General features: G+C 38.7%; 50 protein-coding genes, 2 tRNA genes and 2 pseudogenes (1 of these 54 running past the window's edge). 36 read left to right on the top strand and 18 right to left on the bottom strand.

Translation table 11 applies throughout. The annotated features are described in order from the left end of the window. Positions 1 to 102: 102 nt before the first annotated feature. From H8Z77_RS06005 to H8Z77_RS05965, 9 genes are all read right to left on the bottom strand, one after another. Positions 103 to 1,698 carry an ABC transporter permease/substrate-binding protein gene (locus H8Z77_RS06005; RefSeq protein WP_366471941.1) on the bottom strand — a complete coding sequence of 532 codons (1,596 nt, stop codon included), beginning with the start codon at positions 1,696 to 1,698 and terminating at the stop codon, positions 103 to 105. Then, complete coding sequence (locus H8Z77_RS06000) at positions 1,682 to 2,827, bottom strand: ABC transporter ATP-binding protein (protein WP_069989296.1); 1,146 nt, start codon at positions 2,825 to 2,827, stop codon at positions 1,682 to 1,684. The genes H8Z77_RS06005 and H8Z77_RS06000 overlap by 17 nt, the downstream gene beginning before the upstream one ends. Before the next feature lie 299 nt (positions 2,828 to 3,126). Continuing rightward, positions 3,127 to 3,765 carry a superoxide dismutase gene (locus tag H8Z77_RS05995; protein ID WP_186996474.1) on the bottom strand — a complete coding sequence of 213 codons (639 nt, stop codon included), beginning with the start codon at positions 3,763 to 3,765 and terminating at the stop codon, positions 3,127 to 3,129. 569 nt (positions 3,766 to 4,334) lie between these two features. Then, positions 4,335 to 4,418: transfer RNA gene (locus H8Z77_RS05990), tRNA-Leu, on the bottom strand. Positions 4,419 to 4,497: 79 nt separating this feature from the next. After that, positions 4,498 to 5,622, bottom strand: coding sequence for a glycerate kinase family protein (locus H8Z77_RS05985; RefSeq protein ID WP_186996473.1), 1,125 nt, complete (start codon positions 5,620 to 5,622; stop codon positions 4,498 to 4,500). Next, positions 5,619 to 6,488 carry a shikimate dehydrogenase gene (gene aroE / locus H8Z77_RS05980; RefSeq protein ID WP_186996472.1) on the bottom strand — a complete coding sequence of 290 codons (870 nt, stop codon included), beginning with the start codon at positions 6,486 to 6,488 and terminating at the stop codon, positions 5,619 to 5,621. The genes H8Z77_RS05985 and aroE overlap by 4 nt, the downstream gene beginning before the upstream one ends. A 17-nt stretch (positions 6,489 to 6,505) precedes the next feature. Continuing rightward, positions 6,506 to 8,029: a cardiolipin synthase gene (gene cls / locus H8Z77_RS05975; protein ID WP_069988354.1), complete on the bottom strand. Its 1,524-nt coding sequence runs from the start codon at positions 8,027 to 8,029 to the stop codon at positions 6,506 to 6,508. 215 nt (positions 8,030 to 8,244) lie between these two features. Beyond that, a complete protein-coding gene (locus H8Z77_RS05970) occupies positions 8,245 to 8,430 on the bottom strand; it encodes a hypothetical protein (RefSeq protein ID WP_069988355.1) in 186 nt (61 codons plus the stop codon). Positions 8,431 to 8,440: 10 nt separating this feature from the next. Further along, entirely contained in the window at positions 8,441 to 8,854 is a 414-nt protein-coding gene (locus tag H8Z77_RS05965) for a hypothetical protein (protein WP_069988356.1), read from the bottom strand. A gap of 138 nt (positions 8,855 to 8,992) precedes the next feature. Here H8Z77_RS05965 and H8Z77_RS05960 point away from each other — a divergent pair, with 138 nt between their 5' ends. The 4 genes from H8Z77_RS05960 to H8Z77_RS05945 all read left to right on the top strand — a co-directional run bounded on the left by H8Z77_RS05960 (position 8,993) and on the right by H8Z77_RS05945 (position 13,280). Next, positions 8,993 to 9,763 carry a type III pantothenate kinase gene (locus H8Z77_RS05960; RefSeq protein WP_069988357.1) on the top strand — a complete coding sequence of 257 codons (771 nt, stop codon included), beginning with the start codon at positions 8,993 to 8,995 and terminating at the stop codon, positions 9,761 to 9,763. Between the two features lie 54 nt (positions 9,764 to 9,817). Beyond that, positions 9,818 to 10,525, top strand: coding sequence for an N-acetylmuramoyl-L-alanine amidase (locus H8Z77_RS05955; RefSeq protein ID WP_186996471.1), 708 nt, complete (start codon positions 9,818 to 9,820; stop codon positions 10,523 to 10,525). 21 nt (positions 10,526 to 10,546) lie between these two features. After that, a complete protein-coding gene (gene radA, locus H8Z77_RS05950) occupies positions 10,547 to 11,923 on the top strand; it encodes a DNA repair protein RadA (RefSeq protein WP_186996470.1) in 1,377 nt (458 codons plus the stop codon). 139 nt (positions 11,924 to 12,062) lie between these two features. Further along, positions 12,063 to 13,280: a 6-phosphofructokinase gene (locus H8Z77_RS05945; protein ID WP_186996469.1), complete on the top strand. Its 1,218-nt coding sequence runs from the start codon at positions 12,063 to 12,065 to the stop codon at positions 13,278 to 13,280. Positions 13,281 to 13,414: 134 nt separating this feature from the next. Here the strand turns inward: H8Z77_RS05945 and H8Z77_RS05940 are convergent, their stop codons facing one another. Together H8Z77_RS05940 and H8Z77_RS05935 are read right to left on the bottom strand one after the other, a co-directional pair. Next, positions 13,415 to 14,017: a QueT transporter family protein gene (locus tag H8Z77_RS05940; RefSeq protein WP_186996468.1), complete on the bottom strand. Its 603-nt coding sequence runs from the start codon at positions 14,015 to 14,017 to the stop codon at positions 13,415 to 13,417. Continuing rightward, positions 14,014 to 14,925, bottom strand: a complete 912-nt coding sequence (locus H8Z77_RS05935) for a DMT family transporter (RefSeq protein WP_186996467.1) — start codon at positions 14,923 to 14,925, stop codon at positions 14,014 to 14,016. The genes H8Z77_RS05940 and H8Z77_RS05935 overlap by 4 nt, the downstream gene beginning before the upstream one ends. Before the next feature lie 407 nt (positions 14,926 to 15,332). Here H8Z77_RS05935 and H8Z77_RS05930 point away from each other — a divergent pair, with 407 nt between their 5' ends. Together H8Z77_RS05930 and H8Z77_RS05925 are read left to right on the top strand one after the other, a co-directional pair. After that, a complete protein-coding gene (locus H8Z77_RS05930) occupies positions 15,333 to 16,703 on the top strand; it encodes an alanine/glycine:cation symporter family protein (RefSeq protein ID WP_186996466.1) in 1,371 nt (456 codons plus the stop codon). Positions 16,704 to 17,037: 334 nt separating this feature from the next. After that, the gene (locus H8Z77_RS05925) at positions 17,038 to 17,766 is read left to right on the top strand and encodes a TVP38/TMEM64 family protein (RefSeq protein WP_186996465.1); all 729 of its coding nucleotides are present in this window, start codon (positions 17,038 to 17,040) and stop codon (positions 17,764 to 17,766) included. Positions 17,767 to 18,079: 313 nt separating this feature from the next. Here the strand turns inward: H8Z77_RS05925 and H8Z77_RS05920 are convergent, their stop codons facing one another. Beyond that, the gene (locus H8Z77_RS05920) at positions 18,080 to 18,316 is read right to left on the bottom strand and encodes an HPr family phosphocarrier protein (RefSeq protein ID WP_069988364.1); all 237 of its coding nucleotides are present in this window, start codon (positions 18,314 to 18,316) and stop codon (positions 18,080 to 18,082) included. A gap of 266 nt (positions 18,317 to 18,582) precedes the next feature. Here H8Z77_RS05920 and mtaB point away from each other — a divergent pair, with 266 nt between their 5' ends. Then, complete coding sequence (mtaB, locus tag H8Z77_RS05915) at positions 18,583 to 19,875, top strand: tRNA (N(6)-L-threonylcarbamoyladenosine(37)-C(2))-methylthiotransferase MtaB (protein WP_186996464.1); 1,293 nt, start codon at positions 18,583 to 18,585, stop codon at positions 19,873 to 19,875. A gap of 39 nt (positions 19,876 to 19,914) precedes the next feature. After that, positions 19,915 to 23,619 carry a phosphoribosylformylglycinamidine synthase gene (locus H8Z77_RS05910; RefSeq protein ID WP_186996463.1) on the top strand — a complete coding sequence of 1,235 codons (3,705 nt, stop codon included), beginning with the start codon at positions 19,915 to 19,917 and terminating at the stop codon, positions 23,617 to 23,619. Between the two features lie 533 nt (positions 23,620 to 24,152). Here H8Z77_RS05910 and H8Z77_RS05905 read toward each other — a convergent pair. Then, on the bottom strand, positions 24,153 to 24,662 hold the full coding sequence (locus H8Z77_RS05905) for a ferritin-like domain-containing protein (protein WP_186996462.1): 510 nt from the start codon (positions 24,660 to 24,662) through the stop codon (positions 24,153 to 24,155). 156 nt (positions 24,663 to 24,818) lie between these two features. Between H8Z77_RS05905 and H8Z77_RS05900 the strand changes: the two genes are divergently transcribed. The 22 genes from H8Z77_RS05900 to H8Z77_RS05795 all read left to right on the top strand — a co-directional run bounded on the left by H8Z77_RS05900 (position 24,819) and on the right by H8Z77_RS05795 (position 47,773). After that, positions 24,819 to 25,994 carry a D-alanyl-D-alanine carboxypeptidase family protein gene (locus H8Z77_RS05900; protein WP_207725997.1) on the top strand — a complete coding sequence of 392 codons (1,176 nt, stop codon included), beginning with the start codon at positions 24,819 to 24,821 and terminating at the stop codon, positions 25,992 to 25,994. 327 nt (positions 25,995 to 26,321) lie between these two features. Then, positions 26,322 to 27,659, top strand: coding sequence for a glucose-6-phosphate isomerase (locus H8Z77_RS05895; protein WP_186996461.1), 1,338 nt, complete (start codon positions 26,322 to 26,324; stop codon positions 27,657 to 27,659). Positions 27,660 to 27,836: 177 nt separating this feature from the next. Further along, the gene (locus H8Z77_RS05890) at positions 27,837 to 28,238 is read left to right on the top strand and encodes a hypothetical protein (RefSeq protein ID WP_069988370.1); all 402 of its coding nucleotides are present in this window, start codon (positions 27,837 to 27,839) and stop codon (positions 28,236 to 28,238) included. Between the two features lie 211 nt (positions 28,239 to 28,449). Further along, on the top strand, positions 28,450 to 28,902 hold the full coding sequence (locus H8Z77_RS05885) for a YceD family protein (protein ID WP_069988371.1): 453 nt from the start codon (positions 28,450 to 28,452) through the stop codon (positions 28,900 to 28,902). 54 nt (positions 28,903 to 28,956) lie between these two features. After that, entirely contained in the window at positions 28,957 to 29,139 is a 183-nt protein-coding gene (gene rpmF, locus H8Z77_RS05880; RefSeq protein WP_069988372.1) for a 50S ribosomal protein L32, read from the top strand. A gap of 173 nt (positions 29,140 to 29,312) precedes the next feature. Next, positions 29,313 to 30,623, top strand: coding sequence for a DUF512 domain-containing protein (locus tag H8Z77_RS05875; protein ID WP_186996460.1), 1,311 nt, complete (start codon positions 29,313 to 29,315; stop codon positions 30,621 to 30,623). A gap of 12 nt (positions 30,624 to 30,635) precedes the next feature. Then, positions 30,636 to 31,958 (top strand): ribosome biogenesis GTPase Der, encoded by a 1,323-nt coding sequence (gene der / locus H8Z77_RS05870; RefSeq protein WP_069988374.1) that lies wholly within the window; start codon positions 30,636 to 30,638, stop codon positions 31,956 to 31,958. A 6-nt stretch (positions 31,959 to 31,964) separates the two neighbouring features. After that, complete coding sequence (gene plsY / locus H8Z77_RS05865) at positions 31,965 to 32,633, top strand: glycerol-3-phosphate 1-O-acyltransferase PlsY (RefSeq protein WP_083256414.1); 669 nt, start codon at positions 31,965 to 31,967, stop codon at positions 32,631 to 32,633. A 58-nt stretch (positions 32,634 to 32,691) separates the two neighbouring features. Next, positions 32,692 to 33,711: an NAD(P)H-dependent glycerol-3-phosphate dehydrogenase gene (locus H8Z77_RS05860; protein ID WP_069988375.1), complete on the top strand. Its 1,020-nt coding sequence runs from the start codon at positions 32,692 to 32,694 to the stop codon at positions 33,709 to 33,711. A 136-nt stretch (positions 33,712 to 33,847) separates the two neighbouring features. Further along, a complete protein-coding gene (gene rpmB, locus H8Z77_RS05855; RefSeq protein WP_069988376.1) occupies positions 33,848 to 34,036 on the top strand; it encodes a 50S ribosomal protein L28 in 189 nt (62 codons plus the stop codon). A gap of 72 nt (positions 34,037 to 34,108) precedes the next feature. Then, entirely contained in the window at positions 34,109 to 34,792 is a 684-nt protein-coding gene (locus H8Z77_RS05850) for a site-2 protease family protein (RefSeq protein WP_069988377.1), read from the top strand. An 11-nt stretch (positions 34,793 to 34,803) separates the two neighbouring features. Then, positions 34,804 to 35,520: a segregation and condensation protein A gene (locus tag H8Z77_RS05845; RefSeq protein ID WP_069988378.1), complete on the top strand. Its 717-nt coding sequence runs from the start codon at positions 34,804 to 34,806 to the stop codon at positions 35,518 to 35,520. Positions 35,521 to 35,536: 16 nt separating this feature from the next. Continuing rightward, positions 35,537 to 36,088, top strand: coding sequence for an SMC-Scp complex subunit ScpB (scpB, locus tag H8Z77_RS05840; protein ID WP_235843901.1), 552 nt, complete (start codon positions 35,537 to 35,539; stop codon positions 36,086 to 36,088). 39 nt (positions 36,089 to 36,127) lie between these two features. Continuing rightward, positions 36,128 to 36,943 carry a DUF2953 domain-containing protein gene (locus H8Z77_RS05835; protein ID WP_186996459.1) on the top strand — a complete coding sequence of 272 codons (816 nt, stop codon included), beginning with the start codon at positions 36,128 to 36,130 and terminating at the stop codon, positions 36,941 to 36,943. Beyond that, positions 36,879 to 37,265 (top strand): GerW family sporulation protein, encoded by a 387-nt coding sequence (gene ytfJ / locus H8Z77_RS05830; protein ID WP_186996458.1) that lies wholly within the window; start codon positions 36,879 to 36,881, stop codon positions 37,263 to 37,265. The genes H8Z77_RS05835 and ytfJ overlap by 65 nt, the downstream gene beginning before the upstream one ends. A 70-nt stretch (positions 37,266 to 37,335) precedes the next feature. Continuing rightward, positions 37,336 to 38,487: a D-alanyl-D-alanine carboxypeptidase family protein gene (locus H8Z77_RS05825; protein WP_207725996.1), complete on the top strand. Its 1,152-nt coding sequence runs from the start codon at positions 37,336 to 37,338 to the stop codon at positions 38,485 to 38,487. A gap of 23 nt (positions 38,488 to 38,510) precedes the next feature. Further along, a complete protein-coding gene (locus tag H8Z77_RS05820; protein ID WP_069988382.1) occupies positions 38,511 to 39,242 on the top strand; it encodes a pseudouridine synthase in 732 nt (243 codons plus the stop codon). A 790-nt stretch (positions 39,243 to 40,032) separates the two neighbouring features. Beyond that, on the top strand, positions 40,033 to 41,454 hold the full coding sequence (locus tag H8Z77_RS05815) for an acyl-CoA carboxylase subunit beta (protein ID WP_186996457.1): 1,422 nt from the start codon (positions 40,033 to 40,035) through the stop codon (positions 41,452 to 41,454). Between the two features lie 48 nt (positions 41,455 to 41,502). Continuing rightward, positions 41,503 to 41,856, top strand: coding sequence for a biotin/lipoyl-containing protein (locus H8Z77_RS05810; RefSeq protein WP_186996456.1), 354 nt, complete (start codon positions 41,503 to 41,505; stop codon positions 41,854 to 41,856). 19 nt (positions 41,857 to 41,875) lie between these two features. Beyond that, positions 41,876 to 43,273 carry an oxaloacetate decarboxylase subunit alpha gene (locus tag H8Z77_RS05805; RefSeq protein WP_069988384.1) on the top strand — a complete coding sequence of 466 codons (1,398 nt, stop codon included), beginning with the start codon at positions 41,876 to 41,878 and terminating at the stop codon, positions 43,271 to 43,273. Between the two features lie 545 nt (positions 43,274 to 43,818). Beyond that, positions 43,819 to 44,520: an ABC transporter ATP-binding protein gene (locus H8Z77_RS05800; protein ID WP_069988385.1), complete on the top strand. Its 702-nt coding sequence runs from the start codon at positions 43,819 to 43,821 to the stop codon at positions 44,518 to 44,520. A gap of 1 nt (position 44,521) precedes the next feature. Continuing rightward, entirely contained in the window at positions 44,522 to 47,773 is a 3,252-nt protein-coding gene (locus tag H8Z77_RS05795; RefSeq protein WP_186996455.1) for an FtsX-like permease family protein, read from the top strand. Positions 47,774 to 47,869: 96 nt separating this feature from the next. On the opposite strand, the gene H8Z77_RS05790 is transcribed toward H8Z77_RS05795, so the two are convergent. Beyond that, a complete protein-coding gene (locus H8Z77_RS05790) occupies positions 47,870 to 48,514 on the bottom strand; it encodes an HAD family hydrolase (protein ID WP_186996454.1) in 645 nt (214 codons plus the stop codon). A gap of 286 nt (positions 48,515 to 48,800) precedes the next feature. Here H8Z77_RS05790 and H8Z77_RS05785 point away from each other — a divergent pair. The 4 genes and pseudogenes from H8Z77_RS05785 to H8Z77_RS05770 all read left to right on the top strand — a co-directional run bounded on the left by H8Z77_RS05785 (position 48,801) and on the right by H8Z77_RS05770 (position 52,099). Beyond that, a tRNA-Arg gene (locus H8Z77_RS05785) sits at positions 48,801 to 48,877 on the top strand. Positions 48,878 to 49,304: 427 nt separating this feature from the next. Continuing rightward, positions 49,305 to 49,510 (top strand): annotated as a pseudogene (locus H8Z77_RS05780) (transposase); the annotation flags it as partial. A 998-nt stretch (positions 49,511 to 50,508) separates the two neighbouring features. Beyond that, positions 50,509 to 50,877: an OadG family transporter subunit gene (locus H8Z77_RS05775; RefSeq protein WP_069988388.1), complete on the top strand. Its 369-nt coding sequence runs from the start codon at positions 50,509 to 50,511 to the stop codon at positions 50,875 to 50,877. A gap of 49 nt (positions 50,878 to 50,926) precedes the next feature. Next, positions 50,927 to 52,099 carry a sodium ion-translocating decarboxylase subunit beta gene (locus tag H8Z77_RS05770; RefSeq protein WP_069988389.1) on the top strand — a complete coding sequence of 391 codons (1,173 nt, stop codon included), beginning with the start codon at positions 50,927 to 50,929 and terminating at the stop codon, positions 52,097 to 52,099. A gap of 419 nt (positions 52,100 to 52,518) precedes the next feature. Here the strand turns inward: H8Z77_RS05770 and H8Z77_RS05765 are convergent, their stop codons facing one another. Then, positions 52,519 to 53,583 (bottom strand): FUSC family protein, encoded by a 1,065-nt coding sequence (locus H8Z77_RS05765; RefSeq protein WP_069988390.1) that lies wholly within the window; start codon positions 53,581 to 53,583, stop codon positions 52,519 to 52,521. A 23-nt stretch (positions 53,584 to 53,606) separates the two neighbouring features. Beyond that, on the bottom strand, positions 53,607 to 54,038 hold the full coding sequence (locus H8Z77_RS05760; protein ID WP_069988391.1) for a MarR family winged helix-turn-helix transcriptional regulator: 432 nt from the start codon (positions 54,036 to 54,038) through the stop codon (positions 53,607 to 53,609). Positions 54,039 to 54,455: 417 nt separating this feature from the next. Here H8Z77_RS05760 and H8Z77_RS05755 point away from each other — a divergent pair, with 417 nt between their 5' ends. Together H8Z77_RS05755 and tnpA are read left to right on the top strand one after the other, a co-directional pair. Continuing rightward, positions 54,456 to 55,619: an FprA family A-type flavoprotein gene (locus H8Z77_RS05755; RefSeq protein ID WP_186996452.1), complete on the top strand. Its 1,164-nt coding sequence runs from the start codon at positions 54,456 to 54,458 to the stop codon at positions 55,617 to 55,619. A gap of 277 nt (positions 55,620 to 55,896) precedes the next feature. Further along, a pseudogene (gene tnpA / locus H8Z77_RS05750) lies at positions 55,897 to 56,136 on the top strand (IS200/IS605 family transposase); the annotation flags it as partial. Positions 56,137 to 56,242: 106 nt separating this feature from the next. Here tnpA and H8Z77_RS05745 read toward each other — a convergent pair. Both H8Z77_RS05745 and H8Z77_RS05740 read right to left on the bottom strand, forming a co-directional pair. Further along, complete coding sequence (locus H8Z77_RS05745; RefSeq protein ID WP_186996451.1) at positions 56,243 to 56,596, bottom strand: DUF5592 family protein; 354 nt, start codon at positions 56,594 to 56,596, stop codon at positions 56,243 to 56,245. Continuing rightward, positions 56,583 to 57,671 carry the 3' portion of a pLS20_p028 family conjugation system transmembrane protein gene (locus tag H8Z77_RS05740; protein ID WP_186996450.1) on the bottom strand. Its footprint extends 762 nt past the window's final position, so the window shows 1,089 of its 1,851 coding nt (coding positions 763–1,851); its start codon lies beyond the right edge, outside the window — the gene reads right to left on this strand; its stop codon occupies positions 56,583 to 56,585. The genes H8Z77_RS05745 and H8Z77_RS05740 overlap by 14 nt, the downstream gene beginning before the upstream one ends.

Here is a 57,671-nt window from a genome sequence, read left to right as displayed (position 1 = left end):
CCGGTATAAAATACCGGTGTTTTTTAATAGACTAAATAAAAAACTGGTTTTAATTTATCCTAACACTTATTGGAATCAGTAATTATAAAGCCAGAATACAGATTAAGCTGATATCAATCCTTTTTCCACTAAAAATTCATGAGCGACATCTTTTGCGTCCATTCCATCAATATCAACTTTTGAGTTTAAAGAACGCATAGTTTGTTCATCAAATATCCCTTCCATTTTCGCTAGCACAGGTTCTAATTCAGGGAATTTATCTAATGTTTCCTGACGGACTACATTTGCTGCATAGTATGGAGGGAAGAAATGGATATCATCCTCAATTAAGGTTAACCCCTGTTTTTCAATTAATGCATCTGTAGAAAAAGCATCAATGACATCAACTTCGTTGGAAGCTAAGGCGTTGTATCGAATTGCTCCTTCCAAGCCATTTACCGATTGGAAGCTAGTTCCAAATGTTTTTTCCATCAACGGTAAACAGTCTTCTCGTTGAGCAAAATTCACCGTACAACCCAACCGTAATTGATCCGAAACTTTCATCAATTCGGATAAAGTATGGACATTGTATTTTTCTGCAACATCTGGTTTCATTGCCATAACATAGGTATTATTAAAGCCCAATGGTTGTGATAACTGAAGATTATAATTATCTTTCATTGCTTTAGAAGCTTGGTCATATACTTCTTGAGGATCGGTTGTTTCTATTTTTTGATGGAGGTAGTTTGGTAGGATGGAACCAGTATATTCCACATACATATCAGCATCTCCACTTTTAATTGCATTGAAACAAACAATTCCACCATTCAGGTTAAACCGTTGTTCCACTTCAATGTCTGTATTTTCTTCAATTAGTTCGCTGTACATGTACCCTAAAATAATAGTTTCTGTGAAATTACTAGATGCAACTGTAATCTTTTTCTCATTTTGGCTAGCAATTGTTTCCGATAGAGTAGTAATCGCAGGAATCAGTACAAGTAAACCACATAAGCAAAAAATAATAATTCTTTCCAAACGGCGCTTTTTCTTTGGAATATTCTGTATCTGATCCGCCGGCATGAGGCCTTCTGGTGTAACAGCGTGTTCCAAACGCCCTAACAGAAAATCAATTCCTAAAGCCAATAGCGAAGCTGGAATCGCTCCTAATAATACCAATCCAATATTTTGCGAATTTAAACCCAAATTGATAAACCAGCCTAATCCACCAGCACCTGCAAAAGCGGCAATGGTCATGGTACCAACTGCGGCAACTGCAGAAATACGGATACCGGACATAATAAATGGTGCAGCAATTGGCAGTTCAATTCGGAACAACCGTTTCCATTTTGTTAACCCCAAACCTTTTGCGACCTCTATTGTTTTGGGATCAATACTGATAATACCAGTGTAAGTATTTTTAATAATTGGCAGCAGGGCATAAATAATGACCATAAAAATCGCTGGCTTGGTGCCAATTCCTAAAAATGGTACAGAAAAAGCCAATAACGCAATGGAAGGAATCGATTGCATAATATTTGCAATTCCAATTACAATTTTAGAAATCGTTTTATTCCTGGTAATAAGTACACCAATTGGAACACCAATTGCCAAAGAAATGAATACCGCCAATGCAGTCATATTCATATGTTCTAGGAACAGCTGTAGTAGTTCCCCTTTTTTCTCCATAAATAACTGGAAAAACTCAGTCAATGATACCACTCCTTTCTTCGGAAGAACCTTCTGGAGTGAATTGACGGCTTAGGATAGAAAGCATTCTACCTTTGGTTAAAAATCCTTTTAAATTGGATTCATGGTCAATCACTGGTATAATTCCAGAAATATTATAATCTATGGTAGATATGATTTTTTTCAAAGAGGTATCGTTAAATACAGAAATGTAATCATCAGAGACGTAGTTTCTGATTTTGTCATTGTCATTTTTAATTTTACGTAAATCATTCATCCAAACAACGCCTTTTAATTTGCCATCCTCTGTAACTAAAAGGCTATCCACGTTATAGTGTCCCATAATATGAATTGCCTGAATTACAGTGCGTTCCCCAGAAGCCTGTACTGGACGTTTTAACATAATGTCTTCCGCTTTTACAAACTCAGGATTGCTCCACAACTTATTTTTACCAATAAATTCTTCCACATAGCTATTTGCTGGATGTTTTAAAATTTCTTCAGGGCGGTCACATTGTACAATATGGCCGTTTTGAATAATACATATCCTGGTAGCTAGTTTAATTGCCTCGTCCATATCATGAGTAACAAACACAACAGTTTTATGGGTGCGATTTTGCAGATGGAATACTTCATCTTGTAATTCATTCCTTGTTACTGGATCCAAGGCAGAAAAAGGTTCATCCATCAGTATAACAGGAGGATCTGTTGCAAAAGCACGGGCAACCCCCACTCTTTGTCGTTGTCCCCCTGAGAGTTGTGATGGATATAAATCACGGTAGATTCCAGGTTCCAGAGCTACCATTTCTAACATTTCATCCACACGGTTCTGAATATCTTGTTTGGAGAACCCAGCCAATTTCATAGTAAGCGCAATATTATCCCCTACTGTCATATGGGGAAACAGTCCACCTTCCTGAACAACATATCCGATTTGTTTTGGAAGGTCCGACTCTTTTATTTTTTTCACAGACGTTCCATCAATCAACAGTTCGCCGCGGTCAATGGAATTCAACTTGTTAATCATTTTTAAAAGGGTGGTTTTTCCACATCCACTAGCACCAATTAATACAAAGAATTCATCATCGTTAATGGTCAAGTTGATATTTGCTAGAACAGATTTGTTTTTATAGGATTTATAAACACCTTTAAATTCAATCATCCTGCTATCTCTCCTTTCCACATATACTAGTATAGTGTAACATCATTTTATGTAAAGAGTAAATTTATTTCTCATGGATTGTATTAAAATCATATTAAAATTTAGAAAAATAAATAAAAAATTAAATAATTAGCTATAATTTATTTAAATAGATAAAAATAAAAAGCTCAATTATGTTAATCATAATTGAGCTTAAAAAATGGTGAAAATATTAGTTACATAAAAATAATTGAAATAAATAAGATACAAACAATCCATGCAAGATATAGAATCAGTAATTTTTAAGTGGGAATCGTTATTTAAATTGACTTGTGCAACGAAATGCCAAGAAAATTTTGCTCTGCTTGATTCCAATCTACAATTTTGAACCAATCGTCAACATATCCGCTACGGACATTGTAATGTTTTAGATAATACGCATGCTCCCATACGTCTATTGTAAGAATAGGGAAAAGTCCTTGTTCAAGAGGACAATTTTGATTAGAGGTTGTAATCATTTTTAATTTGCACCTATTTGATACGAGCCAGGTATAACCAGAACCAAATACAGATAGCGCAGATTTTTTAAACTCTACTTTAAAATTATGAAAACTCCCGAATTGGCAGTTGATTTTTTGAATTAGTTTCCCTTCTGGCTCTTTTTCTATGGGAGGTGCTATTCCTTGAAAGAAGAAACGATGATTATAGACTCCTCCCGCATTATTTCGTATAGATATTTGTAGTTTTTTCGGTAAATTTCCTGCGATTTTAATCAGCTGTTCTAAGGATAGCTTTTGTAGTTTTGGCTGGTCTTTTAAAATAGCGTTTAAGTTATCAATATAAGTTTGCAGATGCTTATCATGATGTAAGTACATTGTTTTTTCATCAATAAATGGTTCAAGGGCATTATAGGCATATAATAATGGTAAATTAAAAAATGGATAATAATTATTTTCCATAAAGAACCTCCCTTATTATTTATTAGGACGATAGAAATATATGCGTCCATTTTTGATAGTATGAAAGTTGCATATTGATATTGAAATAAAAAACATGGCATTAATTTTTATCCACTATTATATAAAGGAGTAAAGTCATTCATGAAGTAATAATATCATAATTTCCAAAAGGGATTGATGCTTAAAGAATGATATCTTTTCTATTATGGAAATTCAAAAAGAAATGACTGTTGAATGTAAGAGTTCTTTTTTATACTTTACAAAATTTTGTTTTTGTTACGTAAAATAGAAACAATAGATATCTGATTCATCCTATGTTAATGAGCTTATGCTATCAAGTATCTTGTAGTAATAGATAAAAGAAAAGAATCCAAACATTACTAGTGTAAAGTATTTTGAAATAGATTTGCATGAACAGGATATAAAGATAGACATAAAAAATCTTCGATGAGTAAATGACTCATCGAAGATTTGGGCTTGTACTACTAAAAAGATCACCACAATAAATGCAAGACCATTGCTTACAAAAATAAAAAGAGTCTGGACGCAAATTGCATCCAGACTCAGCCTGGTGCGGCAAACGGGACTTGAACCCGTACGTCAAAGACACACGCCCCTCAAACGTGCCTGTCTGCCGATTCCAGCACTGCCGCATTTGTTCAATTGAACTGTTATATTATAGCAGTTATTGCGAAAATTGTCAATAGCAAAATAAAAAAAGAAGCATTTATTTTAATGGAATACCTTTAGAAAACGCAAGATATTCTCCGTTGTACGAGCTAAATCCTGTTTGCTCCGTTTTTTAGATTCTGAAAAAGGAATTGCAACCTGATTGATACTAAATACTGCTGAAATTCCCATTTGATAAATAGATGCTATATCTTCTCCAATATCCCCGACAATAGCAACAGTGGGAATATGATAAGGGAAAGTCCGTTTTGCGATTCCACTGATGACTTTTCCCTGTAAGCTTTGTTGATCCAGCTTTCCTTCTCCAGTGATAACCAAATCGGCAAATTGAATTTGCTTTTCAAATTTGGTAAGCTCCAATACCGTATCAATCCCAGACTGCAATTTTGCTTGAAGAAATGCGACAGCTCCTGCGCCGAAGCCACCAGCAGCCCCCGCTCCAGGAAGGGCTGCCACAGAATAGCCAAGTTGAGTTTGTAGGATATGATCAAACTGTATTAATTGTTCGTTTAACAGTTTCACCATTTCAGGAGTAGCCCCTTTTTGTGGTGCGTAAACCACAGCAGCTCCATTGGGACCATATAATGGATTTGTGACATCACACATAGTAAGGACAGAAACTCCATTTAAAAGAGATTTGAGCTCTGACAAATCAATCTTTGTGATTTGACCTAAATTTTTTCCTGTTGGAAGGAAAGTCTGAGCTCCATGATAGAATTTTGCACCTAAAGCAGCAGCACATCCACAACCAGCATCATTAGTACAGCTTCCTCCTATGCCTAAGATAATTTGTTTTGCACCATGTTGGATCGCATGTAACATCAATTCTCCTACTCCATAAGTAGTGGTAACAGAGGGATTCAAATGCCTTTCTGCCAATGGTAGGCCAGAAGCGGCAGCCATTTCGATAATTGCGGTATCTTGGAATCTACCATAAAATCCAGTAATATCCTCCATATGAGGCCCATGTACTGGTACCATTATCTTTTCTCCTTGCATTGCTTGTAAAAAGCAATCCACAGTGCCTTCGCCACCATCTGCGATTGGTAGACAAACTGTCTGGCAACCTGGAAAAAATTCTGCTACCTTTTGTTTTATAATTTGGCAAACCTCAATAGAAGTCATACTGCCTTTAAAAGAATCCGGTGCGATTACGCATTTTTTCACAGGGATTCCTCCAGACCAAACTCTTTTTGGATTGCTTGTTTCATAACTTCTACAGGAGCTTTTTTTCCTGTCCATAACTGAAAGTTAATTGCTCCCTGATTTACCAACATGCCTAAACCATCAATCGTTTTTGCGCCTTGTTGTTCCGCCATTTTGAGTAACTGGGTGCGAGGATGATTTGGGATGACATCGCACACGACCAGATCAGGACGAAGGGAAGATTCGTCTAAATCTGGTTTTTGTTCCACATTAGGGAATAAGCCAATTGATGTAGCATTAACTAAAATATTAATTTCTTCTGGTATGGAAATTGTTTTATTCCATAGCAAAAATTCTGCCTGACAGGAGGTTTTTTCTTGGATTAGAGTTGTAAGTTCCTCACCACGTTGTCGACTGCGATTGACAATGGTTATTTTTTTCGCACCCGCTAACGCCAATTCCACCGCTATAGCACGGGCAGCACCACCAGCGCCCAATATCATGATTTCTTGACCAAGAACGGTAATATCATTTTCCTGTAAGGAAGTTAAGAAGCCTTTTCCATCGGTGTTTTCCCCAACTAGTTTGCCATCCTTTACTACAATGGTATTGACAGCCCCGATAATAGAGGCTTCTTTAGAAATACCATCTAAATAGGGAAGTACAGCGCATTTATGGGGAATAGTCAAATTAATCCCTTTCATATGCATTGCTTTCATGCCAAGGATAGCTTGCTCCAGATCCTCTGATTTTACCAAAATATTTAAATACCGGTAGTTTAACTGGCACGCCTGAAAAGCAGCTTGTTCTAAAATAACGGTTGGATTTTCGTCAATAGGGTCACCAAACACCCCAACCAATTCTTCCCGATAAGATTTTTGCATCATATTTCCCTCTTTTCTGTCTACATTAACGGCGCAAATACGCGAAGTACAGCACGTAGTAGCCGTATATACCATTTTGTCTTTTTACATTCTTCCAAAGAAATTTCCTGGGATTGCTTTAAAGTATTGCAGTAATCCTGATATACTTGGTGTACCGCTTTTGATTGGTACATCCAGATACCACATTCAAAATGAAGGTAAAAGCTCCGAAAATCAAAGTTGGTTGTTCCTACAATGGCAACCTGGTCATCTGCTACAATCGTTTTGGAATGGATAAATCCAGGGGTAAACTCATAAATTTTTACGCCAGCTTCTATTAACGGTTGATAGAAAGAGCGGGTTACTGCGAAAACATATGGCTTATCCGGGATATGTGGTGTGATAATCCGGACATCCACCCCGTTTTGTGCTGCTAAACACAACATGGAAAGCATCTCATTATCCAATACTAAATAAGGAGTTGTTAAATAGATATATTTCTCAGCGGAATTAATGATATTCAAGTAGGTTTTTTCCCCAACCAATTCTTCATCCAAAGGATTATCATCAAATGGCTGGACATAACCGTCTGTTTCATAAAGCCTGGTACATTGATATTGGGAGAATTCGTTTGTAGTACCGGTTGTATACTGCCACAATTGCAGGAACATTGCGGTGAGGTTGTTTACAGCGGGGCCTTTGATCATAACAGAAGCATCTTTCCAATATCCAAAACGTTCATGTTCGTTGATGTATTCATCTGCTAAGTTAATCCCACCGGTAAAACCTACATTGCCATCAATTACTGCGATTTTACGGTGATCACGATTATTCATAAAGCCGTTTAATTTTGCACGGAATGGATTAAATACAGCTACTTGAATCCCTTGGGAGCGTAGATATTCGTCATAATGGGGAGGCAATGTATTGATACATCCCATATCGTCATACATTAGCCGGACTTCTACGCCTTGTCTTACTTTTTCAATTAAAATATCCAATACGCTGTTCCACATTAAGCCAGGCTCAATGATAAAATACTCCATAAAAATGAACTGTTCTGCTTGTTCCAATTCTTCTAGTAAAGCTTTAAATTTTACTTCACCAGGGCTTAAATATTCTGTTTGGGTGTTTTTCCAGGCTGGTTCTTGGGTAACATGGGTAGTATAATGTACATGTTTTGCGATAACAGGATTTTTTTGTTGGATTTCCTGGAAAATCTCCTGGTTTTCAGGCAGTTTTTTTTCAATGTGATATTTGCTTTTTTGGATTTGCTTTAAAATGTGTTTTTGAGTGTTTTCTTTCCGGAATAATAAATAAAAAATCCCTCCTGCCACTGGAAACAAAAAGATTAAGCAGATCCAGACAATTTTATAGGCAGGGTTTTCGTTTTTGTTAATAATTAACAACACTAAACAGATACTAATTGCTGTTAAGAGCAAAGAATAATAGTAGTATTTTGCGCTGACAAAATACAAACAAAATGCCAACAGCGCAACTTGCAGCAATAATAAAGCAATTATGACAAATAATCTACTTGTTAAAAACTTCCATACTTTTTTCATGTTTCCCTCCGTTATGAAAAATGTATTATCTGGTGAAAAGGCGGGTTGTTTATTAAAATAGACAGTATTATTATAACATAAAATCTTATAAAAACAAACGGAGGTACAAAGTTGTTGAAAAAACAACCAATTTTATGTATTGCCATCTGAAAATGTGTGGTTTCAGATGGCATAGTATGAAACAATGTGTAGAAGAGAACACTATGGAGGACAGATTATTTTTCGTTTTCAATCGAAAATTCCCTTAAATAAACGGCGTTATCTTCTGTATGGCTGTATTTTGTCTTTCCGCTTTTGGTTTTTTTAAACTGAGTTGCGGGAAAACTTTCGTCATATAGTGGTACCACTGTTTCATCTGGATGAATCCTAGTGCGGTTTCCATGATATTTATTGGTGTTCATAGCTTTCCTCCTATAAATATTTTTTATAGGCTTCGATAGTCTGCTGTTCAAAACTTATCATATCCTGTGCCAATTGTTTTTGTTCCTTGGGCGCTTCTGGATGATGGTTTAACGCGCTTTGTAAATCAATGATTCCCATATTGCTACCTTGAATCATCATTTTTGCCATATGGCTTGGGGTAGAATCCATCATTAAATTCATTTTAACTCCCATTTTTAACATTCTATCCTTCATGGAAGAGGTGGCTTGGGGGATTTGATTACCGGATTCAATTTTCCTTTTAAAATTCCGGTATTGGTTTAATTGGGAAGTAAGGCTGCGTTTGATTCCAGCAGATTGGGAGTATGCCAGCATGGACTCTGCGGCATGTTCCCCCATAGAAGCTGTTTTATAAATTTCTTTTTCCAATTCGCTTTGTGTCATAAAAAGGTCTCCTTTCATTCGTTCTTGTATTATTATTCGTGGTTTCTGCCTGGATTATGTGTGTTATTCCTTTGACGATTGTTGACATGATTACTAATAAATTGTATAATCAAAATATCAAAATTTAGGAGATTTACCATGATTTTAACAGTGGACATTGGCAACACAAATATGGAGTTTGGGATTTTTGAAAACAATCAATTAAAAGCTAATTTTCGTTTGGTAACAAACCGCACTGTAACATCGGATGAAATTGGATTGTTTATGACGCAGTTTTTTTCCATCCATAAGATAACAACGGATGAAATTGAGGATATTATCATTGGTTCGGTTGTGCCGCAGGTGATGTTTTCCGTATCCAACGCAATGCGGAAATATATTGGTAAAGATCCCCTAATTGTTGGAGAAAATATCCAAATTAACATGAAAAACAATTATCACAATCCAAAGGAAGTAGGGGCAGACCGTTTAATCAGTGCTTATACCGCTTTTCAAAAATATGGCGGTCCTGTGATTATTGTGGATTTTGGGACAGCCACTACCTTCGATTTGGTAGGAGAAGATGGTGCTTATGAGGGCGGGACCATTTATCCTGGCATTAAAATCTCCATAGAAGCGTTAACTCAGAATACCGCAAAACTGCCTACTATTGAGTTTCAGGCACCTGGTACAGTAATTGGACGGGATACTATAACCAGTATGCAATCCGGTGCAGTTTATGGCTATGTAGGTGCTGTAACTTACTTAATCCAGAAAATGAATGATGAATTGGGCAAAAAAGCATTTGTAGTGGCTACTGGGGGACTATCTACCTTGATTTATGAAAATTCTAATTGCATTGATAAAATTGACAAAACATTGATGCTGGAAGGTTTGATGAAAATTTATCAGGATTTTTGTCACGCATAAAATAAAAATACGGGACATAGATATAAGGCAAAAGGGAAAAGCTGGTGAGAATCTATGTTTCATTCCTGCAAATATGTGGTTGTTTCGGTTTGCCTGATTGTATTTGTCAGTTTATTTTGTATCCATGAAATTAAGACGGTTACCACAGTAGGGACAACACCCCAGTTAAAGCGTCAAATTATCATAGACCCTGGTCATGGTGGGGAAGACGGTGGAGCAGAAGGGTTGTATCAAGCTGTGGAAAAAAATATTAACTTGGATATTTCGTTGGAATTGGCAGATTTATTTCGTGCCTCAGGGTTTGAGGTGATTTTAACCCGAGACCATGATGTATCCATTTATGACGATTCTGCTAAAAGCTTGCGACAAAAAAAGAGATCTGACCTCAAAAAGCGATTGGAGATTGCTAATGATAACCCTCAGGCAATTTTTATCAGCGTCCATCAAAATAAATTTGAACAGAACCAGTATTCTGGGGCTCAGATATTTTATGGAGAAAAAAATGCCTCCAGTAAATTGTTAGCGGAGTCTTTGCAGCAGGCATTTGTAGCGAATTTACAACCGGAAAATACCAGGCAGGTAAAACCGATTACTTCCAGCGTATATTTAATTCAGAATGCGAAACCAGTAGCAGTGTTAGCAGAATGTGGGTTTTTATCCAACCCGGAAGAATCGAAAAAATTATTGGACTCTACCTATCAAAAACAGGTAGCGTTTACGTTATATTCTGGAATCCTCCGTTTTTATGAGGCTTCTGTGTAAATTTAGATAAAGGAGATCATTTTGGCAAAAACAAAAGAAGTATATTGTTGCACTGAATGTGGATATCAAACTCCAAAATGGAATGGAAGATGTCCCAACTGTGGTGCTTGGAATACATTTGAATTACAAACATCTGCTCCAGAACCAGCAGGAAAACGTACGGTTACCATCTCTTCTGCGGCAGCGGTTACGCCTACCAGTATTACTGAGATTGATGTTACGGATGAGGTACGCTATCATACAGGGATTCAAGAACTTGACCATGTATTGGGTGGAGGGATCGTAAAGGGTTCCTTAGTCTTACTAGGAGGGGACCCTGGAATCGGGAAATCCACTTTGCTGTTGCAGATTTGTGGCAGACTAGGGGAACAGCTAGAAATTTTATATATTTCTGGAGAAGAAAGCGTTCGCCAATTAAAGTTAAGGGCAAACCGGTTAGGGGTAAATTGCCCTAATTTATATATCGTATCGGAAACGGATTTAGATACGGTTGCCAGTACAATTATGAAGGAGCAACCTGATTTAGTAATGATAGATTCCATCCAAACCATGAACATGGCTGCAGTTCCTTCCTCTCCAGGTAGTGTCACCCAAGTGCGGGAATGTACCAATGCTTTAATGCGGTTGGCAAAATCAGAGGATATTCCCATTTGGATTGTAGGGCATGTAAATAAAGATGGAAATATCGCGGGGCCAAAAGTACTAGAACATATTGTAGATGCTGTACTATATTTTGAAGGGGAAAATAACCTTTCTTACCGTATTTTAAGGGCTGCGAAAAACCGTTATGGTTCTACGAATGAGATTGCTGTGTTTGAAATGGGAAACGATGGATTGCATGAGGTGCTAAATCCTTCTATGCTGTTGTTATCGGAGCGACCAACAGGAGTATCCGGTACCTGTGTTGCTTCGGTGATGGAAGGTTCCCGTCCAATTATGGCAGAAGTACAAGCATTGGTAACCAAAACCGGTTTTGGCAATCCACGTAGGACATGCACCGGATTTGATTATAATCGGATGGCACTGATCATTGCGGTACTAGAGAAAAGAGCGGGCTACTTTTTTGGAAGTCTAGATACATATATCAATATTATTGGAGGGTTGAAACTAGATGAACCTGGGGCAGACCTTGCCATTGCGTTGACGTTAATTTCTAGTTTGCGAGATATCCCGCTCGATGACCAGTTAATTGCCTTTGGGGAAATTGGATTAACAGGGGAAATCCGTACTGTGAGCGGGGCAGTTCAAAGAGTGAGAGAAGCAGAAAAGCTTGGTTTTACTCGCTGTGTATTGCCAAAACAATGTATGAAGAATTTGGTATTGCCAGCGGAAAGCCAAATTGAATTGATACCGGTACAAAATATCCGGCAGGCAATTCAACGATTATTTCAGTCTTAAAGGGAAAATTGTAGGAATGGCAATGTGGGTGTATCCTCCAAATAATATTTGGATTTATGGGCGGATTGCAGCAATGCCGTTGTGCAAGCCCCTTTACAACAAAGATAAATAACACTGAAAGTTATAAGGAGACGTAAAAATGAAAATTGGAAACATTGTAGTAGGGCAATCTGGAGGACCTACTTCAGCGATTAACGCCAGTTTAGCTGGTGTTTTTCAAGCGGCAAAAGATTTGGGTGCTGAAAAAATTTATGGCATGCGGCATGGGATTGAAGGCATATTAAAAGAGGAATTTATCAATTTGTCCCAAACGTTGGGGTCGGATAGCAAAGTGCAATTATTAAAAATTACGCCTAGTTCTGCGTTGGGGTCCTGTCGATATAAACTGCCTAAAGTAGAAAAGGATGAGCAGACATACCAGAAAATTTTTGATATTTTAAAAAAATATGATATCTCTCATTTTTTCTATATTGGCGGGAATGATTCCATGGATACCATCCAAAAACTATCTTCTTACGGAGCAAGAATAGGGAGCAATATTACTTTTATTGGTATTCCAAAAACAATTGACAATGATTTGCCTTTAACAGACCATACGCCAGGATATGGAAGTGCTGCTAAATACATAGCTGCCGCTACCAAAGAAGTCATTTATGACGCGTCAGTTTATCCATTTCCAGCAGTTACAATTATGGAAATTATGGGACGTGATGCGGGGTGGCTTACCGCTGCATCCAGTTTATCCCGTGGGGAAGACTGTGATGGGCCAGATTTAATTTATTTGCCAGAACGGCCATTTGATGTGGAACAGTTTGTGGATAATGTAAAGGAAAAAATGTCACAGAAATATGCTGTTGTGATTGCGGTTTCCGAAGGATTACGGGATGCTACAGGTACTTATATCTGTGATTCATTGGCAAGTAAAAAGGTAGATGCGTTTGGGCACCGCCAGTTGGAATGTACTGGAAAGGCTTTAACCAATATGTTAGAAGTATTGCATTGTAAAACCCGTGCCATCGAATTAAATACCTTACAACGTTGTGCCGCCCATATGCTCTCTAAGACGGATATTGATGAGAGTTTCCAATCCGGATATGAGGGGGTGATGGCTGCTTCCAAAGGGGAAACGGGAAAAATGGTTACCTTCCACCGTATTTCCAATACACCATACCAGTTGGAATACAGACTTAGTGATATTAACTTGATTGCCAACCAGCAGCGTTCTGTTCCAGGAAAATATATTACCAAAGGCGGTACAGATGTTTCTGATTCGATCCGTGAATATATTGAACCTCTGATTCAAGGGGAATATACACCACAATATAAAAACGGTGTTCCATCCTATTTTCGTTTTTAATTATCTCAAATAAACAGCGGGATTTTTCCCGCTGTTTTCTCCATATAACAAAAAGTCTCCACCACTTTATAGTGGGTGGAGAGCTGAAATGCAAAATATAGCGATCCATTTTCTATGATATACATCTGTTTTTATTATTTTTCCGCAGGCGAGTCTTCGTCTGCGGACTCTTCTTTTTTGCGCCGAGTCCACAGGTCGAGAAGATGGAATTCTTCCTGCATGATGATCATAATCGGTGCACCAAGAATGATCGGAAAAATCGTGTTGTTACAAAAAATCGTGCCGATTAAGGTGACAAGATCTACTTCAGGCTGAACGGCATAAACGCCAAAGGAGATCATAACGGTCAGAACCACGGCGGAGATAAGAATTATGGCAATATATGCAAGAAAATCGTGGCTGTCACGCAGGGAAAAGGCTTTTTTGCGAATCATGTGCCATAATTTGTAGACCATCACCACATACAGGTAGTTAGCAATGAAACCGGCAATACAAGACCACTGTAAGCTGTCGGACAGTACATCAGAAATCAGATTACCCACCGCAAAAGCAAGTGCCCCCGTCTGTCCGAAAAACAGACCGAAGATAGGCTGCAGGCAGGTGACTGGCCGGATATCGGTAAATCCGGGAATCATAATCATGACTTTAAACGGGAGAGAAAGAAGCATATGTATTAGGACCAAAAACAGAAATCTACCAATTTTTCGTCCCAAAGGTGTTTTTTGAGTTTGTGTCATGCGGACCACCTCCGTTTCCAAGCCACAACAAAAGCGGTTGCATCAAATTCAGACAGGAACGCCCCTAGCGCTACCAGAACGCAACCAATGACCAAAGAGGGTGTTAGTGTAATACGATCGACCAGAATCGGTGGAAGGGTAGCGGAAAAGATGGTGGAAAAGACGATTTCTAGAGAATAGATCACCGAAGCTGTCCGGGCAGACGCCTGCTTTTGCGCAAAAATATTTATGACGGTAGCAAAAGCACAGATAAAATAACTGTAAACAAAAATGCTGGAGAGCATCTCGGAGGAGTAGGAAAGAGCAAAAACCGTGCGTGGTTCGATAAACAGCCATATGAGGAAGGATAGAACTGCAACCACACCTAAAATAAGGGCGGACAGCTGTATTGGCTCCATCTCTTTTGCCGCTTCGTTAAGTTTAATAATGTACCAAGCCCGAAGCAGGCATACCACCAACATAATCCCGATTCCAGGTAGCTGGGATAAGTCAGTGTGCAGATTGACCGCCAGCAGAATCCCTATCAATATGAGCCCTACCCCAAGCCAAGTGTTGATTCGAATTTTCTGACGTCGGAGCAGAAGAAGAACAGGAAGAACTACCGTTGTCATGGATAGGGTAAAAATACCGGTGGAAACATTGAGATATTGTAGTCCAAACAGCATCAGCAGGTTATAGGTCATATTCAAGATTCCTAACCCAGCCACACGCAGAAGATTCTTTTTTGTAATGGGTCGGAAGATTTTTTTAAAGAAGATGGCAATTAAAATCAGACAGCCGATAAAATTAGTCATGGCGGTAATCGAAATGGATGGAATTTCAGCAGGAATATTTTTAAGCAGAATGACCTCCGTTGACCAGCAAAGCGTTACACAAAAAAGACAAAAATTGGATTGAATTTTATTCAAATAGTTTCCTCCTCAAGCATTCTCTGTAAAGCGGGAAAACGTTGTCTCTCTTTTTCTGTAAATTTGCCCACTATACTTCTAAATCCTATATCATTATATCAAAGAATCGTTTTTTTTCAAGTAATTTTAAAATAGGACGAACTCAGAAAGAATACAATAGTCGCACTGCAAAAAAATGTTATGAAATCAAAGCCTGAAGAAGATCTTGAGAAGAAATAGAATTCTAAGGTGCCCCAGATATTCGTATTGACGGGAATATTTTTTATAAACTGCTGTGACAAGCCTATTTATATTATCAAATATAGATAGTTTTTTCTTTTTCGTATGGGAATACTAAATAAGCAAAAGCCTAAATTTTGTACTACCCTTTCCCTTTCTGCAATAGATATGGGATAAGGGGGGATTATATGGGGCTTTTAGAACAGATCAATAATGGATTAAGTCGGATTGTTTGGGGTCCGGTAATGCTTTTGTTTTTATTGGGGATTGGGCTGTATTTTTCTGTCCGAACTGGTTTTTTTCAAATCCGCTATTTTGGAAGAATGTGTAGGGAAACAGTTGGAAGTTTATTTGAAAAAAAACCAAAATCAAAACAAGGAATTACCCCCTTTCAGGCAGTATCAACCGCTTTGGCTGGCACATTAGGAACAGGAAATATTGTTGGGGTATCCACCGCGATTGTTACTGGAGGTCCAGGTGCTATTTTTTGGATGTGGGTCAGTTCTATTTTGGGGATGATGACCAAATATGCGGAGGTATTGCTGGCGGTTTATTACCGAAAGAAAAACGGAAAAGGGGAATATATTGGTGGCCCCATGTATTATATTCAATATGGTATGGGATATAAATTCCCAGCCATATTATTTGCGCTGTTCTGCGTGGCTGCTTCGTTTGGAATTGGGAATATGACACAATCTAACGCTGTCTCTACGGCGCTAGAATGTTCTTTTGGAATTCCAACTTGGATTAGCGGTGTAATATTAGCTGTTTTGGTTGGAATTGTTATTATAGGAGGGATCAAACGAGTAGGAAGTTTAGCAGAAAAATTAGTTCCACTGATGTCCTTTCTCTATTTAGGATTGGCAATTTTTGTACTGTTTTTTAATAGAAGTCAGATACCAAAAGCATTTGAGGAAATTTTTCAATATGCTCTTTGCCCATCTTCTATTTTAGGAGGAAGCGCCGGATATTTATTTATGCAGGGAATCCGCTTTGGTATTTCCAGAGGGGTTTTTTCCAACGAAGCGGGATTAGGGTCTGCTCCCATTGCCCATGCTGCTGCCAACGCAAAAAGCCCAGCTCAGCAGGGCATGTGGGGAATGTTTGAAGTGTTTTTTGATACGATTGTAAGCTGTACCATTACCGCTTTGGTTGTGTTAACTTCAGGGGATTGGCTAAGTGGCCAGAATGGTTCCACGTTAACCTTAACTGCTTTTTCTAATGTGATAGGTGATTCAGCTCAGGGACTAATTTCAATTTGTATGGTATTTTTTGCGTTTTCCAGTATTTTGGGATGGGCATATTATGGTGAAAAATGTATGGAATACTTATTTCACAAAAAATTTGCTATTTTCATATATCGTTGTGTATTTTTAGGGTTTATGATATGGGGAGCAGTACAAAATCTTTCTTTGGTATGGTCTGTTTCTGATACACTAAATGGGTTGATGGCGATACCAAATCTGATTGCGTTAGTGTGGTTAAGCCCGATCGTATTTCAGGAAACAAAACGGTATCAAAATATAATCAAAACAATTAAAAATGAAAGAAATTTGTAAGAGTTTTTCTATCGCTTTTTCATGGATCAGTGCTATAATAAACATAGCATACAAAATAATTTTTGATTATCTTCTTAATTCAAAAAGCTTGTGGATAGGTACAATTTATTTAATTATAATATAGTAATAATTTGTATTGAAATACCATTAAATCATTTATCACAACAAATCTTATTTTTGCCAAACCCATTGACTTACTCAATGGATTTGGCTATATGCCTTTGATAAAAATAGGAATATTTATATATCTTTGTAACACATATTAATGTATTTTGAAAAACAATTGGCTAGTATTGTTTAGCGGTTAGAAGCAAATAAAGAAGGATGTGTAACCTTGCGTCAGAAAATGAATCATAAATTAATTTTAAAGGCAGTGTTTTTAACTTTATTTTTAGTGGTTGCTGTTTTACTTACCATTTGGGCATTTCCAAAAGTAATGGAACTAAAAGACCCTGCCGTACGGGAAATGTACAAAAATGAAGTTGAAAATATGGGGATTTCCGGATGGTTTATCATGTTGGGAATCCAAGCGGCGCAGGTTGTGTTTGCTATTATTCCAGGGGAACCAGTAGAAGTACTATCTGGTTTGTTGTTTGGAGCGATCCCAGGATTGATTTTGTGTTTGTTGGGGATCTTTATTGGCACAGTAATTATTTATTACGTAGTAAAATTATTAGGCAGACCGTTTGTAGAGTTTTTTATTTCTCAAGAGAAAATGGACAAATTGAGTTTTCTTCATGACACTAAAAAATTAGGGCCTTTGGTTTTCCTATTGTTTTTTATCCCTGGTACACCAAAGGACTTGCTAACTTATATTGTACCGTTAACGAATTTAAAACCACTCCATTTTTTTCTCATTTCTACCTTTGCTCGTATTCCATCTATTATTACTTCCACTTATGCAGGAGCAGCTATTTATCAAGAAAACCTGTGGGGTTCCATCATTATGTTTGCTGTTGCTGGTGGTTTGGCTATAGTTGGGATTTTAATAAACAAAAAATTAATGGCTTATTTAGAAAAACGGAGAAAAAAACATCCACATAAAACAAAGGTATCTAAATAAGAAGATAATAGTCTTTTTTCACCCGCTTTGCGGGTGATTTTTTGTCTATTGTATCAATTTGATTAAGAAAGATGGAGAAGATTTTTATATTATTTTTTGAAAAAATTATTTTTGGCTGTGCTGATTATAACGTTGTAGGTTTTTATTCGTGATGGATAATATAATGGTTCTCCAAAAAGAAAACTTTTCGATATCCATACTATAAGGTATCCTCTGTAATTATAAATTGATATATTTATCTTTCTAAGGAGGATAAAATAAAACCCGGTTTATGCACCATGACATAAACCGGGTTTTTGTGTATGAATTTTTATTATGCTTCTTCTTTGATAAAAGGTTTGATTTCCTCAAAAAATGCGGAAGCGTCATCACTGCGGACTTCCACTCTAATTGGTTTTGATAAATCCAAACTAAAAATACCCATAATCGATTTTCCATCAATTGCGTATCTGCCAGATACCAAATCTACATCAAAATCATATTTGGATACTACGTTTACAAAAGTTTTTACGTCAGTTACAGTATTTAACATAATGGTTACTGATTGCATGTTGGTTACCTCCAAACATATTTACTTTATAAAATTACCATAATACAATATAACAGCAGTCAATTTTTAAGTCAACTATCTAATTGTAAAAAAAAATAAAATCAGCTATAATACTATCAGTAAACATAAATTATGGGTAGATTTTATGTGTTTTTCGATTATTTTTTCGAAGTATACCGCAGTAAATAGCAATATCCTATAGGATAATTGGTTTGGTTTTAAAATGATAGGCTATTTTTTCTATTAAATGTTAAAGGAATGATTATTTGAGAGTTGCTTTTTATACCTTAGGTTGCAAGGTCAACCAATACGAAACTGAAATTATGTCCGATTTATTTTATCAGAATGGCTATGATGTAGTCCACTGTGATGATGAAGCGGATGTATATGTTGTGAATTCTTGTACAGTTACATCTTCCGGAGATAAGAAGGCAAGGCAGGCATTGCGTCGGTTTAAACGGAACAATCCAGATGCTGTGGTAGTATTAACAGGATGTTTCCCTCAGGCTTTTCCGGATGTGGATCAACAAATACCGGAGGCAGATGTGATTACAGGTTCCTATAACCGAAGTAAAGTGGTAGAACTGGTACAGCGCTTTTTGGAAACAAGGGAGCGTGTCATTGAAATCACTCCACATCAACGGCAGGAACCATTTGAAAAAATGGCGGTGAAGAAATTCACGGAACGCACCAGAGCCTTTGTGAAAATTGAGGATGGGTGTGACCGTTATTGTAGCTATTGTATTATTCCAACTGCCCGAGGGCCAGTGCGCTCTAAAACGATGGAAGATTTAAAACAGGAATTGACTGACTTGGCAGCTAATGGTTATTTGGAAGTGGTGTTGGTAGGAATCAACCTTTCCTCCTATGGCCGTGACCTGGAAAATGTCCGTTTGCTGGACGCGATCCAATTGGCTTGTTCTATTCCAGGAATTGAGAGGGTCCGTTTGGGTTCTTTGGAACCGGAATTATTAACCGATGAAGATATCCATGAGATGGCGAAAATGGAAAAATTTTGCCCTCAGTTCCATTTATCCTTGCAAAGTGGGTGCGACGCTACCTTAAAACGGATGAACCGCCACTATGATACCAAAGAATATACTCGTATTGTGGAAGCTATCCGGAAAGCGTTTGACAACCCTTCGATTACAACGGATATTATGGTGGGGTTTGCGGGGGAAACCGATGAAGAATTTCAGCAATCTCTGGAATATGCTCGGTTTATCAAATTAGCGAAAGCTCATGTGTTCCCTTATTCGATCCGCCAAGGGACCAGGGCGGCGAAAATGCCTGATCAGGTATCGAATGCAGAAAAAGCAAGGCGTGCTGCTTTGATGGCAAAAGTAACAGGGGAAACCCGTTTGGAATTTTTAAAAACCCAGGTTGGAAAACAAGAATCCGTATTGGTAGAAACCTTCCACAATGGTATTATGGAAGGATATACAAAAAATTATACTCCAGTAAGAATAAATACGGATGAAAACTTGTGTGGGCAGATAAAATGTGTTAAAATTATAGATGTATTGGACGATAAATGTGTGGGGGAATTGATCGATTAACTCCACTGGTGGTCACAATAAAATAAAGGAGCGTATCTAATGTCAGTTTTTCGTATTTATGTTGAGAAAAAACCAGAATTTGCAGTAGAGGCAAAAAGTCTGCTTGGCGACTTAAAATCCGTTTTAGGGATGCCGGAACTGCAAGGTATCCGTGTTATCAACCGTTATGACGCGGATGAAATTTCGGAAGAAGTTTTTCACCAGGCAAAGGATATTATTTTTTCAGAACCCCAAGTAGATATTACTTATTCTGAACTGCCAGAGTTGCAAGCGGATGAAAAAGTATTCGCTACTGAGTATTTGCCAGGGCAGTTTGACCAGCGTGCGGATTCCTGCGAACAGTGTATCCAGATTTTCGCTCAAGGTGTGCGTCCTATTGTAAAATCCTCTAAAGTATATGTTGTAAAAGGTAACATCAGTGACGCGCAGCTAGATAAGATAAAACATTACATCATCAACCCAGTGGAAAGCCGCGAAGCAACCCTGGATTGTTATGAAACACTCAATATAAAATATGACCTGCCAAACGATGTGGCTGTATTAACGGATTTTAGAGCTTTGGATGAGCAAGGTTTGGCTGATTTTATCAGCAATTATGGTTTGGCAATGGATTTAGATGATATTAAATTCTGCCAGAAATATTTTTCGGAGACAGAACAGCGTGACCCTACTATTACCGAAATCCGCATGATTGATACCTATTGGTCTGATCATTGCCGCCATACTACCTTTTCTACGATTATTGACCAGGCTGATATTGAAAATCCTGTAATCCAGGAAACCTATGAGGATTACTTGAAAACAAGGGAAGAACTAGGTCGAAGCAATAAGCCAATCTGTTTGATGGATTTGGCAACCATTGCGGCGAAAAAACTGAAAAAAGAAGGCATTTTGGTTGATTTGGATGAATCTGAGGAAATCAATGCCTGTTCTGTAAAAATTAAAGTGGATGTAGATGGAGAACAGCAGGACTGGTTGCTGATGTTTAAAAATGAAACCCATAACCATCCAACTGAAATTGAACCATTTGGTGGCGCAGCTACCTGTTTGGGTGGTGCGATCCGTGACCCATTATCTGGACGTTCCTATGTTTATCAGGCAATGAGGGTAACTGGTGCAGCTGACCCATTGGTTCCATTTGACCAGACAATTGAAGGAAAACTGCCACAGCGTAAAATTGTTACAACCGCGGCTAATGGGTATAGTTCTTACGGGAACCAGATTGGTTTGGCAACTGGGCATGTCCATGAATTATATCATCCAGGCTATGTGGCAAAAAGGATGGAAATCGGTGCTGTTGTTGGTGCTGCTCCAGCGGAAAATGTCATCCGCTTGGTTCCATCCCCATCCGATGTTATTATTTTATTGGGTGGGAAAACCGGCCGTGATGGATGCGGTGGTGCGACAGGTTCCTCAAAATCCCACACAGCACATTCTTTGGAAAGCTGTGGGGCAGAAGTACAGAAGGGGAACGCTCCAGAAGAAAGAAAATTACAGCGCTTGTTCCGCAACCCAACCGTAACCCGCATGATCAAACGTTGTAACGACTTTGGTGCTGGTGGTGTGTCAGTTGCAATTGGGGAATTGGCTGACGGATTGCAGATTGATTTGGATGCTGTTCCAAAGAAATATGAAGGCTTGGATGGCACAGAGTTAGCAATTTCCGAATCCCAGGAAAGGATGGCCGTTGTGGTAGCTGCTTCTGATGTGGAAACGTTTATGGCGGAAGCAGAAAAAGAAAACCTGATGGCAACCAAAGTTGCGGTAGTAACAGAACAGCCACGTCTGAAAATGACCTGGAGAGGAAAACAGATTGTAGACCTTTCCCGTGAATTTTTAAACTCTAACGGTGCAGAAAAACACACCAATATCCAGATTGGAAAACACCAAGTAGCTCCTGTCCACAATAAACAGAATACAAAACAGGATTGGATTTCCCACTTGTCCGACTTGAATATTTGTTCCCAGAAAGGATTAGTGGAACGGTTTGACTCCACCATCGGCGCAGGGACTGTTTTGATGCCATATGGTGGAAAACGCCAAATGACCGAAACCCAGGCTATGGTGGCAAAGCTTCCTGTATTAGAAGGCAATACAAACACTGCTTCTATTATGGGATGGGGCTTTAACCCATATATCAGTTCTCAGGACCCTTATTACGGTGCTCAGTATGCGGTAATTGAATCTGTTGCGAAATCAATCGCGGTGGGTGGTTCTACAGAAAAATGCTGGCTGACTTTCCAGGAATACTTTGAGCGCACCCAAAACAATCCATCCCGTTGGGGAAAACCAATGGCAGCTTTACTGGGTGCTTATAAAGCACAGGTAAACCTGGGCTATGGCGCAATCGGTGGTAAAGACTCCATGAGCGGTACGTTTGAAGATATTGATGTTCCACCAACCCTGGTTTCCTTTGCAGTATCCGTTGCGGATTCAAATAAAGTGATCTCCCCTGAATTCAAACAAGCTGGTAATCAAGTTGCGATTGTACTGCCAACCTATGATGAACAGGGTAATCCAGATTATACTTCGATTAAAGATACTTTCAAAAAAGTAGAAAACTTGATTGCGGATGGCAGCGTCGTTTCCGCATGGGCTTTGGGCTTTGGCGGCGTAGCGGAAGCTGTTGTGAAAATGGGATTAGGGAACCAGCTTGGTTTCCAATTCACCAAAGAAATTGACAACAATCTGTTGTTTAATCCAGTATATGGTGGTTTTGTATTAGAATTATCCCGTCCAGTGGATGGTACTACTGTGATTGGTACCGTAACCGAAAAAGATGTTGTTGTATGTGGCGATGTGACTATTTCCATGGAAGAGTTGCAGCAGGCTTATGAACAGAAACTGGAATCTGTATTCCCAGCTTTAATTGAAACAAAACAGGAAAAAGTACAGCCAATTTCCTGTGCTGCAACAACCCGTCCAGCACCATCTATTAAAGTGGCGAAACCAAGAGTGCTGATCCCAGTATTCCCAGGGACAAACTGCGAATATGATACAGCACGTCAATTTGAGCAGGCTGGTGCGGAAGCCGAGGTGTTTGTCATCAACAATCTGAGCAGTCAGGGTATCCAGGAATCAGTAAAAACCTTTACGGAACACATTAAAAATTCTCAGATTATTATGATCCCAGGTGGGTTCTCCGGCGGTGACGAACCAGATGGTTCTGGTAAATTTATCACTTCTTTCTTCCGCAACCCATCCATTAAAGAAGAAGTTCACAACCTGTTGAAGAACCGCGATGGTTTGATGTTAGGTATTTGTAATGGGTTCCAGGCATTGGTAAAATTAGGATTGGTTCCTTATGGCGAAATTGTAGAGCCAAAAGAGGATTCTCCAACTTTAACCTTTAATACCATCGGCCGTCATCAATCCATGATGGTCCGCACAAGAATCGCTTCCAACAAATCCCCTTGGTTGGCATATACCAATGTGGATGATATCCACAGTATTGCGATTTCTCATGGAGAAGGTAGATTTATTGCGCCACAAAACCTTTTGGATGAAATGATCGCAAATGGTCAGGTTGCAACCCAGTATGTGGATTTGGAAGGCAATCCAACTTATGATATCCGGTTTAACCCAAATACTTCTGTACTGGCGATTGAAGGGATTACTTCTGCTGATGGTCGAGTATTTGGTAAAATGGGACACAGTGAACGTGTTGGTTCCAATGTATGTAAAAATGTACCAGGTGAAAAAGACCAAAAATTATTTAAAGCTGGCGTAGATTATTTTAAATAATAACAGGAAATAGAAATAAGCCGCTGTTGAATGGGGTTCCATTGACAGCGGCTTATTGTTGATTAGGGAAACCACCGGCTATGCCGGTGGAGGTGCCCCATAAAAAAGCTTTAGCTTCAAGCATCGAGCGAAGCGAGCTACTAACAAGCAATCTAGCAAGTTCATACAAGCTCGGAAAGAAGCATAAGTGCCCGTTTACGGGCGACAGAGCAGTAGATGCAAGAGAAAGAATATTCAGTGCGTCTTTAAATGCCCGCCAATAAAATGCTCTTCTAGGGCTTAATCAAGCCTCCGGCTTTGCCGGAGGTCATGACTGCCTGCTGGATTGAAATAAGATTCCTGATTTATCATAGATAGAGAAAAACTTTCGGAAATGATACAATATATCAGGTCATAGGTAGAAAATTTTTTGTCAGAGCTTTTGATTCTTTTCCTGATTGCGGGAAGGATTTCATTTCTTTACAGGTTGTGAGATATCTATTGTTATATCAGGCAAAATTCCTTGAATCAATTATGTAAGCTATGGGATATGGTTAACCTTTTGTGATACTGTGGTAGCATGCTGTCAGTAATTCTACATGTTCCATTTCATCTAAAATAATCCGTTGTAGGTTTTCTACCACATTGGAATCTTTAATTCGTTCTGACTGCCGTTGATATTTTTCAATCGCTTGTTTTTCAGACTGGATAGCGTTTTTCAGCAACTGCGGCAATTCTAAACTATAGGTATTGTAGGATGGGGACCAATAATGCCTTCCATTGGGTTTACTGCTCCATAGCCTTGGATTCCCACCCAAGGCACATGCTAATTTACCGAATATCTCCAGGTGTCGCATTTCTGTAACACTGATTTTATGAAATAGTTCCGCTACTTCTGGAAATTTTTCAGTAATCAGATGGTTGTAAAAGTAAAGGCTGACTGCTGACATTTCGGAAACCCTTCCGCCCATATTATCCAGCATTGCCTGGGCATATGATTTATTTTGTTTTGTTATCCGTATTGGTGGATAAGGCAATTGTGTAGCTTGACCATGTCGCTCCATGTGATCTTCCTCCTTACTGCTGTTTCTCTAGTTATATGAATGTGAAATGCAAAATAGAAGAATATTTTCCACAATTTCTACTACTATTTTTATTTTTATTACCATATACATAAATGGAATCGTTGTACAAGAATTTGCAAGATTGAGGTGGAAATCATGACAATCACAAAGCGGATTTTATCTGGAATATTGGCGTTAGGCATTTTTTGTTCTGTTTTTGGTATTCCTGTATTGGCGGATGGAGTGGAGGAAGATGTTGTTGCGGCACAGTCTATAGGGGACATTCCCGCAAAATCCTATGTTTTAATGGAAGCATCCAGCGGAAAAGTTTTAATGGAACAAAATGCGGATGAACAGATGCCACCGGCTTCTATTACCAAAATTATGGTGATGTTATTGTTAATGGAGCGGTTAGAGCAGGGAACTATCCACATGGAGGACATGGTGACAACCAGTGAACATGCTAATTCCATGGGAGGGACACAGATTTGGCTGGAAGTAGGAGAAACGATGAGTGTTCATGATTTGCTGAAAGCGACTGCTGTAAATTCCGCCAATGATGCGGCTGTGGCATTGGCAGAATATATGGGTGGAACAGAAGAAGCATTTGTAGAACAGATGAACCAACGCGCGAAAGAACTAGGGATGAATAATACTACTTTTCAAAATGCAACCGGATTGGATGCCGATGGACATCTATCCACTGCCAGAGATGTGGCGATTATGTCCGCTGAACTCATCAAACATGAAAAGATTAAGGAATACAGTTCTATCTGGATGGACAGTTTACGGGATGGAAAAACAGGGCTAACCAATACCAATAAACTGGTGCGGTATTATGAAGGATGTAATGGGTTAAAAACGGGAACAACCGATGGAGCAGGTTCCTGTTTGTCCGCAACCGCTACTAGAAATGGTATGACTTTGATTGCAGTTACTATGGGATCAGCTACCTCAAAGGAACGGTTTAAATCTGCTAGTACGCTGCTGGATTATGGGTTTGCGTCTTATGAAGTCTATACCCCTGATTTAAGTCAGCAGGAAATTCCAGAAATTCCTGTGTCCAATGGTCAGCAATCCGTTGTGGAAATAGAATTACCCTCTACGGTATCTATGGTGATATCAAAAGGAGATCAAGCCAATATTACTTCTGAAGTGACTATAATAGAAGGTCTGCAGGCACCGGTACAGCAGGGTCAGGAAGTTGGAAAAATCATCTACTATTTAAACAGTGATGTGTTGGCGGAATATCCAATTTACGCGAAAAACCAAATCAACCAATTGGACTTTCCATTTGTTTTTCTAAAACTACTATTAAAGCTCATTTCATAGTGGTAGTTAGCAGGCAATTATAGTAAATATTTGCCTGCTTTTTTGTATTGTTCACAAACCCATAAAAATACCATCAGTTTGTTTTCACAAACATATGATATCCTATCAATTAATCTATTATTTTTCATAAACCTGAATAGAGGACTGAAAAAGTACAAAATCTTCTGTAAAATAGAAAATAGAATCTGTTAGGATTTCATAAAATTATTGCGTTATTTTTTATGAAAATAATTAAAATTATTGGATTTTATACTTGATTTTTTGGGGAATTTATAGTAAAATAGAAGCAACAACCAAACATGAATCAAGAAATAGAGGTGCAAAAGAATGGCCTTAACATTAAACACAAAACATGTGAAAAATTTTATTGCTGATCATGAATTGGCTGGAATGATTCCACAGCTCCAGGCAGCGCATGATACGCTGAAAAATAAGACCGGTCTTGGTAACGACTTTTTAGGCTGGGTTGATTTACCGGTGGATTATGATAAAGAGGAATTTGACCGGATTTTGGCAGCAGCGGAAAAAATCAAACAGGATTCTGATGTATTGATTGTCATCGGCATAGGGGGGTCCTATTTGGGGGCACGTGCCGCAATTGAGTTTTTAAAATCACCTTTTTATAATAACTTGAAAAAAGATACACCTGATATTTATTTTGTAGGGAATAATATCAGCCCTACCTACTTAAACGAGGTTTTGTCCATTTGTGAAGGAAGGGATGTTTCTGTAAACATCATTTCCAAATCTGGAACAACAACCGAACCTGCGCTGGCGTTCCGTATTTTCAAAAAATATCTGGAAGATAAATATGGCGTGGAAGAGGCAAAAAAACGCATTTATGCTACCACAGATAAGGCAAGGGGTAAATTAAAAGAATTATCCGATGCTCAAGGCTATGAAGAATTTGTAGTACCAGATGATGTGGGCGGACGTTTTTCCGTATTGACTGCAGTGGGTTTGCTCCCAATTGCTGTGGCAGGGGCGGATATTAAAGCCTTGATGGAAGGCGCGGCAAAAGCACGGGAAGATTATGCGGTATGTGATATTGAGAAAAACGACTGTTACCGTTACGCTGTACTGAGAAATATCCTTTACCGTAAAGGAAAAAGCGTGGAAATGCTAGTAAGCTATGATCCAGCGTTTACTATGATGGCAGAATGGTACAAACAGCTGTATGGTGAAAGTGAAGGCAAAGACCACAAAGGAATTTTCCCAGCATCCGCAACCTTCTCCACAGATTTACACAGTTTAGGACAATTTATCCAGGATGGTTCACGGGTGATGTTTGAAACTGTTGTGGATATTAAGAAACCAAAACAGGATTTATTCATCGAAGAGGATGCTAGTAATTTTGACGGATTAAACTTCTTGGCAAATCAAAATATGAGTTTGGTAAACCGCAAAGCCTTTGAAGGGACTGTAATTGCCCACGAAGAAGGTGGCGTTCCAAACATTATTTTGGAAGTGCCTGAAATGAATGAACAGGAACTTGGCTATTTAATTTATTTCTTTGAAAAAGCATGTGCAATTTCCGGCTATATGTTGGGTATTAACCCATTTGACCAGCCTGGTGTAGAGGCTTACAAGAAAAACATGTTTGCCTTGTTAGGAAAACCAGGATATGAAGATATGCAGGAAGAATTGCTGAAAAAATTAGATTAATTTTTATTTAGCAGTTTTGTCTTTGTAACATGCGAAGAAATGTGTGGATGATGCCAAATCAGTTGGTTTCCCCCTCTTGGTTCTAATATGATACAAAGTACAAAACAAACTTTATCAACGCATAATTTTGGCACATCAGTGCTGTATTATAATAATATAAAAATGGGAGGAATCACCATGATTAAATTAATACTTGGCAAAAAGGGCTCCGGCAAAACAAAAATCTTATTGGAAGCTGTACGTGAATGTGTTTCAAAAACCGATGGCGATATCGTGTTTATTGACAACAGTGATCAGCATACATTTGAATTAGACCATAAAGTTCGTTTAGTGAACGCATTACATTATGATGTAACAAATATTCAAGCATTTAAAGGCTTTATTGCTGGTATTTTAGCTGGTAACTATGATATTACTGATATTTATGTGGATGCTATTTTAAGGATTGTAGGCAGGGATTATGACCTGTTAGGACAAATGTTGGATGAAATCGATAAGATTTGCACCGATGTAAATATTACCTTCACTGTATCTGCTGACCGTGCTGAACTGCCAGAATCCGTTACAAAATTTGCTTAATTTCAATTTGTAACATAACACAAGCTGTAAAAATAGTTCCCGTAGAGCAATAAGCTACGGGGCTATTTTTGTGTAAATATATTTCCCCATTTGATTCTGATTTTCAAATTATTTTGGTGATATGAAAAAATTTTTAAAAAAACTGTTGCAACTACTTGACAATTGAAGCGGTTTTTACTATACTATATTAGTATCGTTATGGGGTGACACTATGATTATTGATTTGAGACAACTGTTTGATGTAATTGGTGATCATAAAAGAATTGATTACAAATTAGATCTTTCTGAATATACGTTGGATCAAAACAAACCTTTTCCGCATCCAGTGCATGTTGTTGGCGAGATTACAAACCAGGTTGGGATTGTAACCTTACAAATGACAGTTAGCACACTTGCGAATTTTGTGTGTGACCGTTGCTTGGATGAATTTCAGGTTGATTACGAAGAAGAATTTGAACATATTATTGTTCGGAAACTGACGGGTCAAAATGATGATTACATTGTAGCGGAAAACGCACGTTTGGATTTGGACGAGCTTGTTTTAAATGACGTTGCGTTAAGCTTGCCAACCAAAATTTTATGTAAAGAAGATTGTAAAGGGTTATGTTGTAATTGTGGTGCGAACTTAAATATAACGGAATGTAAGTGTGGAGAGTTTCAGTAAGCCGATAAGGCCAAACATAGAAACATAGTACTGCAGCGAAGGAGGTGCTGTAAGATGGCGGTACCAAAGAGAAAAACCTCTAAAGCAAGACGTGATAAAAGACGTTCTAACGTGTGGAAACTGGATGCTCCTGCATTCTCCAAATGTCCACAATGTGGCGAGTTAAAAGCTCCTCACAAAGTATGTGGTAACTGTGGTTACTACAAAGGCGTTGAAGTAATTAAAAAAGAGGCATAAGCCTGAACAAGAGGGGTAGGGAAGATACACTTTCCCTACCTTTTCTTTTCGTATAATTCTGGTTCCGAAAAGAATAGTATTTTTAATTATTATTTTTATTGCAATAGGTTATAAACTCGGAATCAGGATAAAAGACCGGTTGAAAATCAAGATAGAGGGAGGTTTGGATTTTTATGAGCGTGACAATCAGTGGTATTACACCAAATAGTTATGCCAGCCGCGCAGGAATTCAGCCAGGGGAACAACTGATTTCGGTCAATGGTCATACCATTACTGATGTGCTGGATTACCGTTTTTACGCAACAGACCCGAAAGTGAAATTATTGATTCAAGCCAAAGATGGCACACAGCGCCTTGTAAAATTGAAGAACAACGAATATGATGATTTAGGGCTGGAATTTGAAACCTATTTGATGGACAAAAAACGCAGCTGTAAAAATAAATGTATCTTCTGTTTTATTGACCAGTTACCAAAAGGAATGAGAAAACCTCTCTATTTCAAAGATGACGACGATCGGTTAAGCTTTTTATTTGGCAATTATATTACCATGACAAATATCACGGAAGAAGAAATTGACCGTATTATCCGGCTGAAAATCAGCCCAATTAATGTTTCTGTCCATACCACGAATCCGGAACTCCGTGTAAAAATGATGGCAAATCCCCGTTCCGGCGAAGTTCTTCGTTATTTAAACAAGTTGGCGGATGCAGGTATTTCTTTAAATTGTCAGTTGGTATTGTGCCCAGGGATCAATGATGGCGATGAGTTAAAACGTTCTTTAACTGATTTGGAAAAATTGATTCCTGCATTGCAGAGTATTGCCTGTGTACCAGTGGGGTTGAGTGATTACCGTGACAAACTATATCCTCTTATTCCATATACACAACAGTCTGCGGCTCATACCATTGACTTAATTGAATCTTTTTCCAACCGATGGTTAGAGGAATACGGGGATCGGATTGTCTATCCTGCGGATGAATTCTTTTTAAAAGCAAAACGTCCTATTCCTCCGGCAGAATATTATGGCGCATTTGATCAGCTGGAAAACGGAATTGGAATGATTTCTTGTATGAAGCAGGAATTCTATGATGCTATACAGGATTTACAACCAAATGATCAGGAGATAAATTGTTCTATTGCTACTGGAATGGCTGCTTATCCTTTTATCAGCCACCTGGTTGACGAACTGAAACAAAAATGGCATAATTTAAACTGTAATGTATATGCTGTTAAAAACGACTGTTTTGGGCATCAAATTGTAGTAGCAGGGTTGATTACCGGTGGAGATTTAGTGAACCAATTGCAAGGGAAAGAGTTGGGTGATCGCCTGCTTTTGCCAAGCTGTATGCTGGATAATGATGATATCCATTTCTTGGATGATATGACGCCGGAGCAGATATCAGAAGCATTAAAGATTCCGGTGGAATTTATCAACAATGATGGTTATGATTTTATCAATAAGATCACTGGAGAATGTTTGTAAAGGAGTATTATTATGTCCATGCCGATTGTCGCAGTAGTGGGAAGGCCAAATGTAGGCAAATCCACACTGTTTAATAAATTGATTGGGCAACGTATGTCCATTGTAGATGACACCCCAGGTGTTACCAGGGACCGTATTTATTCGGAATGCGAATGGTTAAACAAAAAATTTTTGTTGGTTGATACTGGTGGTATTGAGCCAAATACAGATGATGTGATTTTATCTCAGATGCGTCGTCAGGCAGAGTTAGCAATTCAAAGTGCACAGGTGATTATTTTGGTGACAGACCTTCGGTGCGGTGTCACTGCTACTGACCAGGATGTTGCCAGTATGCTGTTAAAAAGTGGAAAACCAGTTGTACTCTGTGTGAACAAATGTGATTCTCTTGGGGAACCTCCTATGGAATTTTATGAGTTTTATAACTTGGGATTAGGAGAACCAATTCAAGTATCCGCTGCCCATGGTCATGGAACTGGAGATTTGTTGGATGCTGTGTTTGAGCATATGCCAGAAGATATGGAAGAAGATTATGAAGAGGATGTAATCAAAGTAGCGGTAGTGGGAAAACCAAACGCTGGAAAATCCTCTTTGATCAATAAAATTGCCGGGGAGGACCGGGTGATTGTTTCAGATATTGCTGGTACGACCCGGGATGCTGTGGATACTGTAATCGAAAATAAAGATGGAAAATTTGTGTTTATTGATACAGCAGGAATCCGGCGGAAATCCAAAGTATTGGATCAGATAGAAAAATATAGTGTATTACGGGCGCATATGGCAGTGGACCGTTCTGATGTATGTGTGATTATGATTGACGCAACCGTTGGGTTTACGGAACAGGACTCAAAAATTGCGGGATATGCCCATGAGCAGGGAAAAGGCTGTATCGTGGCCATCAATAAATGGGATGCGCTGGAGAAAGATACCCATACTATGAATGAGTTTACCAAAAAATTAAAGAATGATTTTAGTTTTATGTCCTATGTACCATTCATTTTTATTTCCGCTAAAACAGGGCAAAGGGTGCAGGATTTATTCGCTTTGATTCAAAATGTAGCATCACAGAATAGCATGAGGGTTTCCACTGGTATGTTAAACGATTTGTTGGCGTATTGTACTGCCCGTGTGCAGCCGCCTTCTGATAAGGGAAAACGTTTGAAAATTTATTATATGACCCAACCTTCCACAAAGCCACCAACCTTTGTTGCGTTTGTTAATCGGGCGGATTTATTCCATTTTTCTTATCAGCGTTATTTGGAAAACCAAATCCGTGAAACCTTTGGGTTGGTGGGGACACCAATCCGGTTTATAGTTCGTGAACGAGGAGATAAATAAAATATTATGGAAATGACCCCACTTTTTATCCTTTCAATTGTATTGTCTGCCATTGTTGCTTATTTCATTGGCAGCATTAATTTCGCCCTTGTTATTTCAAAAGTATTTTACCATAAAGATATCCGTGACTATGGGAGCGGGAACGCAGGTATGACTAATATGCTGCGTACTTTTGGAAAATTACCTGCTTTATTTACCTTAATTGGAGATTTGACCAAAGGAATGGTTGCTATCCTAATAGCAAGGCTGCTGTTTTGGTTAGTAGGCGGAGTCCCACAATTTGTTTTGGGTGGATACATTGCCGGATTATGTGCGTTTTTAGGGCATGTGTTTCCAATTTACTACGGCTTTAAAGGCGGAAAAGGGATTCTGGTAACTTCGGGGATTTTAATTATGATTGACCCGTTGACTTTTGGAATCATCTTCCTTATCTTTTTGATTGTATTTATTGGAACAAAAATTATTTCGATATCTTCTATTAGTGCGTCGATTGCTTACCCAATTGTAACTTGTGTTACCCGCATTATACAGGGTTATGATATTACAACAATTGTGTTACATACGGCGTTCTCTTTGGCGATTGGCGGACTGGTAGTGTATCTCCATCGTGGCAATATCAAGCGTTTGCTGGCAGGAGAAGAGCCAAAAATCGGTCAAAAAGGAAAGATGAAATAAATTTTCATAATAATGTTCAAACAGGTGAATTAAATGATGAAAAGGGGAGGTTTTTGTTATGGCAAAAATAGCTATTATCGGCGCAGGAGGTTTTGGAACTTCTTTGGCTGTTACTGCAGACCAGTGTGGGCATGATGTAACATTGTGGTCTGCGGTCCCCAGCGAAATTGAGGATATCCGCCAGCATGGGGAAAATAAAAGATTATTGCCAGGGATTCCGGTAAACCCACAGATTAATTTGACGACTGATATTCAGGATATTGCGGGAAGTGAATTCGTGATTTTTGCTGTTGCTTCTGTCTATATGCGGAGTGTGGCAAAAACCGTCGCCCCACAGGTAGGAAAAGATACAGTTTTAGTGAATGTTGCGAAAGGCTTTGAAGATGGTACCTTAAAACGTCTATCCCAGGTAATCTGCGAAGAAATTCCAAACCATGATTTTGTGGCATTGTCCGGACCTTCCCATGCAGAAGAAATTGCTAGAGGGGTGCCAACGACGATTGTGGCAGCTTCCACCAATATCCATGCGGCAGAATTGGTTCAGGATACTTTAACAACAAATACCCTGCGTATCTATGTCAATGAGGATATCATTGGAGTAGAGATTGGAGGAGCGTTGAAAAACATCATTGCCCTTTGCGCTGGTGTTTGTGATGGTTTGGATTTGGGAGATAATACAAAAGCCGCTTTGATGACCAGGGGAATTACAGAGATTTCCCGATTGGGGACAGCTTTAGGGGCAAAACCAGAGACCTTTGCGGGGTTATCTGGAATTGGCGACTTGATTGTTACCTGTACCAGTATGCACAGCCGTAACCGGCGGGCAGGTATCCTGATAGGGAAAGGATTATCCGCCAAGGAGGCAATTGAACGGGTAGGGATGACAGTGGAAGGCTATATTGCCACCAAAACCGGCCATGATTTGGCGAAAACATATCAGGTAGATATGCCGATTACAGAGGAACTCTACCAGGTATTGTACAAAGGAAAGAATACCCAGAAAGCTTTGAATGATTTAATGGGTCGCCCGACCAAACACGAAAGCGAAAAAATTTGGTTTGACAGCCATTCGATTTGACATTTATTGTTTTATATGCTATAATTTGTAGCTGTAATAACAAAAATGAAAAAAATACTTGCATTTTTAAACAAAATATGCTAATATAAATTCATTGTGTATGAATTTAAGGATAAGGCTAAGGAGGTGCGAATCCATGGCAAAATGCGATATCTGCGGAAAAGGTGTCACTTTCGGAATTAAGGTTTCCCACTCACACAGACGTTCAAACAGAACTTGGAAACCGAATGTAAAACGCGTAAAAGCTATAGTTGATGGTAAACCATGCCACATTTATGCTTGCACCCGTTGCTTGCGTTCTAATAAAGTTAACCGCGCAATCTAATGATTCAGTTTTTATTGATTGGCACTCTTCATCCATTGGAGGGTGCCAAATCTCTTTATGGGGTGTTTTTTCATGTTAACACAATCACAAGCATTGGAATATTTAATCCAGCTTCTAGCATTTGCTCTAGTATTGTTTACCTCCATTCCTGTCCATGAGGTTTCCCATGGGTTGGTCGCTTACTGGTTGGGGGATCCAACTGCCAAAAATGCCGGGCGTTTAACCTTAAACCCGTTTAAACATTTTGATTTGTTTGGTACAATTGCGCTGTTTTTGGTCCATGTTGGATGGGCGAAACCAGTGCCGATTGACCCAAGGTATTTTAAAAAACCAAAACGGGATATTGTGCTGGTTTCCCTTGCCGGGCCATTGTCCAACTTCATCTTGGCATTTTTTGCGATGATTGGTTATAAAATTTGTTTTTATGCTTATGCGGTAATGCCGGGCAGTATGGTATTGTATGTTTTACGCACAGTTTTTTATAGCGCAGTATTGATTAATATTACCTTAATGATCTTTAACCTGTTGCCTATTCCGCCAAATGATGGGTTTAAAATTTTAGGGGTATTCCTGCCACAACGCACCTATTTTACATTGCTTAAATATGAGCGTTATGGTATGATAATTATAGTTGTATTACTTTTGGTTGGAGCATTGCAGGGACCTCTTTCCTGGCTGCAAAGTGTCATTGCTAACCTGTTAATACACTTAACAGGATTTGTAGAAATTGTGTTACGGATATTGTTCAAGCTATAGACGGGGATTGTATGGAAAAACTACAATTTAAACTGGAAAAATTTGAAGGTCCAATGGACTTATTGTTGCATTTAATCAGCAAACATAAGTTAAATATTTATGATATTGAAATCTCCAGCTTATTAGAGCAATATTTAAACTATATTAACGATATGAAAGCAGCAGATATGGAGGTTACCAGTGAGTTTTTAGAAATGGCCGCCCGCTTAGTTTATATGAAAACCTGTTCTTTGTTGCCAGAAGATAAAGAAGAGGAGGAGCAACTAAAACGGGAATTAACAGGCCAGCTGTTGGAATTACAAATGGTCAAGTTAGCTGCCCAACAACTATCTCAATTGAGTTTATGGGGGCAGATTTTTTCTAGGACTCCAGAAAAATTAGAATCTTCAACAGAATCGTATAGCCACCGCCATGAACCAGAAGAAATCCGGCTTATGTATCAGGTGGTATTAAATAAGGTGAAACGGCTAAAGCCTCCGCCAAAATCTGCGTTTAGCGGGATTGTAGAACATAAAGTGGTGTCAATTACTTCCCGTGTTATGTATGTGCTACGCCATTTATATCGAAATGGAAAAATGCCCTACCAGGACTTTTTTGCCAGCGGAGAACGTTCCGAAATGGTGGCAACCTTTTTGGCCATGTTGGAACTGATTAAATCAAAACGGATTAGGATAAGTTCGGATAACCAATATGTTTTATTTGACCGTACCAGGCAGCAACAGTCTTAAACCATAGGAGGATTGGATGGAACAATATATTCAAACACATATGGTAAGTTATCAGGCAAGGATAGAGGCAATTCTATTTGCCTATGGGGACCCAATGCCAGTTTCCAAGTTGGCCGAAATTTTGGGGATTGATAAGGCTGCCTGTTGGCAGCAGATGGAAGAGCTGCAAAAGCAATATCAGCGAAAAAACCGTGGCATTGAATTAATACAGATGGATGACCATGTTCAATTGTGTACCAAAAAAGCGTTTGCTCAAGAGATTAAAAAGGCAATTGCGGTGAAAAGGGATTTGCCACTTTCTCCGGTTTCTATGGAAGTTTTGGCTATTATTGCCTATAATCAGCCAGTAACCAAGGGATTTATTGAGCAGGTTCGTGGTGTAAATAGCGGGCAGATTGTCAATAATTTAGTGGAAAAGGGTCTGGTAGAAGAAGCAGGACGCCTTGATCTTCCTGGGCGGCCGATTTCTTATCGGACAACCGATGTGTTTTTACGGACATTTGATTTGAAAACGTTGGATGATCTTCCAGCTGTAAAACAACTGGAAGAAACAGTAGAACAGGAGTAAGAAGATCAGATATAACCTCAGAGACAGGGGGCGGTAGCAATGTGGAAAATAATTTTGCTTTGCGTTTTGCTGTTTCTCCTGCTATTATTGTCTATAAAGGTTTCTTTGTCGTTTTGGTTGGAAAATGAAGAGTACCAGGTTTCTTTAAAAATACTATTTTTTAAAAAGAAGCTGTTTTCCAGTGAGGATGAGGAGGAAGAACCTGCTTCATCAAATCAAGCGGAAACAGTTCAGAAAAAAAAGACGAGCTTTGCTGAAGAAGAAAGGAAGCCTTCTGATATAGGGCAAAGCAAGGATTCTTATGAAAGAAACAATAAGCAAAAAGGGAAACAGCTTTCCTCTCCTGAAACAAAAAATGCCCACCAGAATGAATCAAAACAAGACAAGCCCTCCAAAGAAAAGCAGTCTATTTTGGATAAAATTCAGATGATATTGGATTTTATTCGCCCATTGCCAGAGCCGTTCAAAAAGTTGATCCGCAGGTTCCATGTGACAAATTTACGGATTTATATTCGGGTAGCAGAAGAGGATGCGGCGGAGACTGCAATTTCTTACGGAAGAATGTGGGGTATCGTCAGTGGCTGTCTGGCTGTATGCAGAAACATATTAAAAATTGAGTTAAAATCGTTACGGATAGAACCAGATTTTTGGCAGCAAAAACCGTTGACAAAGATCAGTGGACAATTAAATTTGCGTGTATATGCAGCTTTGGCGTTTATTTTACGCTATTTATGGCTATATTTAACACAAACAATACAAAAATCACAAACAGAAAAAGGCGGTGTTCAAAATGAGTCAACATCCAATCGAGGGAATGTTAGGCACATCCATGGAAAAAATCAGGGAAATGATTGATGTCAATACGATTATTGGAGATCCGATTACCACACCGGATGGCACAGTAATTATCCCTGTTTCTAAAGTAAGTTTTGGGTTTGGATCAGGTGGTTCAGATTTTCCAAACAAAAGGGACCGAGACTTATTTGGCGGTGGAGCTGGTGCCGGGATTTCAATTCAGCCATTAGCATTTTTGGTAGTTTTCCAAGGTGATGTTAAGCTATTGCAGATGAGCGATGGCGATTCTACTGCTGGACACATTATTGAGGCTGTTCCAGGTTTGCTGGAGAAGTTTTCTAGCATGTTCTCCAAGAAAAAAGAGGATACAGACGAAAAATAATCCGTTTTTGAGTTAGGACAATCTATTTCCTGCATACACTAAAAAAGACTTGGTAAATGCAGGTGATATGATGATAAAATTAAAGCGGTTTCTGGCAGTGATGCTTGCTGCCTTGTTTTTGTTTCCTTTTCCTGTATCAGCAGGGCAACCTAGTGTTTCCGCCCATGCGGCAATTTTAATTGCTGCGGATACAGGCCGAGTGTTGTATGCTAAAAATGAAAATGAACAGCTTTCCATGGCAAGTACTACTAAAATAATGACGGCTTTGCTTACCTTGGAACAGGAAAATTTAGATGAATATTTTACTGTGGATGATAAAGCAATCCAAGTGGAAGGAAGTTCCATGGGGCTGCAATCCGGAGACCAGGTTTCTTTGCGTGCGCTTGCCTATGGGATGTTGTTGCAGTCTGGCAACGATGCCGCTAATATGGCGGCAGTACATATTGGAGGTTCTATCGAAGGCTTTACAGAATTGATGAACCAACGAGCAAAACAGATAGGGATGGAGAATACCCATTTTTCTACCCCTTCTGGATTGGATCAAGATGATCACTATTCCACAGCAGCAGACATGGCAAAGTTGGCACAGGAAGCATTAAAAAATGCTGATTTTTTAGAAATCTGCTCTTCGTATAAGGCAAAAGTGGAGTATGGAAATCTACCTTATACTCGTTGGATGACTAACCACAACCGGCTATTAAAAGAATACCAAGGAGCCATTGGTGTAAAAACCGGTTTTACAAAAAAATCTGGCAGATGTTTGGTATCTGCGGCAGAGCGGGATGGAATCCGGTTGATTGCTGTCACATTAAAGGCGCCAAATGATTGGCAGGATCATAAGCAGATGCTGGATTATGGCTTTTCCGTTTCTCAGTTGGTGGAATTGCCGATACCGGAACTTTCAAAAGCAACAGTGGTAGGGGGAATGTCTTCCTGTGTAGAACTGGCGGCACAGCCAATCCAATGTAACCTAACACAGGAGGAACTGGCACGAGTGGAATCAGAAATCCATTTAAAGCAGTTTTATTATGCTCCTATTACTTCTGGAGAAGTATTGGGTTCGATTATTTATCGGCTGGATGGCAAACAGATTGGGGAAACCCCTCTTACAGCAAATGGAGCTGTAGTACAAGACACAACTCCGCCTGATATGAGTTTTTGGGAGAAATGCAAAGCCCAATGGCAGCGGTTTTGTAATTGGGTTTCCGCCTTATTTGGATAAAATGTTAAATTGGAGGAAGTTGTTTGGAAAAGGTTAGACTACAAAAGATTATTGCGGAAAGCGGGTTTTGTTCCCGTAGGAAAGCAGAAGAATTGATTGCCCAAAAACGGGTAAAAGTAAATGGCAGAACCGCAGGTATAGGGGATAAAGCCAACCCTTATAAAGATTTGGTTACCGTTGATGATGAAAAGATCTATTTGGAACGGAAACGTTCTTATCGCTATATTATGATGTATAAGCCCCGTGGGTATGTGACTACTATGTCGGATGAAAAAGGCCGCAGATGCGTTGCTGATTTGATTGATGATATTGAGGAGCGCCTTTACCCAGTTGGGCGTTTGGACGTGAATTCCGAAGGGCTGTTGCTGTTTACTAATGATGGGAATTTTGCCAATGATATGATGCATCCAAGCCGGCACGTGACAAAAACTTACCGTGTTACAGTTCGACCGGATATTACAGATGAACAGGCTGCACAGTTAGCAGAAGGTGTTGTAATTGACGGAAGGAAAACGGCTCCTGCTCAAGTGCTGGTATTGAGCAAAGAACCAAATCGTGTTGTATTAGAGGTAATCATCCGGGAAGGGAGAAACAGGCAAATCCGTAAAATGATGGAAGCTGTTGGTTTAGAGGTGGCCCGTTTAAAACGTACCGCAATGGGTCCAATCAAGCTTGGCATGTTAAAACCAGGAACCTATCGTGATTTGACTACCGAAGAATTGAAAGCACTACGCACCGCAATAAAACGCCCATAATCGTTAGGGGATATGGCTTATTTGCCATATCCCTTTTTTTACTGTCCAATGTAGTCATCTCAGCCTTAAAAAGTTTTTATTTCGTAGCGGAGTTTTGAAAAAATACTTTGTAATCGTTTGTAAGAAACTCAATAGTGTAGACTACTGATTTATTGATAGGTGTGATATGCAGCAAATAAGATGGCGATTGCTTTATTTGGTAAAACGGTTGTAGACTAACTGTTAATTATGTAATTTAGATAATATGGTAACCAATACTCGCAATAAAGAACAAGGCAAAATTGAAACTGCTGAGTTAATATATATTTTTTCGAGATAAAATTTAAATTTATAAAGAGATGGTATTATAAATTTAAATAAATATTGGAATATTGTTATAAAATAGTAATCTGTGTAAGGTTTGAGCGATATACGGTAGGAAAGAGGGGTTACTGTAATAGGAAAACCAATAGATTTAGAGTGATTATTTTTTAATACATTTTAAATCAGTGAGGTCAGCTATATTTATTGGTATTTCATATCGGTTTATAAAAATGTTGAACGGGAGAAAAAATAAGTGCAATGATAAAATATTACAAACTACTATAACTAGAAAAGAGTAAATGGTTTTCCCCGATATTTTTACTTTTTTTCTGGGAAAGGCTTGTTATTTTTATCACATTAAGGTATAATATTTAATAGTTAAAATGGCGAAGAATGGCGTTTTATATTAAGATTCTATTGGAATTTTAAAAGAATTGCCACCATTCGTATTTATAGTGTTAGAAAATTTTAGAATGGAGGAACAAAAATGAGTTCAGAAATCAAAATGCAGAAGCTCGCTGATTTCCGGAAAAAAATGAATGAAACCGCTCCAGCCAAAGAAAGATTAGCCTCTTTGTTTGATGAAAGCAGTTTTGTTGAACTGGACGCATTTGCTACTGCCGCTGACGGCCAAGCTTGCGGTGTTGTAACAGGCTATGGTTATGTTGATGGGAACCCTGTTTATGCGTTTTCTCAAGATATTACAGCAGAGTCCGGTGCGGTTACAGCAGCCCACGCTAAAAAAATTAAAAAAATCTATGATTTGGCAGCAAAAACTGGTTCTCCAGTAGTTGGTATTTATGATTCCAACGGCGCTAAATTAACCGAGGGGATGGATGCCCTGGGCGCTTATGGCGAAATTATGCTGGCAGTAAATAACCTTTCCGGCGTTGTTCCTCAAATTTCTTTGGTATTAGGTACTTGTGCAGGAAATATGGCAATGATCGCATGCAGCGCTGACGTTGTGATTATGTCTGAAAAAGCAGAATTCTTTTTAACAGCACCATTTACAGCTGCCGCCAATGGGGAAGATGCTGCCTTGGCTGGTACTGCAAAAGCAGCAGAAGCTTCCGGTGCGGTTCATTTGGTAGCTGCTGATGACGCTGCCGCAATCGAATCTGCGCGTAAAGTGATTGGTATGTTGCCATCCAATAACCTTTCTATCGCTCCAATTTTTGATTTTGCTGCAAACGAAGTTGCTGTTACAGCAAATAGTTCCGCAAAAGAAGTAATCAATGCTGTTGCTGACGTAGATAGTCTGGTAGAATTACAGCCTGGGTTTGGGGCTTGTATGGTTACTGCTTTGGCTACCATTGCTGGCAATCCAGTTGGTGTGGTAGCAACTGATAAATCCACTCCAATTTGTGCAGCAGGTGCAAATAAAGCAGCCCGTTTTGTGCGTTTTTGTGATGCCTTTAACTTACCAATCGTGACCTTTGTAGATACCAAAGGATTTGAAGTTTCCTTGGCGACAGAATTGGCTGGAAGCATCCGTGAAATGGCGAAATTAGCCCATGCTTATGCAGAGGCAACTACCGCTAAAGTAAGTGTTGTAACAGGAGAAGCTTACGGACCTGCTTATACCATGTTAGCTGGTAAAAGTTCCAACGCAGATGTTGCAGTTGCTTGGGCTGGCGCATCGATTTCCGCTTTAAAACCAGAAACATCAGTAGAACTGCTATGGCATGAAAAACTGGCAGGAGCAAAAAACCTGTCCACTGCTAGAGCTGAACTGGTAGAAGAATATAAAAACACTTTGGCTTCTCCTTTTGAAGCTGCAAAAGATGGCTATTTAGATAACGTAATTTTGCCAGAAGAAACCAGAAACACAGTAATTTGTGCTTTGGATATGTTGGCAGGGAAACGCGTATCTAAATTACCAAAAAAACATGGTAACATGCCACTGTAATAGAATGGCTTTGAATAAATTTGAACTTGATTTATGGAGGAATTTCTAATGAAAAGATTTAATATCACTGTAAATGGTACTGCATATGATGTAACTGTTGATGAAGTGGCAGCAGGCGCTGCACCAGCACCAGCTCCAAAAGCTGCTGCTCCTGCACCAGCTCCAGCAGCTGCGCCAGCAAAAGGAGAAGGTGCTGAAGTAAACGCTCCAATGCCAGGTACTATCTTAGATGTAAAAGTAGCACAAGGCGCTACTGTAAAAGCTGGTGATGTTATTGTTATTTTGGAAGCAATGAAAATGGAAAATGAAATTGTTGCTCCTGTTGACGGTACAGTATCTTCTATTCTGGTAAATAAAGGAGACACTGTTAACTCCAACGATGTTATTGCTACAATTGCTTAATTAATAAGGAGGGGAAACAATGGCAAAGGTTAAAATTACAGAAACCGTTTTGCGTGATGCCCACCAGTCTTTGATCGCTACTCGTATGAGACTTGATGAAATGCTTCCTATTTTAGGTAAGATGGATAAGGTAGGATTCCATTCCTGTGAGGTTTGGGGTGGGGCTACTTTTGACGCTTGCTTGAGATTCTTAGATGAAGACCCATGGGAAAGATTACGTGTGATTAGACGTGAAATGCCAAATACAAAACTGCAAATGTTGTTCCGTGGCCAGAATATGTTAGGTTATCGTCACTATGCGGATGATGTTTTGGAATATTTTGTACAACGTTCTATTGCAAACGGAATTGATATTATTCGTATTTTTGATGCGTTAAACGATATTAAAAACTTGAGAACCGCAATTAAAGCCGCTAAAAAAGAAGGCGCACATGCACAGGTTGCAATTTCCTATACTTTGGGTGAAGTATTTACCCATGAGTATTATATGAATTATGCAAAACAGATTGAATCCGAAGGCGCTGACTCTATCTGTATCAAAGATATGGCCGCTCTGTTAACTCCATATGAGGCAGCTTCTTTGGTTAAAGATTTAAAATCCGCGGTTAAAATTCCAATCCAGCTGCATACCCACTATACTTCTGGTTTGGCTTCCATGTGTATCATGAAAGCAGTAGAAGCTGGCGTGGATATTGTGGATACTGCAATGTCCCCATTGGCGCTGGGTACTTCTCATGCTCCAACAGAATCCATTGTTGCCGCATTCCAGGGTACAGAATATGATACCGGCTTGGATTTGGTATTGTTGAGTGAAATCCGCGATTATTTCATGACTTTAAGACAGAAATATCTGGATTCCGGTCTGTTGGATCCAAAGATGTTGGCTACCGATGTAAATGCTTTGATTTACCAGGTTCCAGGTGGTATGTTATCCAATCTGTTATCCCAATTGAAACAAGCTGGAAAAGAAGATCAATTGACCGATGTATTAAAAGAAGTACCAAGAGTGCGTGCTGATTCCGGTATGCCTCCACTGGTAACACCAACCTCTCAGATTGTAGGGACACAGGCTGTATTCAATGTAATCATGGGCGAACGCTATAAAATGGTTACAAAAGAGTTTAAAGGTCTGGTTCGTGGTGAATATGGTACAACTCCATGCCCAATTGATCCAAAATTCAGAGAAAAAATCTGTGGCGGGGAAGAACCTATTACTTGCCGTCCTGCTGATCTGTTGGAACCAGAATTGGATAAATTGAGAAAAGAATGCGCAGAATGGACAGAACAAGAAGAAGACGTATTGAGCTATGCTCAGTTTGGACAAGTTGCTACAAAGTTCTTTGAAAACCGCCGCAATAAAAAATATGGTATTGATGGTGATCACTTGGACGCAGCAAATAAAGTTCATCCAGTATAATATTGCAAACCAAAACCCTGAACAAATTTTGTTCAGGGTTTTTTCTATGGTGTCTTTTGATGTGGAAAAACCCCATTTTTACTGGGGAAAGAAAAAGAGTATACAACAATGATAAGGGAGAACTTTATGTGAACTGAAAAGGGAAAGGCAGTACAAAAAGGATAGCGAAGTTTTAAAATAGTACTATTTTTGTCTCGTTTACGGAGGGCAGTGCATGTAATGCAATACCACCCATTATTGGGGTAAAGCCAGTAGCAGATCCTTTTAGAGGATGCAAGCTACCGATTCATCGGTTCAAGCAGTGGTCTTGTCGCTGGTTTATATATGATAGCTAATAATAAAAATCAAAAATAAAATTTCTAAACGACATTTTTGTAATTATATAGTATACAATATAACGAATTTTTGTTTAAAAATTTACAGTTTCATAAAGAAATATACGAGAGTTCATGAATTATTTTTGAAAAAAAGATAAATAGATTACCTTAATATGCTATAATAACATAAAGAAGAACTCAGTTTTTGAGGTTGAAGGAGCGGATAAAATGTCATTTGTCACATTTAAAGAGGTAACGAAACTGTATCGAATGGGTGAAACTACCATAGCCGCAGCAGATGGCATTACATTTGAAATAGAAAAAGGGGAATTTGTCATTATTGTTGGCCCTAGTGGGGCAGGAAAAACCACAGTATTAAATATGTTGGGCGGTATGGATACTTGTACAGGGGGAACCATTGTCTTAGATGGAAAACAGATCAGCAATTATACGCCAAAACAATTGATTGAATACCGCAGGTATGATATTGGGTTTGTATTCCAATTTTATAATTTGGTGCAGAATTTAACTGCGTTGGAAAACGTAGAGCTGGCTTCCCAAATCTGCAAAAATCCTTTGGATGCCCGTCAAGTATTAGAAGAAGTTGGATTATCGCACCGTATGAATAACTTTCCAGCGCAACTTTCCGGTGGAGAGCAGCAACGTGTTGCTATCGCCCGTGCATTGGCAAAAAATCCAAAATTATTACTGTGTGATGAACCAACGGGGGCATTGGACTATAAAACAGGGAAGGCAATTTTAAAACTGTTACAGGATACCTGTCGGAACACTGGCAGAACCGTAATTGTCATTACCCATAACCAGGCATTTACCGCTTTGGCTGACCGTATTATTAAAATTAACAGCGGGAAAGTGGTGGACATGCAATTAAACCCAAATCCAGTTTCCGCAGAAAGGATTGAGTGGTAGGATGAGAACTAAGGCGTTTACAAAAGAAATACGCCGTTCTATCACACGCTCTATGAGCCGTTTCTGGGCCATATTTATTATCGTGGCATTGGGAGCGGGGTTTTATGCGTCTTTGCGTAGTATAGCGCCTGATATGCGGCTGACGATTGACCATTATTTTGATGAACAGCATGTGATGGATCTTCATGGAATTTCTACCATGGGGTTTACAGATGGCGACATTGAAGCATTGGAATCCTTGGAGGAAATCGACCAGGTGATGCCGGCTTATACAGTAGATGTTAACAGTAAAATTGACCAAAAAGATACTGTCATCCGGGTGCATTCCCTTGCGGAGGATTTTCAAGATGAGGATAGCATGAACCGTCCTATTTTGACGGATGGACGCTGGCCAGAAAAAGGTGGGGAATGCGTTATTAGTACCAACACGATGTATTCCACAGAAGAATTATTGGGGAAAACCATAACCGTCACCAATCCTGATCAGGATTTAAATGAGGTCTTAAATCATACAGAGTTTCAAGTTGTTGGGATTGTGGAATCCCCTTACTATATTTCTTTTTCCCTAGGTAGTTCGGATATTGGCAGCGGTACGCTAGATCAATTTATGTATGTACTTTCAGATGATTTTAACCAGCCAGCCTATACTGAAATTTTTATGACAGTAAATGGAGCAGCTGAGCTTTCCGCTTTTACAGAAGAATACGATGATCTAGTGGAACAAGCAGCGAATAAAGTGGAAGAGTTGGCGAAAGAACGGACGCTGATTCGTTTAGAAGAAATCAAACAGGAAGCACAGCAAACATTGGATCAGCAAAAAGCTGAATTTAATCAAACAAAACAGGATACAGAGGCGCAGCTAGCACAAGCAAGGCAACAGTTAGAATCTGGAGACCAGGAATTACAAACCCAAAAAGACAATCTGGAAAGCGCCAAAAAACAGATTGATGATCATTCCGACCAGCTTTATCAAGGGCAAATGGAATATATTGATGGGGTTTTTCAATTTTATGATACAAAGGATGAAGTGTATCGACAGTTGGATGACGCTCAGGCTGAATTGGATCGGTCAGAATCAGAACTTAATAGCCATTCCACTGAAATTGCGGTTGCACGGGGTTCTATTGATGTTTTAACAAAGGTTAAAGAGGGAATCCAGAAACAAATAGATCAAGCAAATCAGACAGGTAATACTGAGTTAGCGGCCCAGTTGCAACAAACAGCGGATTCTTTGGAAAACAAGATTGCGGAATTACAAACACAGGTTGACCAATATGACCAAGCAACAGCCCAGATTGAACAGGGAAAACAGTTGTTGGCCAAGCAGCGGGCTGATGCGGATGCACAGTTTTCTGGTGCAAAACAAGAACTGCAAACTTCAAAAGACCAATTGAGTTCCGCAAATTCTCAGCTGGATCAGGCAAAACAACTTTATGAAAGTGGAGCTGGACAGATTGAATCCGCGGAAGCAGAATTGACTTCTGGTTGGGAAGAATACAACGCCAACGCGGAAAAAGCACAATCGGAATTTCAGGCGGCTCAAGCAAAACTGGACGAGGCACAGCGGCAAATTGATAGCATTGTAGAACCGGAATGGTATGTATTGGACCGCCATACCAACGTAGGGTTTGCCAGCTTTGAAGGCGATGCGGATCGTTTTGACTCGTTGTCCAAAGTATTCCCCATTATCTTTTTCTTGGTGGCAGCACTGGTTGCATTAACAACGATGACCCGTATGGTAGAAGAAGAGCGTGTAGTGATTGGCACTTACAAAGCCCTGGGCTATAGTAACCTTAAAATTATGTCCAAATACTTGATTTATGCGGCTTTGGCGACAGTTTTAGGCAGTGTTGTGGGGATTATTGTTTGTTCGAAGGTATTGCCTGTTGTATGTTGGAATTCTTATCGGATTTTATACACTGCACCGGGGATTATTGCTCCAATCTCGCTGAAATTTTCCCTGATAGGAGGTTTCGCTGCGGCATTGTGTACATTGGGGGCTACCTTCTTTGCATGCCGTTCCTCCTTGTCCGAAACACCAGCTTCTTTGATGCTTCCCAAGGCGCCTAAGGCCGGAAAGCGTATTTTACTGGAACGGATTACACCTATTTGGTCCCATCTCAGCTTTTCCCATAAAGTAACCGCAAGGAACTTATTCCGGTATAAAAAACGCCTTTTTATGACAGTAATTGGAATAGCGGGATGTACCGCCTTACTTCTGACTGGCTTTGGTGTAAAGGATTCTGTTTCCGGTGTCATAGACAATCAATATGGTAAAATTTATCATTATGATATGACGATTTCTTTAAAAGATGAAGTCAGTCAGGAAACAAGGGAGAAACTACAGGATGCGGAGTATTTTTCTACCTATCTTCCCATTTATAGCAAGGCAATGGAGCTTACCGAGAATAATACCACATTAAATGTAAATTTATTGATACCAGAACAAACGGATAAATTGACAGATATGGTTACGTTACAGACTCGTCTTGGGAAAAAAGAAGTAGAATTTAACCAGGATTCTGTAGTAATTACAGAAAAAATGTCCAAACTGTTTGATCTGGGGGTTGGAGATAAAATTCATCTGGAAAACAGCCAAAATCAGCAAAAGGAGTTTACCATTACTGGTGTTACAGAAAACTATGTTTCCCATTACATCTATATTGCGCCTGAGCTATATGAAGACACAATGGGGGAATTGCCAGCAAACAATCAGGTTTTAGCAATTTGCGCTTCTGATGATGAACAAGAGCATGAAAAAATTTCGGAGGATTTATTGCAGCAGCCTGATATCAGTACGGTACAGTTTTTGGATAATATTAGCCAACAGTTCGCGAAAACAATCCAAAGCCTTGATTATATTATTTTAGTATTGATTATTTGCGCAGGATTATTGGCATTTGTCGTACTATACAACCTGACCAACATTAATATTACAGAACGACAGAGGGAACTGGCAACTATAAAAGTGCTGGGGTTCTATGACCGTGAAGTAAGCGCCTATGTCTATCGGGAAACCACTTTGTTAACGATACTTGGGGTAGCAGTAGGGTTGGTATTTGGCGTATTCCTGCATCTGTTTGTCATTCAAACAGTGGAAGTGGATATGGTTATGTTTGGACGAACAGTTCACTTTATGAGTTACATCTATTCCATTTTATTAACCATTTTGTTCTCTATCTTGGTAAACTTGGTAATGTCCAGAAAATTAAAGAAAATTTCTATGGTAGAGAGTTTAAAATCAGTAGATTAATCAAAGTATCTAAAAAACCGCTGTCCAGCCATTTCATTGAGGACAGCGGTTTTTTTATGTAGCATTAAATTCTATTAAAATTCAAAATGAGTTATATTATTGTTGTAATTGTTCAATTGCCTGGGCAATTTCGCTGGCATGTTCTACAACAATATCGGCTTTGGAAAGTTCATTTGGTCCAAATCCATACAAACATCCAACAAAAGGAATATGGTTCGCTTTTGCTGCTTCTAAATCAAAAATACGGTCACCGACCATACAAGCCCAATCAGGCTGTTCCTGATCCAGTAAGTATTTTAATGAAACAGATTTTGGATTGGATTGAATTCTTGGCTGCATCAGGTCTATTTTTTCTGTAATGCCAATTGCATGGGATACATGTTCAATATGATGTAAAGAAGCGTTGGAACACACTGCGATTGTATAGCCTGCCTGGTGTAAACGGTCTAGCATCTCTGGAACACCTGGATAAGGAGCGCCATATTGTAACATCAATTCATCTTCATATTCGCATAGTTTGTTGCGGTAAAATTGATATTGTTCTTCTGTTGGCGTTTTACCTAAAAACAGTGTTAATACATCTTTGGAGATTGCCCCAAATTGGTCAATAATTTGTTGGTCTGTAACTCCGTGTATTCCCATATCATCAAACACTTTATGGAAGGCCTCTACTGCGTATCGTTCTGTTTGATTTAACGTACCATCCATATCAAAAATGACAAGCTTTTTTATAATAATCACTTCCTTTTCTTTTTTATTCTGCCATAAATCCAGGAAAGTGTCAAGAAAGGAGGTACTGTTATTATAAACGGTTCTAAAATGCAACAGTTATGTTGTGGAAAATAATATCATGATATTAACTTAGTATTTTGAAACTAGAGGATAGCATAACAAAAAAACGTTTTATTTAAAATAAAAATTAGCAAAAAGATAGAGAAATAATATTTTCTCTAAAAAAACAAAAAAATGCTTGACTTTTGTCGTTGTATATGGTATTATAATTAAGCGCTCTGAGAGAGATGCAAATGCGCTGGTAGCTCAGCTGGATAGAGTGACTGGCTACGAACCAGTAGGTCAGGGGTTCGAGTCCCTTCCAGCGCACCAAATAAAAGCCAAGTAGTAAAGCTACTTGGCTTTTTTGATTGTTATAGAAATCACCGGCTATGCTGGTGGAGGCTCTCGCCCAAAAGCTTTCGCTTTAAGCATTGAACGAAGCGAGTTACTAACAGCAATCTTATAGTAACGAAAAAACTATTGTTGTAAGAAAATTGCCCGTTTATGGGCGGCAGAGCTAGTGATGCAAAAGACAGATATTTCAGTACATCTTTAGATGCTCTCCAGTACTATTCCCTTCTAGGGCTTACTCAAGCCATCAGCTTAGCTGGTGGTCATGACTGGCGTATTTATGCGTGAAAATAAACCTCCAGTTATAACTAGAAGAAGGAAAAATTTAGTAAATAAAAACCTCCTGGTTATAAAGTAGTGGTTTGGTGATTGCATTACTAAAACAACAAGAGGAGGTTTTTGACAAATGAGGAATAAAATAAAAAGTACGGCACATTCAAAATATCGCTGTGAATATCATATAGCATTTGCACCGAAATATGGAAGGAAAGAGATATACGCACAACTGAAAAAAGATATTGGAGAAATATTGAAAAAATTGTGTGGCCAAAAGATGTGGAAGGAATAGAAGCAGAAACATGTTTGGACCACATCTATATATTGGTAAGTCTCTCCTATATTAAGGATAGCGTTTTTTCTATCATAGGTATAAGAAGATAATAGCTTATTGACACCCAATTTTATTATCGGTAAAAGTTAATGGAAACATATATGACAAGAGGAAAATCCACTATGTTTCTGAAGCGAGGAAACATAGTTAGCCATAGGGAGAGGGAAGTCATGCCGAAAGAACTCTCCTCTTCATTCTGAAAATAGGATTTTTGTCATAGTGAAATAAACGCTATAAATCTAAAATAAATTCAAGAGAAACTCCACTTTCTTTTTGAAAAGAGGATCATCTATTTTTCTTTTAAAAGGTGTTTTGTCCCTTGCTATTCCGAAATGGTAGTTCTGCCTCATTTTCAAAAAGAGAGGACATTGGAAACGGGGAAACAGATAAATTTAAAAAAGAATTTGTCATTAATCTATGCATGATATTTGTTTGGGAATGAGCGGTCATTTTTTGATGCTTTTGGGAGGATGGGCGATAATAGTAATGCCTGTAAATGAGAGAAAAAGACGAATCTATCAATCGAAAGCCATAGAAAATTCGGTATGCTTTTACAGTGTGTCGGATTTTTCTGCATATGGATATATTTTTTTGAAAGTGCACTTCCTCTCATGACGCAGTTGGATTTAGCATGAGTGAGTATTTTCTACAAGCAGAATCTTTCGTTTTTGCACAAACAACTGTAAACGACACGCATAGATAGAAAAAAGCGATAGGACAGAATTTTTATCTCTTTTTTATTCAGTACCTTATAAAAAATTTGGTCCCTTTTTGGTTGAATCTTAGAATATCATTCTATTTTAATGGAAATGCTAAGAATTATGAAAAAATTTGCAGGATTCTTTTACTTTATGAATAGCATTAAGATAAAAAATGATAAAATTATGAAAGAAAAAGACATTAAAATATTGAAAAGAAATCCATTTTGTTGTATAATGAAAGAGATTTCGAGTTTTTACAAAACTCTACTCATTATTAATTAGTAAAGGAGTGTTGATTCATGGATTGGGGAACCATTATCGCGATTACCGTTACTGGATTGGTTGTAGTATTTTTGGGTCTGATTTTGTTGATTATTGCAATCTCTATTATGGGTGCGATTATGAAAGCAACTAATAAAAAGATTGATAAGCCATCTCAAACTGCACCAAAACCACCGGTAAAACCAATTGTTCCAGCAAAACCAGCAGCCCCTGTAGTACAAGCTGGTATTTCCGGGGAAACAGTTGCTGCTATTTCTGCTGCTGTAGCATGTGCTATGGATACAGACCAGCCTGTGGCAATTAAAAGTATCCGTAAAGCAGATACAGTAACCAACCGCTCTGTATGGCGTTTGGCAGGTATCACTGAAAATACAAGACCTTTTTAACATAAAGAAAAAGGCAAAATTTTTAGTAAAATAATGATGGAGGTAGCAAATGGAAGTTTTTCTGGATACGCTAAAACAATTGGCGATTGACTCTGGTTTTGCACAGTTGGACTGGAAAGTTTTAATTATGTTTGTCATTTCCGGCGTATTGATTTATCTAGCAATCGCAAAACAGTTTGAGCCATTACTCTTGTTGCCAATTGCTTTTGGTATGTTGTTAACAAATTTGCCTGGCATTGAAATGTTCCATTCTGAATTTTATCAGACTGCAACAATAGATTACGGTCAGGTTTTACACGATGGTGGGCTATTGGATATCTTATATCTAGGGGTTAAGCTAGGAGTATATCCTCCATTAATTTTCCTTGGTATTGGATGTATGACCGACTTTGGTCCTTTAATCGCCAACCCAAAAAGCTTTTTACTGGGTGCAGCTGCTCAGGGTGGTATCTTCTTTACCTTTATCGTCGCAGCAGCACTGCCATTCTATACACTGGAAGAAGCAGGTGCAATCGCTATTATTGGTGGTGCGGATGGTCCTACCGCAATTTATGTTGCGAAAACGTTGGCGCCGCATTTGTTAGGTTCTATTGCAGTAGCAGCTTATTCTTACATGGCTTTAGTACCGGTTATTCAGCCACCAATTATGAAAGCTTTAACTACCAAAAAAGAACGTATGGTAGTGATGGAACAATTACGACCAGTATCCAAAATCGAAAAAATCTTGTTCCCGATTATTGTAACTTTAATTGTTTCTTTGTTAGTTCCTTCCGCAGGTCCATTGATGGGATGCTTGATGTTGGGGAACCTGATGAAGGAAAGTGGCGTTGTAGAACGTTTAGTAAAAACAGCCCAAAATGAGTTAATGAATATTATTACAATCTTCTTGGGCGTTACTGTTGGTGCAACCGCTACAGCAGACGTATTCCTAACAGGTAAAACATTAGGAATTGTAGGCCTTGGATTGGCTGCATTCTGCTTAGGCACTGCATGCGGTGTATTGCTTGGTAAAGTAATGTACATTGTAACCAAAGGTAAAGTTAACCCATTAATCGGTTCTGCTGGTGTATCCGCAGTTCCAATGGCTGCTCGTGTCTCCCAAAAAGTTGGTCAACAAGCAAATCCAACCAACTTCTTGTTAATGCACGCGATGGGTCCAAACGTTGCAGGTGTAATTGGTTCTGCCGTTGCAGCTGGTGTATTGTTAAGTGTACTTGGATAATAAATAAGATAATAAAAAAAGATCTGAGCCTTTTAAGAAGTGCTCAGGTCTTTTTGCTTTCAATAAAAGGGATATTTGTATAATAGTAAGGTAAACAGATATAAGGAAGTCAAATGATTTATTGATAATCTGTTGAAGCTGGATCGAAAGTGGCTAAACTTATTGGTAACCAATGCTGTTTTTTGTTAAAGCGATAGGCAGATATATAATTATAAACTATTTCTTGTTTTCAATGCCGAATTTTCCATCATTTTACAGATTAAAATATGATGGTGTGGATTGTTTTATATGGAAAGTATTGAAAATAAAATGTTTAGATGATTTTTGGCTTGAGGATTTTGAACGAAAAATAAAAACCCCTTTAATATTTGTATTGCACTTATGGATTAAAGGCGATACAAATATTAAAGGGGAGAGTATTATTGGGATATCAATTGATTTTTTCTCGTTTGTGAAAATAACATCATAATTTTATCATAGAGTAAATGGAAACCAAATGCAAAATAGCTTCCAAATATATTTAGCAGTATACGAAGAAAAATCGAATTCCATAATCCAAAAATACTGGATGCAACTAATAATGCGCCAAAACAGTTGAATGCGTTTTTCCATTGATAGGTTGCGCAAAATCCCATCAATAGCCCTGATATTGGTCCCAGCATCGATAGGATTTGTGGAAAAATAGTACAGATTACCCCAAATACAAGGCTTCCCACAATCGCAGAAGGTGCTCGTAATTTTAATCGTTGTTTTACACTTTTAGGGTCTATTTGTAAAACTGCTAATGCGGCAAAACCGATCCACATTGTTCTAGGAACATGGACAAGATCTCCTATAAACATTGCTAGGGATACACCAAGTGCTACTTTTATTTGCCATTGATAGGTAGGATCAAATAGAGAAAAGTTTTTAAAAACATTGCCTAAATGGGTTTCGTAATGCTTTTTATGGTGTTTACAATAAAATATAATCCCACATAAAACGAATCCAATTCCTATTTCAAGACAGCGCATTTGTAGTAGTTGTCCGGTTACAGGATAATTTTGGATGAGCAAATATCCAAAAACATAAATGGACTGGTTGCCGTAGGATGGACGCAAACAAGTTAAAACCATTAATAAGGAAATGGATATCATATGAATCAATAGTTTCCAATATGGATTTGCACTGTTTGCTAGAATTGGACCAACTGTCAAAATAAAAAATACAAGAAATAAGGAAAATAAAGAAGACTTGATTTCATAGCCAAAATCTACAAATCGCACCATCAATAAAATACAAAAAACAACAACTGCAACAGAGCTATTTTCGTTTCCAAAAATAAGGTTGGCCCCTCCAATAAACACAATGGCAAATAGCACAACCAAAATATTCTTTAAAATAAAAGCAAAAATATAACGTCTTTTTTCCTGACGACTATTCGCTTCCTGTATTAATTTTTTAAATGGAAGTGGATCCAACTGTAATAGCTGATAAAATGTCATAAAAGGGTCCTTTCTAAATCATATTATTCTTGTAGCAAACAAGTTGCGGTTTGTATATTTTTAATAAATTCTAAAAACTGTTCTTGTCCCATTTTTCGATACAGTAAATAGATAGGGGTTAAGAATTGCTCATAATGTTGCTTTAACTGCTCTTGGCCTTTTTGTGTAAGGATAAGATGATAACTACGACCATCCAACTCATTTTTTTGTTTTATAATAAGTTCTTTTTCCAGCAAATGATGGATAATACGACTGATTGAAGATTTTTTCATTTTCATCTGCTGGCTTAACTGTAAGGGAGTTACAGGGGACTTTAGCAGATAAATCCGGGATAATAAATCCATTTCTCCAGCAGATGCGGTGGTTAATTCCGTTTGTTTTAAAACAGCCAAGCGGGTAAACTCCTGTAAGGTGTGCATATAATCCGACATTTGAATCCAATTTAATTCTTTCATATCATAGGATACCTCTCTAATTAGTTAACCTAGTAAACTAGTTTACTCTTTTTCACCAAAATGTCAAGTTGTAATTTGTGAATTTTATTAGGATACTATTTATAAAGATTGGATATTTTTTGGTTATAAGAATAGACTAAATAAGAATTGAAGAGATGGGATTTATTTAGATGTATTTTGAGGAAGATATAGTTTGTTTTAATTGACACAAAAATAACAATATCAATAGGATCTTTTGCAAAATCTTATTTTATACTGACAAGAAAAGAGAATGTGACCCTATTTTTAAAAAATTTAATCGACTTCTATCCGGTTTTATGCTATACTATTACAGGAAATATAAGACAGAATCCTTTTTTTGCCTTAATAGGGAAAAAGGGGTGCATAACAAATATAAAAATTTCACAGGAGGGCAATATGAAAGATACACGAATCACTGACACTGTAGTTTATATCGGAGTAGATGATAAAACCATTGACTTATTTGAAAGCCAATATGTTGTGCCAAATGGTATCTCCTATAATTCCTATGTAATTTTGGATGAAAAAGTTGTAGTGATGGATACTGTTGATGCGCGTGCTACAGAAGAATGGTTCAAAAACCTGGAAAATGCTTTAAATGGACGGACAGTTGATTATTTGGTGGTTTCCCATATGGAACCAGATCACGCTGCGAATATTCAGGCGTTAGCAGAACGTTACCCTAATATGCAAGTAGTGGGAAATGCAAAAACATTCCAATTGTTATCTCAGTTTTTTTCTATTGATATTTCTTCACGTGCGATTACAGTAAAAGAAGGAGATACCTTAAACGTAGGTTCCCATACATTGCAGTTCTTCATGGCACCTATGGTTCATTGGCCAGAAGTAATGGTAACTTATGAACAATCCGAAAAAATCTTGTTTTCCGCAGATGGTTTCGGAAAATTTGGGACGTTGGATACAGAGGAAGATTGGGATTGTGAAGCACGCCGTTATTACTTCAATATTGTAGGAAAATATGGCATGCAAGTACAGGCTCTGCTGAAGAAAGCAGCTAGATTGGATATTCAAATGATCTGCCCATTACATGGTCCTATTTTAAAAGAGAATTTAGCCCATTACTTAAATAAATATGATATTTGGAGCAGCTACCGTCCAGAAGACGAAGGTATTTTTATTGCATATGCTTCGATCCATGGCAATACCGCAAAAGCAATTAAAAAATTCGCTGAAATGTTAAAAGAAAAAGGTGCTCCAAAAGTATCCTTGTGCGATTTAACCCGTGATGATATGGCAGAAGCAGTAGAAGATGCTTTCCGTTATGATCGCTTGGTATTGGCGGCATGCTCTTATGATGGAGGAGTGTTCCCTTGTATGGAAGAATTCTTACACCACCTCAAAGCAAAAAATTATCAAAACCGTAAAGTTGCCCTGATTGAAAATGGTTCTTGGGCCCCTTCCGCTGGTAAGGTTATGCGTTCTTTACTGGAAGGGATGAAAAATATTACGATTTATGATGAATTTGTTAGTATCCGTTCTACCTTAAAAGAGGATTCTACTGCGGCAATGGAAGCTTTAGCGGATGCTCTGGTAAAATAGTGTTGCTATATAATAAAGTGAGTAGAGGACCTTTCTAGATAGTCTCCTATATTTATACAACTGAATAGGATACTTTTATAAAAAGGTATCGCATAAAAACAGGCTGCCAAGATGATTTTCTGGCAGCCTGTTTTTGGTTAGTGCTTTAGCGAGAAACCCTCCGCATAGCGGAGGGTTTTAAAAACCACCCGCTATGCGGGTGAGATTTAAGCTTAAGCAAAGGAACATCCTTTCTGATATAATGGTGATTGTTCAAGCCACCTAAAAAACAGAAAGGATGTTCCTCATGGCAAATAGTTTAGCACATACAAAATGGATATGCAAGTACCATATAGTGTTTACCCCGAAATATCGAAGAAAAGTAATTTATAATCAGTTAAGAAAAGATATACGAGAAATCATTAAAGATTTGTGTAAATGGAAAGGTGTAGAAATCATAGAAGGGAATATGATGCCAAATCATGTACACATCTTGGTAAGTATCCCACCGAAAATGGGTGTCATAGTCCTTTGCGGAATTTAAGTCTTTACATGTAATTTGTACAAAATCAAGATATCCTGATTTTGTGATGAATACCCCATCATCGGTGTAGTCGATGATGGGGATGAAATCAGTTGTCTGTTTATTCGTTTTTTGTTTCATCGAAATAGATTCCCTCCCGTTCTTCTTCAATAGGGTCGTCAATGGAATCATAGACGATTCTCTTTTTCAAAAGGATCAGAAACATCACTTCAACATTCTTTTTCCCCGCATTGTCCTTGTATGCTGGCATGACCAGAAACAACCCCGCAAGAATGGTGAATAGGAAATACAAAAGTTGTAGTTTGGGATGTACCATTCCCATAAAGTTGTTGGATACCATAACCAAACATACGATGACCATCAAATCCCGTAAGGACAGGAATTTGACAAACCGCATGTCGCTTTCTATTTCACGGGGTACGATGTGGGAAAAGTTCCGGTTAATCCTTGTCATGATTTTTTCTCCGTTTCTTGTGTATCTCTGTTGATTCTGGCGGATGATCCACAACCTTGCTTTCCGGTTTAAGCGATGGGGTTTCACCAGAATTTTGTTTCTGCACATAGCCGTCTATCTTTTGTAGCCCCTGCAATGCAGTATTGCGCCCCACATCGTAAGCCTGACCAATCCTGTGACCGCTTGGCAGCTTGCTTTTGACCACATCTCCCAAAGTCGTGGTGTAGTCCCGGTTATCCTTTTTCTGTGATGGTTCTTTTGCCTGCGCAACATCCTGCTGAACAGGCTGATGTTTCTCTTGCTCTTTCTGTCCGTCTTTATGATTCTTAGAATCCATATCAGGAGTTGGGATATTTGGTTTTGCCTGTGTATCCTCTGATGATGCATTTATTTTCGGTTCGGATTGTCTGTCTGTTTGGGGTTTGTCTGGTATGGTTTCCCTTTGATTCTGTGCCTGCTGATTTTGTGCTCCTTTTTCCTTTACAGGTGTTTCCTGATCCTTGGTTGCTTGTTTGCCATCCTCTATGTTTTGACCGGACATTTTTCCTTTCTGTTCCGTTGTTTCCTGATGGGAAGCCTTCTTTGATTGTTTCTGACCAGCAAAATCATAGATTCCTTTCGCCGTACCAGCCGTATATCCCATAGCGGCAGTACCTGCTCCAGCTGCCTTTTTCGCAACGGAAGCAGCCCCTTTTGCGGCTCCCCATGCGGTTCTAGAAGCGTAATAGACGCTTGCCATCGTTTTGAATCCAGAGGATAAGCCTGCGTCAATCCCCAATATCTTTTGGATAATGTTCGGTGCGTCAATCATACCCCACGAAAATCCCAACAGACAGATTGCCTTGGACAGTCCCTCAAATGTATCGGATACCCATGCGACGCCAAAGACGTACACCCTTACCACAAGACACATACAGATTAAGACAAGGAACAGGGATAACAGCTCCAGCACACATTTTTTTAAACGCTGTCCGACCGTCAAATCAAGAGGTGCAACGAATAATAGGAATATCCCATTGAACCCTATTTCAAAGATAATTTTTCCGGTCTTAATCGCCGCAAAGAGCAGAGCCAA

It is taken from the genome of Clostridium facile (genome assembly GCF_014297275.1).
GTDB classification, from domain to species: Bacteria; Bacillota; Clostridia; order Oscillospirales; family Ruminococcaceae; genus Massilioclostridium; species Massilioclostridium facile.
Note: the sequence above shows the minus strand (reverse complement) of the source record. Positions and strands in the feature narration are given on the sequence as shown.

Excerpts from the sequence above, each read along its gene's own strand:
- H8Z77_RS05795 (WP_186996455.1), top strand. The coding sequence starts at position 44,522 with ATGAGAACTAAGGCGTTTACAAAAGAAATACGCCGTTCTATCACACGC.
- H8Z77_RS05810 (WP_186996456.1), top strand. The coding sequence starts at position 41,503 with ATGAAAAGATTTAATATCACTGTAAATGGTACTGCATATGATGTAACT.
- rpmB (WP_069988376.1), top strand. The coding sequence starts at position 33,848 with ATGGCAAAATGCGATATCTGCGGAAAAGGTGTCACTTTCGGAATTAAG.
- cls (WP_069988354.1), bottom strand. The coding sequence starts at position 8,029 with ATGAAAAAAGTATGGAAGTTTTTAACAAGTAGATTATTTGTCATAATT.
- plsY (WP_083256414.1), top strand. The coding sequence starts at position 31,965 with ATGGAAATGACCCCACTTTTTATCCTTTCAATTGTATTGTCTGCCATT.
- der (WP_069988374.1), top strand. The coding sequence starts at position 30,636 with ATGTCCATGCCGATTGTCGCAGTAGTGGGAAGGCCAAATGTAGGCAAA.
- H8Z77_RS05885 (WP_069988371.1), top strand. The coding sequence starts at position 28,450 with ATGATTATTGATTTGAGACAACTGTTTGATGTAATTGGTGATCATAAA.
- H8Z77_RS05920 (WP_069988364.1), bottom strand. The coding sequence starts at position 18,316 with ATGCAATCAGTAACCATTATGTTAAATACTGTAACTGACGTAAAAACT.
- H8Z77_RS05965 (WP_069988356.1), bottom strand. The coding sequence starts at position 8,854 with ATGACACAAAGCGAATTGGAAAAAGAAATTTATAAAACAGCTTCTATG.
- H8Z77_RS05955 (WP_186996471.1), top strand. The coding sequence starts at position 9,818 with ATGTTTCATTCCTGCAAATATGTGGTTGTTTCGGTTTGCCTGATTGTA.
- H8Z77_RS05835 (WP_186996459.1), top strand. The coding sequence starts at position 36,128 with ATGTGGAAAATAATTTTGCTTTGCGTTTTGCTGTTTCTCCTGCTATTA.
- H8Z77_RS05930 (WP_186996466.1), top strand. The coding sequence starts at position 15,333 with ATGGGGCTTTTAGAACAGATCAATAATGGATTAAGTCGGATTGTTTGG.
- H8Z77_RS05970 (WP_069988355.1), bottom strand. The coding sequence starts at position 8,430 with ATGAACACCAATAAATATCATGGAAACCGCACTAGGATTCATCCAGAT.
- H8Z77_RS05745 (WP_186996451.1), bottom strand. The coding sequence starts at position 56,596 with ATGACAAGGATTAACCGGAACTTTTCCCACATCGTACCCCGTGAAATA.
- H8Z77_RS06000 (WP_069989296.1), bottom strand. The coding sequence starts at position 2,827 with ATGATTGAATTTAAAGGTGTTTATAAATCCTATAAAAACAAATCTGTT.
- H8Z77_RS05805 (WP_069988384.1), top strand. The coding sequence starts at position 41,876 with ATGGCAAAGGTTAAAATTACAGAAACCGTTTTGCGTGATGCCCACCAG.
- H8Z77_RS05825 (WP_207725996.1), top strand. The coding sequence starts at position 37,336 with ATGATAAAATTAAAGCGGTTTCTGGCAGTGATGCTTGCTGCCTTGTTT.
- H8Z77_RS05775 (WP_069988388.1), top strand. The coding sequence starts at position 50,509 with ATGGATTGGGGAACCATTATCGCGATTACCGTTACTGGATTGGTTGTA.
- H8Z77_RS05845 (WP_069988378.1), top strand. The coding sequence starts at position 34,804 with ATGGAAAAACTACAATTTAAACTGGAAAAATTTGAAGGTCCAATGGAC.
- H8Z77_RS05945 (WP_186996469.1), top strand. The coding sequence starts at position 12,063 with ATGAAAATTGGAAACATTGTAGTAGGGCAATCTGGAGGACCTACTTCA.
- H8Z77_RS05905 (WP_186996462.1), bottom strand. The coding sequence starts at position 24,662 with ATGGAGCGACATGGTCAAGCTACACAATTGCCTTATCCACCAATACGG.
- H8Z77_RS05995 (WP_186996474.1), bottom strand. The coding sequence starts at position 3,765 with ATGGAAAATAATTATTATCCATTTTTTAATTTACCATTATTATATGCC.
- H8Z77_RS05895 (WP_186996461.1), top strand. The coding sequence starts at position 26,322 with ATGGCCTTAACATTAAACACAAAACATGTGAAAAATTTTATTGCTGAT.
- rpmF (WP_069988372.1), top strand. The coding sequence starts at position 28,957 with ATGGCGGTACCAAAGAGAAAAACCTCTAAAGCAAGACGTGATAAAAGA.
- H8Z77_RS05765 (WP_069988390.1), bottom strand. The coding sequence starts at position 53,583 with ATGACATTTTATCAGCTATTACAGTTGGATCCACTTCCATTTAAAAAA.
- H8Z77_RS05850 (WP_069988377.1), top strand. The coding sequence starts at position 34,109 with ATGTTAACACAATCACAAGCATTGGAATATTTAATCCAGCTTCTAGCA.
- H8Z77_RS05910 (WP_186996463.1), top strand. The coding sequence starts at position 19,915 with ATGTCAGTTTTTCGTATTTATGTTGAGAAAAAACCAGAATTTGCAGTA.
- H8Z77_RS05815 (WP_186996457.1), top strand. The coding sequence starts at position 40,033 with ATGAGTTCAGAAATCAAAATGCAGAAGCTCGCTGATTTCCGGAAAAAA.
- H8Z77_RS05760 (WP_069988391.1), bottom strand. The coding sequence starts at position 54,038 with ATGAAAGAATTAAATTGGATTCAAATGTCGGATTATATGCACACCTTA.
- H8Z77_RS05770 (WP_069988389.1), top strand. The coding sequence starts at position 50,927 with ATGGAAGTTTTTCTGGATACGCTAAAACAATTGGCGATTGACTCTGGT.
- H8Z77_RS05940 (WP_186996468.1), bottom strand. The coding sequence starts at position 14,017 with ATGACACAAACTCAAAAAACACCTTTGGGACGAAAAATTGGTAGATTT.
- aroE (WP_186996472.1), bottom strand. The coding sequence starts at position 6,488 with ATGATGCAAAAATCTTATCGGGAAGAATTGGTTGGGGTGTTTGGTGAC.
- scpB (WP_235843901.1), top strand. The coding sequence starts at position 35,537 with ATGGAACAATATATTCAAACACATATGGTAAGTTATCAGGCAAGGATA.
- ytfJ (WP_186996458.1), top strand. The coding sequence starts at position 36,879 with ATGAGTCAACATCCAATCGAGGGAATGTTAGGCACATCCATGGAAAAA.
- H8Z77_RS05860 (WP_069988375.1), top strand. The coding sequence starts at position 32,692 with ATGGCAAAAATAGCTATTATCGGCGCAGGAGGTTTTGGAACTTCTTTG.
- H8Z77_RS05800 (WP_069988385.1), top strand. The coding sequence starts at position 43,819 with ATGTCATTTGTCACATTTAAAGAGGTAACGAAACTGTATCGAATGGGT.
- H8Z77_RS05755 (WP_186996452.1), top strand. The coding sequence starts at position 54,456 with ATGAAAGATACACGAATCACTGACACTGTAGTTTATATCGGAGTAGAT.
- H8Z77_RS05900 (WP_207725997.1), top strand. The coding sequence starts at position 24,819 with ATGACAATCACAAAGCGGATTTTATCTGGAATATTGGCGTTAGGCATT.
- H8Z77_RS05890 (WP_069988370.1), top strand. The coding sequence starts at position 27,837 with ATGATTAAATTAATACTTGGCAAAAAGGGCTCCGGCAAAACAAAAATC.
- H8Z77_RS05960 (WP_069988357.1), top strand. The coding sequence starts at position 8,993 with ATGATTTTAACAGTGGACATTGGCAACACAAATATGGAGTTTGGGATT.
- H8Z77_RS05875 (WP_186996460.1), top strand. The coding sequence starts at position 29,313 with ATGAGCGTGACAATCAGTGGTATTACACCAAATAGTTATGCCAGCCGC.